Origin of the sequence: Kitasatospora sp. NPDC089913, assembly GCF_044748625.1 — a bacterium.
Lineage (GTDB): Bacteria > Actinomycetota > Actinomycetes > Streptomycetales > Streptomycetaceae > Kitasatospora.
Map to the genome: position 1 here is coordinate 1 of NZ_JBIVGI010000049.1, position 42,699 is coordinate 42,699.

General features: G+C 74.0%; 38 protein-coding genes. 9 read left to right on the top strand and 29 right to left on the bottom strand.

Going from position 1 to position 42,699, the window contains the following annotated elements; translation table 11 throughout:
- Positions 1–209: 209 nt before the first annotated feature.
- A complete protein-coding gene (locus ACIPYS_RS38550) occupies positions 210–3,065 on the bottom strand; it encodes a DEAD/DEAH box helicase (RefSeq protein WP_400755196.1) in 2,856 nt (951 codons plus the stop codon).
- A gap of 254 nt (positions 3,066–3,319) precedes the next feature.
- Between ACIPYS_RS38550 and ACIPYS_RS38555 the strand changes: the two genes are divergently transcribed.
- Positions 3,320–3,694, top strand: coding sequence for a hypothetical protein (locus ACIPYS_RS38555; protein WP_030395945.1), 375 nt, complete (start codon positions 3,320–3,322; stop codon positions 3,692–3,694).
- A gap of 84 nt (positions 3,695–3,778) precedes the next feature.
- Entirely contained in the window at positions 3,779–4,219 is a 441-nt protein-coding gene (locus ACIPYS_RS38560; RefSeq protein ID WP_400755154.1) for an ArsR/SmtB family transcription factor, read from the top strand.
- Here ACIPYS_RS38560 and ACIPYS_RS38565 read toward each other — a convergent pair whose 3' ends face one another.
- On the bottom strand, positions 4,220–5,389 hold the full coding sequence (locus tag ACIPYS_RS38565; protein ID WP_400755156.1) for an aminotransferase class V-fold PLP-dependent enzyme: 1,170 nt from the start codon (positions 5,387–5,389) through the stop codon (positions 4,220–4,222). It lies immediately after the preceding gene.
- A 141-nt stretch (positions 5,390–5,530) separates the two neighbouring features.
- On the opposite strand from ACIPYS_RS38565, the gene ACIPYS_RS38570 reads away from it, so the two are divergent.
- The 3 genes from ACIPYS_RS38570 to ACIPYS_RS38580 all read left to right on the top strand — a co-directional run bounded on the left by ACIPYS_RS38570 (position 5,531) and on the right by ACIPYS_RS38580 (position 10,798).
- Complete coding sequence (locus ACIPYS_RS38570; RefSeq protein ID WP_400755158.1) at positions 5,531–7,612, top strand: prolyl oligopeptidase family serine peptidase; 2,082 nt, start codon at positions 5,531–5,533, stop codon at positions 7,610–7,612.
- 115 nt (positions 7,613–7,727) lie between these two features.
- Entirely contained in the window at positions 7,728–8,213 is a 486-nt protein-coding gene (locus ACIPYS_RS38575; RefSeq protein ID WP_400755160.1) for an RICIN domain-containing protein, read from the top strand.
- 209 nt (positions 8,214–8,422) lie between these two features.
- On the top strand, positions 8,423–10,798 hold the full coding sequence (locus tag ACIPYS_RS38580) for an immune inhibitor A domain-containing protein (protein WP_400755162.1): 2,376 nt from the start codon (positions 8,423–8,425) through the stop codon (positions 10,796–10,798).
- Positions 10,799–10,966: 168 nt separating this feature from the next.
- On the opposite strand, the gene ACIPYS_RS38585 is transcribed toward ACIPYS_RS38580, so the two are convergent.
- The 6 genes from ACIPYS_RS38585 to ACIPYS_RS38610 form a co-directional block, all read right to left on the bottom strand.
- Complete coding sequence (locus tag ACIPYS_RS38585; protein ID WP_197698632.1) at positions 10,967–12,430, bottom strand: MFS transporter; 1,464 nt, start codon at positions 12,428–12,430, stop codon at positions 10,967–10,969.
- Between the two features lie 422 nt (positions 12,431–12,852).
- Positions 12,853–13,830, bottom strand: a complete 978-nt coding sequence (locus tag ACIPYS_RS38590; protein WP_400755165.1) for an ABC transporter ATP-binding protein — start codon at positions 13,828–13,830, stop codon at positions 12,853–12,855.
- Positions 13,827–14,828 carry an ABC transporter ATP-binding protein gene (locus tag ACIPYS_RS38595; RefSeq protein WP_093862756.1) on the bottom strand — a complete coding sequence of 334 codons (1,002 nt, stop codon included), beginning with the start codon at positions 14,826–14,828 and terminating at the stop codon, positions 13,827–13,829. The genes ACIPYS_RS38590 and ACIPYS_RS38595 overlap by 4 nt, the downstream gene beginning before the upstream one ends.
- Positions 14,828–15,814 carry an ABC transporter permease gene (locus tag ACIPYS_RS38600; protein WP_093862755.1) on the bottom strand — a complete coding sequence of 329 codons (987 nt, stop codon included), beginning with the start codon at positions 15,812–15,814 and terminating at the stop codon, positions 14,828–14,830. Before ACIPYS_RS38600 ends, ACIPYS_RS38595 begins: the two co-directional genes overlap by 1 nt.
- Positions 15,811–16,773 (bottom strand): ABC transporter permease, encoded by a 963-nt coding sequence (locus ACIPYS_RS38605; RefSeq protein ID WP_093862754.1) that lies wholly within the window; start codon positions 16,771–16,773, stop codon positions 15,811–15,813. Before ACIPYS_RS38605 ends, ACIPYS_RS38600 begins: the two co-directional genes overlap by 4 nt.
- Before the next feature lie 13 nt (positions 16,774–16,786).
- Positions 16,787–18,547 (bottom strand): ABC transporter substrate-binding protein, encoded by a 1,761-nt coding sequence (locus tag ACIPYS_RS38610; protein WP_093862753.1) that lies wholly within the window; start codon positions 18,545–18,547, stop codon positions 16,787–16,789.
- 232 nt (positions 18,548–18,779) lie between these two features.
- Here ACIPYS_RS38610 and ACIPYS_RS38615 point away from each other — a divergent pair, with 232 nt between their 5' ends.
- A complete protein-coding gene (locus tag ACIPYS_RS38615) occupies positions 18,780–20,255 on the top strand; it encodes an aminopeptidase P family protein (protein ID WP_400755169.1) in 1,476 nt (491 codons plus the stop codon).
- A 120-nt stretch (positions 20,256–20,375) separates the two neighbouring features.
- On the opposite strand, the gene ACIPYS_RS38620 is transcribed toward ACIPYS_RS38615, so the two are convergent.
- The 3 genes from ACIPYS_RS38620 to ACIPYS_RS38630 all read right to left on the bottom strand — a co-directional run bounded on the left by ACIPYS_RS38620 (position 20,376) and on the right by ACIPYS_RS38630 (position 23,370).
- The gene (locus tag ACIPYS_RS38620; protein WP_400755171.1) at positions 20,376–21,407 is read right to left on the bottom strand and encodes a nitronate monooxygenase; all 1,032 of its coding nucleotides are present in this window, start codon (positions 21,405–21,407) and stop codon (positions 20,376–20,378) included.
- A gap of 74 nt (positions 21,408–21,481) precedes the next feature.
- Positions 21,482–22,132: a response regulator transcription factor gene (locus ACIPYS_RS38625; protein ID WP_093862751.1), complete on the bottom strand. Its 651-nt coding sequence runs from the start codon at positions 22,130–22,132 to the stop codon at positions 21,482–21,484.
- Positions 22,129–23,370, bottom strand: coding sequence for a sensor histidine kinase (locus tag ACIPYS_RS38630; protein ID WP_400755173.1), 1,242 nt, complete (start codon positions 23,368–23,370; stop codon positions 22,129–22,131). The genes ACIPYS_RS38625 and ACIPYS_RS38630 overlap by 4 nt, the downstream gene beginning before the upstream one ends.
- Positions 23,371–23,532: 162 nt before the next feature.
- Between ACIPYS_RS38630 and ACIPYS_RS38635 the strand changes: the two genes are divergently transcribed.
- Together ACIPYS_RS38635 and ACIPYS_RS38640 are read left to right on the top strand one after the other, a co-directional pair.
- On the top strand, positions 23,533–24,609 hold the full coding sequence (locus ACIPYS_RS38635; RefSeq protein WP_400755175.1) for an ABC transporter permease: 1,077 nt from the start codon (positions 23,533–23,535) through the stop codon (positions 24,607–24,609).
- Entirely contained in the window at positions 24,606–25,286 is a 681-nt protein-coding gene (locus ACIPYS_RS38640) for an ABC transporter ATP-binding protein (RefSeq protein ID WP_400755177.1), read from the top strand. Before ACIPYS_RS38635 ends, ACIPYS_RS38640 begins: the two co-directional genes overlap by 4 nt.
- 1 nt (position 25,287) lies before the next feature.
- On the opposite strand, the gene ACIPYS_RS38645 is transcribed toward ACIPYS_RS38640, so the two are convergent.
- The 3 genes from ACIPYS_RS38645 to ACIPYS_RS38655 form a co-directional block, all read right to left on the bottom strand.
- A complete protein-coding gene (locus tag ACIPYS_RS38645) occupies positions 25,288–25,884 on the bottom strand; it encodes a Uma2 family endonuclease (RefSeq protein ID WP_400755179.1) in 597 nt (198 codons plus the stop codon).
- Between the two features lie 100 nt (positions 25,885–25,984).
- Positions 25,985–26,704, bottom strand: a complete 720-nt coding sequence (locus ACIPYS_RS38650) for a GntR family transcriptional regulator (protein WP_400755182.1) — start codon at positions 26,702–26,704, stop codon at positions 25,985–25,987.
- Between the two features lie 176 nt (positions 26,705–26,880).
- Positions 26,881–27,813: an NAD(P)-dependent oxidoreductase gene (locus ACIPYS_RS38655; RefSeq protein WP_400755184.1), complete on the bottom strand. Its 933-nt coding sequence runs from the start codon at positions 27,811–27,813 to the stop codon at positions 26,881–26,883.
- Positions 27,814–27,943: 130 nt separating this feature from the next.
- Here ACIPYS_RS38655 and ACIPYS_RS38660 point away from each other — a divergent pair, with 130 nt between their 5' ends.
- Complete coding sequence (locus tag ACIPYS_RS38660; RefSeq protein WP_400755186.1) at positions 27,944–28,594, top strand: TetR/AcrR family transcriptional regulator; 651 nt, start codon at positions 27,944–27,946, stop codon at positions 28,592–28,594.
- Positions 28,595–28,782: 188 nt separating this feature from the next.
- Here the strand turns inward: ACIPYS_RS38660 and ACIPYS_RS38665 are convergent, their stop codons facing one another.
- The 15 genes from ACIPYS_RS38665 to ACIPYS_RS38735 form a co-directional block, all read right to left on the bottom strand.
- Positions 28,783–29,823 (bottom strand): ornithine cyclodeaminase family protein, encoded by a 1,041-nt coding sequence (locus ACIPYS_RS38665; protein ID WP_400755188.1) that lies wholly within the window; start codon positions 29,821–29,823, stop codon positions 28,783–28,785.
- Entirely contained in the window at positions 29,820–30,887 is a 1,068-nt protein-coding gene (locus ACIPYS_RS38670) for a proline racemase family protein (protein WP_093862744.1), read from the bottom strand. The genes ACIPYS_RS38665 and ACIPYS_RS38670 overlap by 4 nt, the downstream gene beginning before the upstream one ends.
- A complete protein-coding gene (locus ACIPYS_RS38675; RefSeq protein ID WP_197698824.1) occupies positions 30,887–32,260 on the bottom strand; it encodes an aldehyde dehydrogenase family protein in 1,374 nt (457 codons plus the stop codon). Before ACIPYS_RS38675 ends, ACIPYS_RS38670 begins: the two co-directional genes overlap by 1 nt.
- Positions 32,261–32,384: 124 nt before the next feature.
- On the bottom strand, positions 32,385–33,389 hold the full coding sequence (locus ACIPYS_RS38680) for a proline racemase family protein (protein ID WP_093862742.1): 1,005 nt from the start codon (positions 33,387–33,389) through the stop codon (positions 32,385–32,387).
- A 155-nt stretch (positions 33,390–33,544) separates the two neighbouring features.
- Positions 33,545–34,408, bottom strand: a complete 864-nt coding sequence (locus ACIPYS_RS38685; protein WP_400755198.1) for a dihydrodipicolinate synthase family protein — start codon at positions 34,406–34,408, stop codon at positions 33,545–33,547.
- 181 nt (positions 34,409–34,589) lie between these two features.
- Positions 34,590–36,128: an NAD(P)/FAD-dependent oxidoreductase gene (locus tag ACIPYS_RS38690; protein WP_400755191.1), complete on the bottom strand. Its 1,539-nt coding sequence runs from the start codon at positions 36,126–36,128 to the stop codon at positions 34,590–34,592.
- Positions 36,109–36,429 (bottom strand): (2Fe-2S)-binding protein, encoded by a 321-nt coding sequence (locus tag ACIPYS_RS38695; protein WP_030395919.1) that lies wholly within the window; start codon positions 36,427–36,429, stop codon positions 36,109–36,111. The genes ACIPYS_RS38690 and ACIPYS_RS38695 overlap by 20 nt, the downstream gene beginning before the upstream one ends.
- 220 nt (positions 36,430–36,649) lie before the next feature.
- Positions 36,650–37,819 carry an NAD(P)/FAD-dependent oxidoreductase gene (locus tag ACIPYS_RS38700; RefSeq protein WP_400755193.1) on the bottom strand — a complete coding sequence of 390 codons (1,170 nt, stop codon included), beginning with the start codon at positions 37,817–37,819 and terminating at the stop codon, positions 36,650–36,652.
- 128 nt (positions 37,820–37,947) lie between these two features.
- A complete protein-coding gene (gene tatC, locus ACIPYS_RS38705) occupies positions 37,948–38,838 on the bottom strand; it encodes a twin-arginine translocase subunit TatC (protein ID WP_400755200.1) in 891 nt (296 codons plus the stop codon).
- A gap of 121 nt (positions 38,839–38,959) precedes the next feature.
- Positions 38,960–39,280 carry a Sec-independent protein translocase subunit TatA gene (gene tatA, locus ACIPYS_RS38710; protein ID WP_093862737.1) on the bottom strand — a complete coding sequence of 107 codons (321 nt, stop codon included), beginning with the start codon at positions 39,278–39,280 and terminating at the stop codon, positions 38,960–38,962.
- 199 nt (positions 39,281–39,479) lie between these two features.
- Positions 39,480–39,659 (bottom strand): hypothetical protein, encoded by a 180-nt coding sequence (locus ACIPYS_RS38715; protein ID WP_093862736.1) that lies wholly within the window; start codon positions 39,657–39,659, stop codon positions 39,480–39,482.
- Positions 39,660–39,796: 137 nt separating this feature from the next.
- Positions 39,797–40,003 (bottom strand): hypothetical protein, encoded by a 207-nt coding sequence (locus ACIPYS_RS38720; protein WP_231977872.1) that lies wholly within the window; start codon positions 40,001–40,003, stop codon positions 39,797–39,799.
- A gap of 27 nt (positions 40,004–40,030) precedes the next feature.
- On the bottom strand, positions 40,031–40,987 hold the full coding sequence (locus ACIPYS_RS38725; RefSeq protein ID WP_030395913.1) for a YafY family protein: 957 nt from the start codon (positions 40,985–40,987) through the stop codon (positions 40,031–40,033).
- Positions 40,984–41,997, bottom strand: coding sequence for a YafY family protein (locus ACIPYS_RS38730; protein ID WP_093862735.1), 1,014 nt, complete (start codon positions 41,995–41,997; stop codon positions 40,984–40,986). The genes ACIPYS_RS38725 and ACIPYS_RS38730 overlap by 4 nt, the downstream gene beginning before the upstream one ends.
- 179 nt (positions 41,998–42,176) lie before the next feature.
- Positions 42,177–42,557 carry an FKBP-type peptidyl-prolyl cis-trans isomerase gene (locus ACIPYS_RS38735; RefSeq protein WP_093862734.1) on the bottom strand — a complete coding sequence of 127 codons (381 nt, stop codon included), beginning with the start codon at positions 42,555–42,557 and terminating at the stop codon, positions 42,177–42,179.
- Positions 42,558–42,699 lie beyond the last annotated feature (142 nt).

Sequence of the window (42,699 nt, forward strand, 5' to 3'; positions counted from 1 at the left end):
GGGCGAAGCCCCCGGCCAGCGGCGAGGCGCAGCCGAAGCCGCCAGGGCGAAGCCCCCGGCCAGCGGCGAGGCGCAGCCGAAGCCGCCAGGGCGAAGCCCCCGGCCAGCGGCGAGGCGCAGCCGAAGCCGCCAGGGCGAAAACGGAGACGGAAGCACGATGCCCGGGCTTCGAGAGGAGTCTCGAAGCCCGGGCATCCGTCCAGCGTCGGCTAGCCCACCGAGGAGTACGCGATGATCCCCCGGCGCAGGCCGTCGACCGCCTTGCGGGCGGTCCTGCGCAGCTCGGCGTCCTCGCCGGCGGCGTCCTGGATCTGGCCGAGCACGTCGATCAGCTGCTTCGTCCAGCGGACGAAGTCACCGGCCGGCATGTCGGCGTCGCGCAGCACCTGGTCCAGCGAGTGGCCGAGGGCCCAGCGGTAGGCGGCCCAGGCGAAGCCGAGGTCGGGCTCGCGCTGGCCGACGCCCTCGGCGGTGTTGATCCGGTGCTGCTCCTCCAGCGCGTCCAGGTGACCCCAGATGCGGACCATCTCGCCGAGCGCCGTCTTCGCCGCGCCCTCCGGGACCCGGGGGGCGGTGGCGTCGTCGGACTGGCGGGACTCGTAGACCAGCGCCGAGGCGCAGGCCGCGAGTTCGGCGGCGGCGAGGTCGCTCCAGACGCCCTCGCGGATGCACTCGGAGGCGAGCAGGTCGAGTTCGCCGTAGAGCCGGCCGAGCCGCTTGCCGTCGTCCGTGACGGTGTCGCCGCTGAGGTAGCCGAGGTCGGTGAGCAGCCCGCAGACCCGGTCGAAGGTGCGCGCGATGGTGTGGGTGCGGGAACGCATCCGGCGCTCCAGCAGCTCGGTGTCGCGGTGCAGCCGGTGGTAGCGCTCGGACCAGCGGGCGTGGTCCTCGCGCTCGTCGCAGCCGTGGCAGGGGTGCTGGCGCAGGACGGTCCGCAGCCGGGTGATCTCCGGGTCGTCGGCGGCGGCCGCCCGGCCGCGCCGGAACCGCTCGGGCTCCAGGTGGCCGGCCTTGGTGCGCAGCGCCGAGGCGAGGTCGCGCCGGGACTGCGGGCTGCGCGGGTTGAAGGACTTGGGGATGCGCAGCCGGTCGAGGGCGGTGACCGGGTGCGGGAAGTCGATCATCGCGAGCCGCTTGACCTGCCGCTCGGCGGTGAGCACCACCGGGCGCGGCCCGTCCTGGTAGTCGGGGTGGCGCGGGCCGCCGCGCGGCGAGCGGCGGTCCGGCGGCAGGCCCGGGTCGAGGACGAGGGCGAGGCCGGCGAACTTCCCGGTGGGGACGTGGATGACGTCGCCGGGCTTGAGCTGCTCGATGGACTCGACGGCGGCGGCGCGGCGCTGGCTGCTGCCCTCGCGGGCGAGCTCGTTCTCCCGGTCCTTGAGCTGCCGGCGCAGGTCCATGTACTCGTCGAAGTCGCCGAGGTGGCAGGTCATGGACTCGCGGTAGCCCTCCAGCCCCTCCTCGTTGCGCTGGACCTGGCGGGCGATGCCGACCACCGAGCGGTCGGCCTGGAACTGCGCGAAGGACGTCTCCAGGAGTTCCCGCGAACGGTGCCGCCCGAACTGGGAGACCAGGTTGACGGCCATGTTGTAGGACGGCCGGAACGAGGACTTGAGCGGGTAGGTGCGGGTGCCGGCCAGGCCGGCCAGCGCCTCCGGGTCGAGGCCGCGCTGCCACAGCACCACGGCGTGGCCCTCGACGTCGATGCCGCGCCGCCCGGCCCGGCCGGTGAGCTGGGTGTACTCGCCGGGGGTGATGTCGGCGTGGGTCTCGCCGTTCCACTTGACGAGCTTCTCCATGACCACGGAGCGGGCGGGCATGTTGATGCCCAGGGCCAGCGTCTCGGTCGCGAAGACGGCCTTGACCAGGCCCTTCACGAACAGCTCCTCGACCACTTCCTTGAACCGGGGCAGCATGCCGGCGTGGTGGGCGGCGATGCCGCGCTCCAGCCCGTCCAGCCACTCGAAGTAGCCGAGGACGTGGAGGTCCTCGTCGGGGATGTCGGCGCAGCGCTCCTCGACGAAGGCGCGGACCCGCGCCCGGTCGCCGTCCTTGTTGAGCCGCAGGCCGGAGGAGAGGCACTGCTGGACGGCGGCCTCGCAGCCGGCCCGGCTGAAGATGAAGGTGATCGCGGGCAGCAGGCCCTCGGCGTCGAGGCGGTCGATGACGTCGACCCGGCCCGGGGTCCAGACCTTGCCGGGGCGGCCGTTGGGCATCGAGCGGCCCCGGCCGCGGCCGAAGCGGTCGCGCGGGTTGCGGTCGAGTTCGCTGCGGGCGAGGCGGACCAGCTCGGGGTTGACGGCCTTGGCCGGGTTGCGCGGGGCGTCCTTGGGACGGCCGTCGCGGTCCGGGTTCGCGAACAGGTCGTACATCCGGTTGCCGGCCATCACGTGCTGCCAGAGCGGGACGGGGCGGGTCTCCGAGACGATGACCCGGGTGCCGCCGCGGACGGTGTCCAGCCAGTCGCCGAACTCCTCGGCGTTGGACACGGTCGCGGAGAGCGAGACCAGGGTGACGGACTCGGGGAGGTGGATGATGACCTCCTCCCAGACCGCGCCGCGGAAGCGGTCGGCGAGGTAGTGGACCTCGTCCATGACCACGTAGCCGAGGCCGTCGAGGGTGCTGGAGCCCGCGTAGAGCATGTTGCGGAGCACCTCGGTGGTCATCACCACCACCGGGGCGTCGCCGTTGACGGTGTTGTCTCCGGTGAGCAGGCCGACCTTGGCGGCGCCGTAGCGCTTGACGAGGTCGCCGTACTTCTGGTTCGACAGCGCCTTGATCGGCGTCGTGTAGAAGCATTTCCGCCCGCCGCGCAGGGCCAGGTGGACGGCGAACTCGCCGACGATGGTCTTGCCGGATCCGGTGGGAGCGGCGACCAGGACGCCCTCGCCCGCCTCCAGGGCGCGGCAGGCCTCCAGCTGGAAGTCGTCCAGCGGGAAGTCGTACAGCTCCTGGAAGCCGTACAGGGCGGTGGCCTGCTCCTTGGCCCGCCGGCGGGAGGCCGCGAAAGCCTCGGCGGGGCTCAGCTCCCGGTCGTCGGAGGGCTCGGGCTCAGGAGTGTTCATCGCCGTCCGGGGGTCGTTGGTGTGATCTCGCATCTCAGCGAGAGGTTACCCGGCGGGACCGACATCGATAGCACCGTTTTTCCCGGGCAATGCATCGGATCTCTCTCACATCCATAGTTGCAAATGTCTTCAAGCAGTCACCCGGCGACCATCTTCGAACGACTCCGGTCATCCGCGCTGCCACGCCGGGAGTCCTCCCTACATTCGGTGCCACATCCCGGTGGCACCCACCGGGCCCGCGGGAGGAGCGCACGATGGCGAATCTGGAGACCTCGCTCAAGGAGGCCATGGCGATCGAGGGCGCGATCGGCGTGGCCCTGGTCGACTACGGCAGCGGCATGGCGCTCGGGAGCCTCGGCGACAGCACCGAGATCGACCTCCACGTCGCCGCCGCCGGGAACACCGACGTGGTGCGGGCCAAGATGCGGGCGATGGAGATGCTCAACCTCCACGACAACGAGATCGAGGACATCCTGGTCAGCCTCACCAGCCAGTACCACCTGTTGCGGCCGCTGACCACGCAGAGCGGGCGCGGGCTGTTCCTCTTCCTGGCGCTCAACCGCTCCCGCGCCAACCTGGCGATGGCCCGCCACCAGCTGAAGCGGATCGAGCTCTCGCTGGAGATCTGAGCCGCCGCAACACCGGGGACGCACCGCGGACGCACCAGGGACGCGGCAGGGGCTCGCGAGGGCCCGCACCAGGGAGGGAGCACCGTGGCGGTCGCGTTGTACCAGGCCAAGGCCGAGTTCTTCCGGATGCTCGGCCACCCCGTCCGGATCCGGGTCCTGGAGCTTCTGCAGGCCGGACCGACGCCCGTCCGCGACCTGCTGGCGGATCTGGAGATCGAACCGTCCAGCCTCTCCCAGCAGCTCGCGGTACTGCGCCGGTCCGGCATCGTCACCGCCACCCGGGAGGGCAGCACGGTGGTGTACGCGCTGGCCGGCGGGGACGTCGCCGACCTGCTCCGGGCGGCGCGGCGGATCCTCACCGGGCTCATCTCGGAACAGCACGCGCTGCTCGCCGAGCTGCGCGCCGCCGCGGACGGGCCGGGCAAGGACGGGCCGGGCAAGGACGGGCCTGCCGGCGCCCGGACCCCCGACGACGGGACCCCGGGCGACGGCCACCCCCACGACGGCCACCCCCACGACGGCTGACTACCGCAGCAGCTCCGCCAGCCCGTCCGCCAGCACCTTGTACTCCGGCGCCCGGTTGTACAGCTGCCCGCACAGCCGCAGCACCCCGCCGCCCGCCCAGGGCCGCGCCACCGTCCGCACCGCGTACCGCCGCCACATCTGCGCCATCAGCTCCTGCGCCTGCGGGAGCGTCTCGGAGACACCGGGCGGCAGCCGCAGCGCGCGCATCGACAGCCCGGCCGAGGACGGCAGCGCGGCCAGCCCGGCCCGCTCGGCGACCACCGCCGCCCCGTGGGCGACGAGCCGCTCGTTGTGCTCGCGCACCAGCCCCGGCCCCAGCCCGTCCAGCAGGTCGATCCCGGCCGGGGCGGCCAGCCAGGGCGTGTAGTCCAGCGTGCCGCGCCACTCGACGGCGGCCGGATAGCCCTGGTGGTCCTCCCAGGACAGGATCAGCGGCCGGATCTTCCCGGTCCACTCCGGGCGGACCACCAGCACGCCGGTGGCGCGCGGGGCGAACGCCCACTTGTGCAGGTTGCCGAACCAGAAGTCGGCCTCCGCCGGGACCGGGTCGGCCAGCATCCCCGGCTCGTGCGCGGCGTCCACCACGGTGGTCACGCCGCGCCCGCGCAGCTCCCGGAGCAGGTCGGGGGTGGCGATCCGGCGGGCGGTGGGCGAGGTGATGCCGTCCAGCACGGCGAGCGCGGTGCGGTCGGTGACCTCGGCCAGCACGGCCTCCCGGACCGCGTCCCCGTCCGGGAGGTCCAGCGGCAGCCGGACGGTGCGCAGTTCGGCACCCAGCTCCTCGGCACGCCGCCGGACGGCCTCGGTGACCGTGCCGTAGCCGTGGTCGGTGACCAGCACCTGGTCCCCGGCCGCGAGCGGGACGTTGGCGAGGGCGACGGCGATCGCGTCGGTCACGTTGGGGACGAGCGCGAGCAGTTCCGGCCGGGTGCCGAGGGCGTCGGCGAGCCGGGCCCGGGCCGCCGCGACCCGGCCGGGCAGGTCGGCGAAGAAGCCGTCCGGATCGGCTTCCTGCTCCTCGTACAGCCGCCGCTGGACCTGCTGGACCGGGACCGGGACGGCGCCGAAGGAGCCGTGGTTGAGGTGGACCACCGCCGGGTCCAGCGTGAACAGCCGTTCGGTCCCGGCCAGGGGCTCGGGGGCTTCGACGGTCGGCGCGGTCTCGGTCACTGCGTTCCTCCTGGAAGTGGGGCCGGGGCCCGGGGCCCGGGGGTTCGGCACCCGGGTCTCTGTTACCCAGATCACGTGATGTGTGACATTTCACATGTCGTCCTACTGGTGGCGAGCCCGTTCCACGGCGACCATCGGGCGGTGACCATCACCGACTCCTACCTCTCCCTCAGCGCCCGGACCGGCCGCTTCAGCTTCGGTGCCCCGCGAGCGATCTCGCTCAACGAGGACGGTACCCGCCTGCTGCTGCTCCGCTCCAGCGGTCCCGAGGACCGGTTCGACCGGCTCCACCTCCTCGACCTCACCACCGGTGCCGAGCGGGAGGTCGCCGACCCGACCGCGCTGGCCCCCGGACGCACCGGCTCGACCGCCGACCTGCCCGACGTCGAGCGCCGGCTGCGCGAGCGGTCGCGGCTCACCGCCGCCGGTATCGGCACCTTCGGCGCCACCCCCGACCTCTCCGTCGCCGTCTTCGCCCTCGACGGCCGGCTCTTCCGCACCGAGACCGCCACCGGCCGCACCACCGAACTCGCCGCCGCCGGCCCCGTCTTCGACCCCCGCCCGGACGCGACCGGCGAGCGCGTCGCCTACGTCGCCGACGACGCCCTGTACGTCACCGACCCGGCCGACGGGCCCGACCGGCGCCTCAGCCCGGACGACGGCGCCCGCTGGGGCGTGGCCGAGTTCGCCGCCGCCGAGGAGCTGGGCCGCCACCGCGGCCACTGGTGGCGCCCCGACGGCGGCGCCGTGCTCGCCGCCCGGGTGGACGAGTCCGCCCTCCCGCCCCGGTACTTCGCCGACCCGGCGCACCCTGATCAGGCTCCCGAGCAGTTCGCCTACCCGCAGGCCGGCGGCCCCAACGCGGACGTCCGGCTCTTCGTGCTCGGCCTGGACGACAGCCGGGTCGAACTCCGCTGGGACACCGCGGCCTTCCCCTACCTGTGCGCCGCCCGCTGGGCCGGACCCGAGGAACTGCTGCTCACCGTCGCCGACCGGCTGCAGCAGAACGTGCTGCTGCTGAGCGCCGACCCGGCCACCGGCATCACCACCGAACTCTCGCGCACCACCGACGAGTTCTGGGTGGACGACCTGCCCGGCACGCCGGACCGGCTGGACGGGGGCCGGCTGCTCACCGTCCTGGACACGCCCGAGGCCCGAGGCCTGGCCGTGGACGGCAAGCCGCTGGACACCACCGGTCTGCAGATCCGCCGGGTCGTCGGCCGGGTCGGCGGCCGGCTGCTCTGCGAGACCGGCGAGGGCGACCCGTTCGACCAGCACGTCCACCTGGTCGACCCGGACGGCGGCGCGCCCGAGCGGCTCTCCGAGGGCCCCGGCGTGCACAGCGCGCTGGCCGCCGGCGACACCCTGCTGCTCGTCTCGGCCGGCCCGGACGGCGTGCGCCGCGAGGCCCGCACCCCGCACGGCACCGTCCCCCTGACCGACCTCTCCGCCCCGTTGCCGTACCGGGTGGAGCCGCTACTGGCCCGGGTCACCGAGCGCGGCCTGCCGAGCGCCGTGGTCTACCCGCGCGGGCACGTCCCGGGCCGCAAGCTGCCCGTACTGCTCGACGTCTACGGCGGCCCCGGCTTCCAGGCGGTCGCCAACGAGCCGCGCCGCTGGCAGCTCAAGCAGTGGTGGGCCGACCAGGGCTTCGCGGTGGTCACCGTCGACAACGGCGGCACCCCGTTCGTCTCCCCCGCCTTCGCGCGGACCATCTTCCGCCGCTTCTCCCAGGTGGCGCTGGACGACCAGGCCGACGCACTGCGGGCGCTCGGCGAGACGCACCCCGACCTCGACCTCGACCGGGTCGGCGTGCGTGGCTGGTCGTACGGCGGCTACCTCGGGGCACTGGCCGTGCTGCGCCGCCCGGACGTCTTCCACGCCGCCTGCGCCGGCGCCCCGCCCACCGACTTCCGGCTGTACGACACCGCGTACACCGAGCGGTACCTGGGACTGCCCCAGGAGAACCCGGACGGCTACGCGGCCGACTGCCTGGTGGACGACGCGGCCTCGCTCGATCGGCCGCTGCTGCTCGTCCACGGTCTGGCGGACGACAACGTGCACCCCTCGCACACCCTGCTGCTCTCGCAGGCGCTCACCGGGGCGGGCCGGCCGCACAGCCTGCTGGCCCTGCCGGGAATCACCCACATGACCCCGGGCGGCGTCAACGAGCAACTGGCCCAGGCCGAACTCGCCTTCCTGCGGAGCGCGTTGAAACTCTGAATCGCTGTGATGCTCGCCACCCGAGCGGAAGTCGCCGCTCCACTGCCGCTCGGGTGGCGGGCACCCCTACCGTGACGCGGGCCACACCGCCCGACTCCACGCCACAGGGGGAACGTTGAACATCCCGACCGCACTGCGCACCCGGACCGCGCGGGCCACCGCCGCCACCCTGACCGCCGCGGCCCTCGGTCTCACGGCCGCCGGCACCGCCGAGGCCCGCACCACCGGCGTCGTCTACGCCTACGCCCTGCAGAACCAGAACACCGGCCGCTGCGTGGACGACAGCGGCGCGGCCGGCCTGCGCGCCTTCCCCTGCAACGGCCTGAACTACCAGCGGTTCAACTACTACAAGCAGAACGACGGCTCCTGGGTCGTGCAGAACCAGAACACCGGGCGCTGTATCGACGACAGCGGCGCGGCCGGCCTGCGCGCCTTCCCCTGCAACGGCCTGAACTACCAGCAGTGGCGCCTGATCTACCTGAACGGCGGCGCGGCGTACCAGAACGTCAACACCGGCCGCTGCATGGACGACAGCGGCGCCTACGGCCTGCGCGCGTTCACCTGCAACGGCCTGAACTTCCAGAACTTCAACTTCGTGTAGTCGCGCCCCGGCGCCGCGCCTCCCGCGTCGCCGGACCCGCACCGCACCCGCACCGGGCCGCCCGTCGCACCACGCGGGCGGCCCGACCGCGTTCCCCCGCCGGAGGCCGCTCACACCTCCCGCCGTCCGATCTCTTCCGTGTGACCCATGACATGTGAAATATTACCTGCGCTCGCCCGACCACCCACCGTCCGGAAAGGACAGGTCAGTTGCGCAGACTGTCCGCGGCGTTCGCGGCCGCGCTCACCACGAGCGCGATAGCGGTCACCCTCCTCGGCACCCCCGCCCAGGCCGCTCCCCCCACGCCCGCACCCACCATCTCCGCCGAGTCCGGCGACAGCGCCGAGGCCGGCGGTCTCGAGGCCCCGCCCGCACCGCTCGCGCCCCAGGAGCGCGAGCGCCAGTCGCTGCGCACCAAGGCACTGGAACAGCTCAACAAGGGCGCCGTGGCCAAGACCACGGACCGCCGGGCACCCGCCAAGGTGCGGGTCGGCAACGACTACGTCCAGCTCGCGCAGCAGCGCAAGGACAAGGTCTTCGTGATCCTCGCCCAGTTCGGCGACCAGGTGGACAACACCACCCTGTACAACGGCCAGCCGCGCTACGGGGGCACCCCCGGGCCCGCGCACAACACCATCCCGAAGCCCGGCAAGAGCGACAACCACACGCTCTGGAACCAGGACTTCGACCGGAAGTACTACCAGAAGATGTTCTTCGACGACTCGCCCGGCGCGGTCTCGATGCGCAACTTCTACCGCACCCAGTCCTCCGGCCGGTACGACATCGAGGGCACCGTCAGCGACTGGGTCACCGTGCCGTGGAACGAGGCCCGCTACGGCTCCAACAAGGGCCCGCAGGGCTCCGGCGCCTGGACCCAGGGCCAGGAGTTCATCCGGGACGCCGTCAAGGCCTGGTACGACGGCGAGATCGCCAAGGGCCGCACCGCCGCGGCCGTCAAGGCCGAGCTGGCCCAGTACGACGTCTACGACCGCTACGACCACGACAAGGACGGCGAGTTCGACCAGCCCGACGGCTACCTGGACAACGTCGTCGTCGTGCACGCGGGCGTCGACGAGACCTGGGGCGGCGGCGCGCAGGGCGCCGACGCGCTGTGGGCGCACCGCAGCTGGACCTTCCCGGACCCGACCGGCCAGACCGGCCCGGCCGGCAACAAGATCGGCGGCGCGCCGGTCGGCGACACCGGCCTGTACGTCTACGACTACGTCCAGGCGGGCGAGAACAGCGGAGTCGGCCTGTTCTCCCACGAGTTCGGCCACAACCTCGGCCTGCCCGACCTGTACAGCACCAGCGGCGGCGACAACAGCGTCAACTTCTGGTCGCTGATGTCCTCCGCCTCCTACCTGGGCAAGGGCAAGAACACCACCGGCGCCTACCCCGGCGACCTCGACGCCTGGAGCAAGCTGCAGTTCGGCTGGCTCAACTACGACGAGGCGCAGGCCGCCACCCGGTCCAGCCACGCGCTCGGCGTCAGCGGCTACAACACCGACCAGGCGCAGGCCGTCCTGGTCCACCTGCCGGACGGCACCACCAGCACGGACCTCGCCGACCCGCGCGAGGGCGCCAAGCAGTGGTGGAGCGACACCGGCGACAACCTGGACAACGCGCTGGCCCGCGACGTCGACCTCGGCGGGGTCACCGGCCCGGCCGCCCTCGACGCGGCGGTCTGGTACGACATCGAGCAGGACTACGACTTCCTGACCGCCGAGGCCTCCACCGACGGCGGGAAGACCTGGACCGCCCTGCCCGGCACCGTCGACGGCACCCCGATCGGGAACACCAGCGCCAACGTCCCCGGCCTGAGCGGCACCTCCGGCGCGTACCGGCAGCTGCACATCCCGCTGGACGGCTACGCCGGCCAGAAGGTCCGGCTGCGGCTGCACGTCACCTCCGACGGCAACACCCACGGCAAGGGCGTCCTGGTCGACGCGGTGAGGATCACCGCCGGCGCCACCACGCTGTTCACCGACGGCGCCGAGAACGGCACCAACGGCTGGACCGCCACCGGCTTCACCGTCATCACCGGCCGCACCGCGGTCAAGCAGCACCCGCGCGCCTACCTGGTGGAGAACCGGCGCTACGCCGGCTACGGCGAGTTCCTGAAGACCGGCCCGTACAACTTCGGCTACACCGGGGTCGAGGGCAAGAAGGACATCGTCGACACCTACCCGTACCAGGAGGGCGTGCTCGTCTGGCTCTGGGACACCGGCTACGGCGACAACAACACCAAGGACCACCCCGGCGGCGGCCTGATCCTGCCGATCGACGCCCACCCGGCGCCGATCCGCTTCGCCGACGGCACCCTGGTCAACGGCCGGGCGCAGACCTTCGACGCGACCTTCTCGCTCAAGCCCACCACCGGGTTCACCCTGCACAAGGCCGGCGTGCCGGTGAAGATCGGCCCCGAGAAGGCCGTCCCGGCGTTCAACGACCGCACCGGCGTCTACAGCGACCCGGCCACCCCGCAGCTCGGGGTGAAGGTCCCGGACACCAACACCAGGATCGAGGTCGTGCGCGAGTCCCAGGGCGGGCGGATCACCACCGTCCGGGTGGGCCCCGCGTCCTGACCCCGCTGTCCGGGGCCGGCCGCGCACACCCCGCCCGGCCGGTCCCGGCAGTCCGGCCCCCGGTGTCCTGAGCACCGGGCCTCCCCGTGGAAGACAGGTCCCACGGACAGGCAGACCGCCCCGGCCCTCCCACACGGAGGGCCGGGGCGGTCGTGTCTCCCGCACGGCTCAGCCTTCGGCGCGCGACCGCCGCAGGCTCAGCGCGGCGGTGGCGGTGCCGAACACGGTGAGGGCGCCGAGCCCGAAGACCATGTAGCGGGCACCCTCCAACGTGGAGTCCCCGCCGAAGCTCACCAGCGTCCCGGCCAGCGCCGAGCTCACCGTGAAGGCGATCAGCTGGGTGGTGTTGAGACCGGCCGCCGCCTTGGCGCCCTCCACCTCGTCGTCGGTGCTGCGCATCGCCGTGACGCTCAGGTGCGGGAAGGCCGCCCCGATGCCGGTCCCGCCGATCACCAGCACCACCGCCCACAGCAGCACCCGGCCGCCGGAGGCCTGCGAGGTCTGCAGCAGGCCGTAGGCCAGCAGACCGGCCGTGAGCACCGCGGGGCCGACCCGGATCGCCAGCGAACGGGCCCGGTCCGAGCGCAGGTTGACGCTGAACAGCTGCGCCGAGGTCCAGCCGACCGACACCGTCGCGCCGAGGAAGCCGGCCGCCAGCGGGCTCAGCCCGCCCAGCTCCTGGCCGAACAGCGGGATGAAGGTCTCGGTCATCACACCGGTGCAGTACACCGCCACGGTCAGGTAGATCCACTTCAGGTGGTTGCCGCGACGGTAGGTCAGCTTCGGCAGCACGGTCGCCGACCCGCGGCGCTCCACCAGCAGGAAGCCCGCCAGCAGCACCAGGCCCAGCACGATGCACAGCGCCGTCGCCCAGCCGCGCGGCACGGTGGAGCTGATGCTGAAGGCGCCCGCCGCGAGCGTCAGCAGCAGCAGCGAGGGCAGCGGCAGCGGTTCGACGGTGCGCGCCGACCCGGTCGGGCCGGGCAGCGAACGACGGGCCAGCACGGCCAGCACCAGGGCGGCCGCCATGAGCAGGACGTAGGAACCGCGCCAGGCGTTCAGTTCGGCGAACAGCCCGCCGAGCGAGGGGCCGACCAGCGTGCCCACGCCCCACATCGCCGACACCAGGCCGGCCGCCCTGGTCCACAGCCGTTCCGGCAGCGCGGTGCGGATCACCGCGTAGCCGAGGCCGGCCATCAGCCCGCCGCCCAGGCCCTGCACGATCCGGCCGACGATCAGCGTCTCCATCGACGGGCTGGCCGCGGTGAGCCCGGCGCCGGCGGCGAACACCAGGAACCCGGTCAGGTAGGAGCGCGAGGGCCCGAGCCGGGCGAGCAGCCGGCTGACCAGCATCGCGGCGGTGACCGCGGCGATCAGGAAGCCGGTCGCCACCCAGGCGTAGAAGCGGGCGCCGCCGATGTCCTCGACGATCGAGGGGAGCAGGGCGGCGGTGAAGTAGAGGTTCATCGCGTAGAGCGCGACACCGCCGGCCATGATCGAGGCCTGGGCGGCGTACTGCTTGGAGAAGAGGTCCCCCCAGCCGCCGGAGGGCGCCCCGGACTCTGCGACGGGAGCGCGATCTCCCTGGTCGGAGGGGGTGGAGGCGGTCTGGACGCGCGAAGTTTCGGTCACGTGGACACGCTATGAGTTCAAGTGAACTTCAAGTCAAGCGTTCACCCGGAGCCGGGGCCGGCGCTCTCCCCGGGAACGACACCCTCGCCGGGAACGGCGCTTCCCCCGGGAACGGCGCGTCTCCCGGGAACGGTGCTCTCTCCGGGAACGGCGAAGGGCCCGCCGGTTCCGACGACCCGGTCGGATCCGGCGGGCCCCGCCCGCCCGGTGGAGGTCCACCGGGCGGGACCCGGTCGGGCGCGGCCCTCGTCACAGGCTCCCCGCCGCTCCCGACCGGGGGCTCGGCACGCGAGGAGGGTCGCTCCTCGCGCGTTCGGTGCCGTACCGTCCGCCGTGGGGGTGGCCGGACGGTACGGCGGTTCAGCCGCGGCCGGGGACGCGCCCATCGGCAGGCGCCCCCGACCGCGAGACCGCGTCCCGGATCAGTCCTCCGGGAAGTGGCAGGCCGCCTCGCGCCCGCCCGGCCCGGCGATCCGCAGCAGCGGACGCTCGGTCCGGCAGATCTCCTGGGCCTTCGGGCAGCGCGGGTGGAAGGTGCACCCGGGCGGCGGGGCGGCCGGGCTCGGCGGGTCGCCGAGCAGCACGATCCGCTCCCGCGTCCGCTCCGCGGCCGGGTCCGGCAGCGGCACCGCGGACAGCAGGGCCTTGGTGTACGGGTGCGCCGGGTTGCCGTACACCTGGTGCTTGTCGCCGATCTCGACGATCCGGCCGAGGTACATCACGGCGACCCGGTCGCACACGCGCTTGACCACGGAGAGGTCGTGCGCGATGAAGATGTACGCCAGCCCCAGTTCGTCCTGGAGGCGCTCCATCAGATTGACCACCTGGGCCTGGATGGAGACGTCCAGCGCGGACACCGGCTCGTCGGCGACCACCAGCCGGGGCGAGGTGGCCAGCGAGCGGGCGATGCCGATGCGCTGGGCCTGGCCGCCGGAGAACTCGTGCGGGTAGCGGTCCAGGTGCTCGGGGATGAGGCCGACCAGCTCCATCAGCTCGGCGGCCCGCTTGCGGGCGTCGGCCGCGCCGCTGCCCTGGACCAGCAGCGGCTCGGAGATGATCCGGGCCACCGTCTGCCGGGGGTTGAGCGAGGAGTACGGATCCTGGAACACCATCTGCAGGTCCCTGCGGTGCGGGCGCAGCTGGGCCTGGGTCAGGCCGCCGATCTCGGTGCCGTCGAAGTTCACGGTGCCCGAGGTCGGGTCGATGAGCCGGACGACCATGCGCCCGGTGGTCGACTTGCCGCAGCCGGACTCGCCGACCAGGCCGAGGGTCTCGCCGGCGCCGACGTCGAAGCTGACGCCGTCCACCGCCCTGATCGGGGCGCCGGGCTTGCCGGTGCGGGAGCGGCGGCCGGGGAAGGTCTTCACCAGGTCCCGGACCGTCAGCAGGGGTTCGGTCATCCCAGGACTCCTTCCGGCACCAGCGGCAGGTGGCAGGCGGCCTGGTGGCCGGGGGCGAGCGGGCCGAACTCGGGCCGCTCGGACAGGCAGCGGGCGTGCTCCTCGGCGGCCGCGGCGGTGGTGCGGGCGCAACGCGGGGCGAAGGAGCAGCCGGGGGCGGGGGCGATCAGCGACGGCGGGCTGCCGGGGATGGCGCGCAGCGGGGCGTCGTCGGTGTCGTCCAGACGGGGCAGCGAGTCGAGCAGCCCGCGGGTGTAAGGGTGCGCGGGGGCCGCGAACAGCCGGTCCACGGGAGCCTGTTCGGCGGCGCGGCCGCCGTACATGACGAGCACTTCGTGGGCGACCCGGGCGACCACGCCGAGGTCGTGGGTGATCATCACGACGCCGAGTCCGCGCTGCTCCTGGATCCTGGCGATCAGGTCGAGGATCTGGGCCTGGACGGTGACGTCGAGCGCGGTGGTCGGCTCGTCGGCGATCAGCAGCTCGGGCTCGCAGGCGAGCGCCATGGCGATCATCACGCGCTGGCGCATGCCGCCGGAGAACTGGTGCGGGTACTCGTCGACCCGGCGGGCCGGCTCGGGGATGCCCACCTCGGCGAGCATCTCGATCGCGCGCTCGCGGCCGGCCTTGCGGGAGGCCTTGAAGTGCACCCGGTAGTGCTCGGCGATCTGCTCCCCGACCGGGTAGAAGGGGTGCAGGCTGGACAGCGGGTCCTGGAAGATCATGGCGATCCGCCGGCCGCGGATCGCGCCGAGCCGCTTCTCGCCCAGGCCGTTGAGCTCCTGGCCGTCGAGCCTGATCGAGCCGTCGACCCGGGCGCCGCGGTGCAGGCCCATGACGGCGAGCGAGGTGACGGACTTGCCGCTGCCGGACTCGCCGACCAGGCCGAGGGTCTTGCCGGCCTCGACGGTGAAGTTGATGCCGTCGACGGCCCGGACGGTGCCGCGCGGGGTGTCGAAGGCGACCTTGAGGTCCTCGACCTCCAACAACGACGTCATCAGTACCTCACTCTCGGGTCGACGTAGGCGTAGAGCACGTCGACCAGCAGGTTCGCGACGACGATGAAGAAGGCCGCGAGCAGGGTGACGCCGAGGATGACGGGCTGGTCGGAGCGGAGCAGGCCGTCGTAGAAGAGGCGTCCGATTCCGGGCAGTCCGAAGATGGACTCGGTGATGACGGCACCGGCCAGCAGACCGCCGAGGTCCATGCCGAAGATGGTGAGGATCGGCGTCATGCCGGAGCGCAGACCGTGTTTGACGGTGACGGTGAGCGCCGGCATGCCCTTGGCGCGGGCGGTGCGGATGTAGGGCTCGGCCATCGCCTCGATCATCGAGGTCCGGCTCTGCCGGGCGTACTGGGCCGCGTAGAGCAGCGCCAGGGCGGTCCAGGGCAGCAGCAGGTTGGAGGCCCAGGACAGCGGGTTGTCGGTGAGGTTGTGGTACGCGGGGTAGGGCAGCAGGTCGGCGGTCCGCACCACGCCCCAGATCAGCATGATCGAGGTGAAGTAGACCGGCAGCGAGGCGGCGCCGACCGACAGGACGGTGAGGACCTTGTCGACGACGGTGTTCTTGCGCAGCGCCGAGGTGATGCCGGCGCCGAGCCCGAGCAGCAGCCAGAGCACGGCCGAGCCGATGGCGAGCGAGACCGACACCGGCAGGCGGTCGACCAGCAGGTCCCAGACCGGCAGCGAGTACTCGTAGGAGTAGCCGAGGCAGGGGAAGCCGCAGTGGGTGGCGCTGGCTCCGCTGCCGTAGTCGCGGCCGGCCACGATGCCCAGCAGGTAGACGAAGAACTGCTCCCAGACGGGCTTGTCCAGGCCCATCGCGGCCTTGACCTCGATCAGCCGCTCGGGGCTGCAGGTCTTGCCGCAGGCGGCCGCGGCCGGGTCGTTGGGCAGCAGGTAGAAGATGGTGAAGGTGATGGCGCAGATGGCCAGCAGGATGCCGGCGACGCCGAGCAGCCGGCGCCCGAGGTAGAGGATCACGACCGTCCTCCCTTCGGGTCGAGGATGTCGCGCAGCGCGTCGCCGAGCAGGGTGAAGGCGAGGACGGCGACGAACAGGAAGACCGTCGGGATGAGGAAGTACGTCGGGTCGGTCTCGTAGAAGACGATCGACTCGGCGATCATCTGCCCCCAGGAGGGGGTCGGCGGCCGGACGCCCACGCCGAGGTAGGAGAGCGCGGCCTCGGTGGCGATCATGCCGGGGATCAGCAGCGTGGTGTACGCGATGATCGGCCCGGAGACGTTGGGCAGGATCTCCCGGGTGAGGATGCGCCAGGACCGGGCGCCGCCGACCTTGGCCGCCTCGACGTACTCGCGGTGCTTGAGCGAGAGGGTCTGGCCGCGGACGACGCGGGCCACGCCGGGCCAGCCGAACAGGCCGATGACCACGGTCATCAGCAGGATCCGGTTGACGTCCTTGGCCACCGACATCATCGCGATCATGAAGATCAGCGAGGGGAACGACATCGTGAGGTCCATCAGCCGGGACAGCAGGCTGTCGACGCGGCCGCCGAAGTAGCCGGCCGCGATGCCGGCCAGGGTGCCGGCGATCACGACGACGGCGGTGGCGACGAACGCGATCAGCAGCGACACCTGGCCGCCGTGCAGGACCCGGGCGAACAGGTCGCGGCCGGTGGCCGGCTCGACGCCGAACCAGTGCCGGGCGCCGACGCCGCCGAAGTCGCCCTTGGGCAGGCCGCCCAGGTAGGCGTCGACGGAGCGCTTGTCGAACTCCTCGGCGTTCCAGCCGCCGAGCGCGCTCAGCGGTCCGGCCAGCACGGCCATCAGGACGAGGAGGACGACCATGACCAGGCCGAAGCGGGCGGAGCCCTTGGCCCACAGCTGGTCCCAGACCAGCCGCCAGGGCCCGCGCCCGGAGGCTTTCGCGGGGCCCGCCGCCGCGACGGGCGCGGCGGCGGGCTCAGTCGTAGTGGTGCTCATGACGGACGGTTCCTCAGCCCTGGCTCTTGGCGGGGTCCTTGAGGCCGATCGTGGCCATGTCGATCATGCCGGCGTAACCCGGGGCGCCGAAGGCACCGGCCACGTTGGTGCCGACCAGCAGCGCGCGGCGCTGCCACATGAGCGGGACGGCCGGGGCCTTCTGCAGCAGCGCCTCGTCCAGCTTCTTCCAGGCCTCGTTGGCCTCGTTCACGTCCGGGAGGGCCGCGATGCGGTCCATCTCGTCCATGGTGGCCTGGTCGCGGAACTGGCTGTAGTTGCCCTGGTTGCCCTTGTCCTTGATGGTGCGGCCGTCGAACAGGAAGGGCAGGAAGGTGGCGCCGGACGGGTAGTCCGGGCACCAGCCGTTGATGGTCAGCTCGGGCGCGGCCTTGGCGTCGCCGAGGGTGTCGGTGAACGCCGAGGGGTCGACGGTGTTGACGGTGACCGTGATGCCGGCCTTGGACAGCGACTGCTGGATGGCCTCGCCGCGGGTCTTGTCGCCGAGCGAGACGGTGAGCGAGACCTTGAGGTCGGTCTTGCCGGCCGCCTTGAGCAGGTCCTTGGCCTTCGCCGGGTCGCCGGCGGCCGGGATCTTCAGCGGGTCGGCCTTGACGCCGCCGGTCAGCGACGGCGGCAGGAAGGAGGTGGCGACGTCGGCGATCGCGGGGCCGCCGAAGGCGGTGACCTGGGCCTCGCGGTCGACCGCCCACATGACGGCCTCGCGGACCTTCGGGTCGTCGAACGGCGCCTTGGAGGTGTTCAGGTAGAGGCTGTCGGTGCAGCCGGTGCGCTCGGCCACCATCCGGGCCTTGACGTCGGCCTTGGGCAGCACCTTCGCGACGGACTCGGGGCGCATCCAGGGCATCTCGATCGCGGAGGCGTCGGCGCCGTCGCTGGCGATGATGCGGTCGTCGACCTGGCCGCCCTTGAGGCCCTGGGTGACGACGATCTTGTCCGGGTAGGCCTTGCGGATCGGGTCCGAGGACGGGTCCCAGTTGGTGTTGCGGACCAGCACCAGCTGCTTGCCGCGGTCGTAGCTCTCGATCTTGTACGGGCCGGAGGAGAACGGCCGCATGTCGTACTGGGTGCCCTTCTCCTGGGCCGGCGGCACCGGCGCGAAGGTGGGCAGGGTCGCGGTGTAGGCGAACTCGGCGACCGGGCGCTTGAGCCGGAAGACGATGGTCCGGTCGTCCGGCGTCTCGATGCTCGCCAGGTGCTCGCCGGTCAGCGGGCCCTTGTAGTTCTCGCCGCCGGCCAGGTACTGGGCCGCGTAGTCGGGGCCGCCGGTGAGGTCCGGGGAGAACGAGCGCTCGACGTTGTACTTGATGTCGGACGACTTGATCGGCGAGCCGTCCTCGTACTTCAGCCCCTCGCGCAGGGTGAAGGACCAGGTCTTGCCGCCGTCGGACGGACGGCCGGTGTCGGTGGCCAGGTCGGGGACGATCTGGTTGCCGGCGTCACCGGGCTCGGCCTTGAAGGTGACCAGGGTGCGGTAGATCAGCCGGGTGCCGAAGTCCATCTGCGGCAGGGTCCAGTTGCGGGCCGGGTCGAGGTGGGCGAAGTCCTGGTTGGTCAGCACCGTCAGGGTGCCGCCCTTGACCGGGGTGCCGCCCACGATCGTGCCGCTGTCGGCACCGGGCCCCTTGGTGGAACTGGCGGCAGCGGTGTCGCCGGAGCCGTCGTCGCCCTTGTCCTTGCTTCCGCAGGCGCCGAGCCCGAGGGTGAGTGCCGCCGCGATGGCCGCCGCGAGGGCGGTCTGGGTACGCCTGTTCATATCTGACTCCGCAGTGGGGGGCCCGCCGAGAAGGCCCGTCGTCCAACCCCGGGGGTGGATCCGGGGCCCGGCCGGGAGGGCGACCTCAGGGGGTCTAGCCGCTCCGCGGTGTGACCCGTAACATAGTAATGTGAAATTGCACTGCACAAGAGGTGACGCCACCCGTTACCGAGCTGTGTCCGTGCAACCCCCTCCTCCCCCCGACTCCGCACCACGCGTTTAGGAGTACCCGGTGACCCTCCGTCAGACCGGCCTCAACACCGGCAGCCACGACCTCCCGGTGTCGGCGGCGCTCAACGCCTTCATGGGCACCTCCTGGGCCCCCACCCCGCTCCCGGCCGAGAGCCGCGTCCCCGGCTACGCCGTCACCCCCGGCCGGCGCACCCGGCTCTCCGCGGCCTTCCCCGGCGAGCGCCTGATCGTCCCGGCCGGCCGGCTCAAGGTCCGCAGCAACGACGTCGACCACCGCTTCCGCCCGCACAGCGCCTACGCCTGGCTCACCGGCCTCACCGGCGAGGACCAGGTCGGCCACGTGCTCGTCCTGGAACCGACCGGCCCCGACGGCCACGAGCCCGTCCTCTACCTGCGCCCCCGCTCCCCCCGCGGCGGCGACCCGGTGCGCGGCGCCGAATTCTTCCGCGACCGCCGCTACGGCGAGTTCTGGGTCGGCCGCCGACCCGACCTCGACGAGGCCGCCCGGCTCACCGGCGTGCGCGTCGAGCACCTCGACGAGCTGGACAAGCTGCTCGCCGGACCGCGGCCCGCCACCCGGGTGCTGGCCGGCGTCGACCCCGAGGTCGACACCGCCACCGGCCGCCCCGGCCCCGCCGAACTCGCCGACGCCGACGGCCTGTTCGCCGCCGTGCTGTCCGAGCTGCGGCTGGTCAAGGACATCTGGGAGGTGGAGCAGCTCCAGCTCTCCGTCGACCACACCGTGCTCGGCTTCGAGGACGTCGTCCGCGCCCTGCCCGCCGCCCTGCGCCACCACCGCGGCGAGCGCTGGATCGAGGGCGTGTTCAACCTCCGCGCCCGCGCCGAGGGCAACGGCGTCGGCTACGAGACCATCGCCGCCGCCGGCGCCCACGCCTGCGTCCTGCACTGGATCCGCAACGACGGCGCGCTCGACCCGAACGCCCTGCTGCTGCTGGACGCCGGCGTCGAGACCGACACCCTCTACACCGCCGACATCACCCGCACCCTCCCGCTGAGCGGCACCTTCACGCCCGTCCAGCGCCAGGCCTACGAGCTGGTGCTCGCCGCCCAGCAGGCCGGCATCGACACGCTGCGCCCCGGTGCCCGCTTCCGCGACTTCCACGCCGCGGCCGCCCGGGTCATCGCCGAGGGCCTCGCCGACTGGGGCGTCCTGCCCGTCTCCGCCGAGGAGGCGCTCGCCGAGGACAGCGGCCTCTACCGCCGCTACACCCTCTGCGGCACCGGCCACATGCTCGGCCTCGACGTGCACGACTGCGCCCGGGCCCGCGCCGAGACCTACCTGGACGGCGTCCTCGAGGAGGGCCACGTGCTCACCGTGGAGCCCGGCCTCTACCTCCAGCCCGACGACGAGACCCTCCCCGCCGAGCTGCGCGGCCTCGGCATCCGGATCGAGGACGACCTCGTCATCACCGCCGACGGCGCCCGGCTGATGTCCGGCGCGCTGCCGCGCAGCGTCCCGGCCGTCGAGTCCTGGATGGCCGGACTGCTCGGCTGAGCCGACGGTGCCGGCCCCGCGGCGGTGGGGCCGGCACCGTTCGGGGGCCTTGCTCCCGGCCCCCGCCCCGGCAGGGGTCCGGGAGCAAGGCCCCCGGGAACGGCCGCAGGGCCGCCAGGCTCACCGCCCGGCGGCCCGGGCCTCCTCCCACAGGCGGGCCACGATCCCCGCCGCCGGGCCGCCGCGCGCCGCCCGGTGGCCCGTCCCGGCCCACAGGTGCATCGCCCCGGTGTCACCGCGCCCGGCCGCCGCCGCGCGCAGCGGCTGGGTCAGGTGGTGCACCTCCGGATAGGCGGCGGGCGCGTACGGCCCGTACCGGTCGATGAACGCGTTCCGCAGCCCCCGCGCCGGGCGCCCGGTGAACGCCCGGGTCACCGCCGTCGCCTCGAACTCCGTCAGCGCCGCCCGGTGCGCCGCCGACGTGCCCGCCTCGTCCGTCCGCAGCAGCGCCGTCCCCAGCTGGACCGCCACCGCCCCGGCCCGCAGCGCGGCCGCCACCGACGCCCCGTCGGACAGCCCGCCCGCCGCGACCAGCGGCAGCCCCGTCACCGACCGCACCCCGGCCAGCAGTTCCAGCAGCGGGACGTCCCCCGGCCGGTCCGCGACCGCGTGGGTGGCCCGGTGGCCGCCCGCCTCCGGGCCCTGCACGCACAACGCGTCCATCCCGGCCGCCTCGGCCCGCCGGGCCTCCTCCGGCGTGGTCACCGTGCCCACCTGGAACACCCCCGCCGCCCGCAGCGCCCGCGCCTCCTCGGCGGCGGGCAGCCCGAAGGTGTACGAGACCACCGCGACCGGGTCGGCGAGCAGCACGGCGATCTTGGCGTCCCAGTCGTCCCGGTCCGGCCCGATCGCCTCCGGCAGCACGACCCCGTGCCGCTCCGCCTCGGGCCGCAGCCGCTCCCGGTAGGCGGCCACCGCGGCCGGGTCACCGGGCGGGGCCGGCACGAAGAGGTTCACTCCGAACGGACGGTCCGTCACCTTCCGGGTCAGCCCGATCTGTTCGGCCGTGGCGGCGGCGCTCCGGTAGCCGGCGGCCAGGAAGCCCAGCCCGCCGGCCGCGTTCACCGCGGCCACCAGTTCCGGCGTGGTCGCCCCGCCGGCCATCGGTGCGCCGAGCACGGGCACGGCGAGTTCGTCGAGTCGGACGGCCATCCGGGGATCCTCCGATCACACGGCACACGGGGTCGCCGACCACCCTACGCCCGCCGCCTGCCGCCTCTCCTCGCTCACCCTCCGCGCCGGATCAGCCCCCGCGCCCGCGCCTCCCGCACCGCCGCCGTCCGCGACTCCACACCCAACTTGGTGTAGATGTGCACCAGATGCGACTTCACCGTGGCCAGGCTGAGGTGCAGCCGCCCGCCGATCGCCTGGTTGGTCAGCCCGTCCGCGACCAGCCCCAGCACCTCGGTCTCCCGCGCGCTCAGCGCCGCCGCCGGCGTCCGCATCCGCTCCAGCAGCCGGTCCGCCACCGTGGGCGCCAGCGCCGGCCGGCCCGCCGCCGCCGACCGCACCGCACGGGCCAGCTCCTCCGGCGGCGCGTCCTTCAGCAGGTACCCGGTGGCCCCGGCCTCCAGCGCCGGCAGCGTGTCCGCGTCCGTGTCGTAGGTGGTCACCACCAGGACCCTCGGCGCCCCCGCGCCCCGGGCCGTGATCGCCGCCGTGGCCTGCGCCCCGTTCATCGCCGCCCCCGGCCCGAACTGCAGGTCCATCAGCACCACGTCCACCGCCACCTCGGCCGCCAGCTCCACCGCGCGCTCGGCCGTGGCGGCCTCCGCGACGATCGCGAAGTCCGGCTCGCTCTCCAGCACGGCGCGCAGGCCGGCCCGGACCACCGGGTGGTCGTCGGCCAGCAGCAGCCGGATCACGGACCCCGTCACGACGACTCCTCCCCGGCCCCGCCCGCGTCCCCGGGCACCGGCAGCAGCACCGCGAGCACGGTGCCCTCCCCCGGCGCGGACTCCACCGCGAAGGTCCCGCCCAGCGCCCGCGCCCGGGCCCGCATCGACGGCAGCCCGTAACCGCCGTCCCCGCCGCCGTCCCCGCCGCCGCCGGCGGCCCGCGTCCGCACGGCCTCCGGGTCGAACCCCGCACCGTCGTCCACCACGTCCAGCGCCACCTCGCCCGGCATGAAGCTGAGGGTCACCTCGGCGTGGCCCGCTCCGGCGTGCCGCACCGTGTTGCCGAGCGCGGACTGCGCGATCCGCAGCAGCGCCACCTCGTGCGGCACCGGCAGCGGGACCCGCTCCCCGGACACCTGCAGCCGCACCGGCAGGCCGCCGCGCACCGACGTGGTCGCGCACAGCCGCTCCAGCGCCACCGGCAGGGTGTCGCCCTCCAGCGCCGGCGGAGTGAGCGCGCGCACGAAACGGCGGGCCTCGTCGAGGTTGTCCTGCGCGGCCTGCCGGGCCTGCTCCACGTACTCGCCGGCGGCCTCCGTCCGCTCCGGCAGCGCACGCTGCGCGGCCCGCAGCAGCAGCTGGATGCTGGTGAGGCCCTGCGCCAGGGTGTCGTGGATCTCCCGGGCCAGCCGCTCCCGCTCGGCGAGCACCCCGGCCGCGTGGTGGGCGGTCGCGAGGTCGGCGCGGGCGGCCGTCAGCTCGTCGATGAGCCGCCGGCGCTCCTCGCTCTCCCGGTAGAGGGCCTGGTAGCCGAACACGGTCGCGACGGCGAAGGCGGCCCCCAGCAGCGGACCGATCGCCGGCGCGACGCCGACGGTGTGCTGATGGGCCGAGTAGGCGACGATCGCCGCGACGGCGGTGAGCCCGACCGCGGCCACCCCGGACCGCCGGCCGAGCAGGTGCAGTTCCAGGAAGTACAGCGGGAACGCCAGCCAGACCCCGTCCGGGGTGGCGACCAGCACACCCGCCCAGGTGACCCCGAGCAGCGCCAGCCAGAGCGCGGCGGCCCGCCGGGAGCGGCCGACGGCGCCGATCAGCGGACCGGCCGCGTAGACGGCGGCCGTCGCGACGGCCGCGGCGGTGACCGCCGCCGGATCGCCGTCGTGCCCGGCCACGGCCCGGACCACGGCGAGCGCGAGCAGGCCCGCCACCAGCAGGTGCAGACAGACCCGGAGCACGCGGGCGACGGGGGTGGTTCGGGGTCGATCGGTCGCCATCCGTCCAGCCTAGGGTCCGTGCCGCCGACCGGCATCAATCGAAAGGTTGAACTCCGTTTCCGCCCTTCGAAGCCGAGGATCCAATCCCCGGTGCGATGCCCGGCGGGCCCGCGTCCGGCCACTCTCGTCAGTGTCGCAGCGGATCGGACGAAAGGGCTCGCGGTGTTCGTCGCCTGGAGGGATCTGGGGTTCGCCAAGGGGCGGTTCGCCCTGATGGGAACCGTCGTCGTGCTGATCACCGTGCTGGTCGGCCTGCTCTCGGGGCTGACCGCCGGGCTCGGCCGGCAGAACACCTCGGCCGTCACCGGCCTGCCCGCCGACCACCTGGCCTTCGGCCGGCCCGCCGACGGCCGGAAGCTGTCGTTCAATGACTCCCAGGTCACCCCCGAGCAGTGGCAGGGCTGGGCCCGCACCCCCGGCGTGACCGACGCGCAGCCGCTCGGCATCGCGACCACCAAGGCCGCGGCCGGCCCGCGCACCGCCGCCCTCTCCGTCTTCGGCCTCCCCGACGGCTCCGCACTGGCCCCGCGGGGCGACTCCCTCGCCCCGGGCCGGGCCGTGCTGTCACGGACCGCCGCCGAGGACCTCGGCGGGCTGCGCCCCGGCGACGCCTTCACCGTCGCGGGCCTGCCGCTGACCGTCGCGGCCGTCGCCGGGGACGCCTCCTACAGCCACACGCCGGTGGTCTGGACGACCCTCGCCGACTGGCAGCGGGCCGCCCCCGGCGGCGCCGGGCACGCCACCGTGGTCGCGCTGACCACCACGAAGGGCGCCGACCTGGCCGCCGCCGACACCGCCCTCGGCACCGAGACCCGCGACCGCGACGGCGCACTCGCCGCGATCGGCTCCTACACCTCGGAGAACGGCTCGCTGCAGCTGATGCGCGGCTTCCTGTTCGCCATCTCGGCGCTGGTGATCGGCGCCTTCTTCACGGTCTGGACGATCCAGCGCAGCGGCGACATCGCCGTCCTCAAGGCCCTCGGCGCCTCCACCCGCTACCTGTTGCGCGACGCCCTCGGCCAGGCCGTCCTGCTGCTGCTCCTGGGCACCGCGGTCGGCACGGCGGTCGCGGTCGGCGTCGGCGCGCTGCTCGGCTCCGCCGTCCCGTTCGTGCTGGACGCCCCGACGGTGCTGCTGCCCGCCGCCGTCATGATCGCGCTCGGCGCGGTCGGCGCGGCCCTGTCCGTCCGCCGCATCACCTCCGTCGACCCGCTGACCGCCCTGGGGAGTGCCCGATGACCCTGCACCTCGACCGCGTCACCCTCACCTACCCGGACGGCGACGGCCGGCTGACCGCCCTCGACGAGGTGTCGCTGACCGTGCCGAAGGGCACCCTCACCGCCGTGGTCGGCCCGTCCGGCTCGGGCAAGTCCAGCCTGCTGGCGGTGGCCGCGACCCTGATCGCCCCGGACTCCGGACGCGTGGTGGTGGACGGCACCGACACCGCCGGACTGGACCGGGCCGGGCTGACCGCACTGCGGCGGCACCGGATCGGCATCGTCTTCCAGCAGCCCAACCTGCTGCCCTCGCTGACCGCCGCCGAACAGCTCCAGGTGATGGCCCACCTCGACGGCCGCTCCGCACGGGCCGCGCTCCCCCGCGCCCTGGAGCTGCTGGCCGCCGTCGGCCTGCGCGACCTGGCCGGCCGCCGCCCGCACCAGCTCTCCGGCGGTCAGCGCCAGCGGGTCAACATCGCCCGCGCGCTGATGAACGACCCCACCGTGCTGCTGGTGGACGAGCCCACCAGCGCACTCGACCACGAACGCGGCGCCGCCGTGCTCGACCTGCTGACCGCCCTCACCCACCGCCGCGCCACCGCCACCGTCCTGGTCACCCACGACCGCAGCCACCTGACGGCGGTCGACCAGGTCGCCGAGGTCCAGGACGGCAGACTGACGGTGCCGGCGGCGGTGTGACCTACTTCTTGGCGGCCAGCACGTCGTCCACCGAGAGCGCCACCGAAGCGCCGATCGACTCCGGCAACGTGAAGGACTGCCCAGGGTGGTGGACGGCGTGCACCCGGTACTCACCGTCCTGTGGGTCGGTGAGAACCATCACCCGCTGATTCGTACGATCCACGATGACGTACACGGGCACGCCCGCCGAGGCATACGCGGCCGGCTTCCGCTTCAGGTCATCACTGAGGTTGGAGGACGTCACTTCCACCACCAGGCGGAAGATGGCCGGATCGTAGCTGTTGTACTCGATCAGCTTGTCGTCACTGTTCGCGTCGACAATCGCCAGATCCGGAATGGCGAAGTCGGACGGTCCGTCGGGCAGCCAAATACCAATGCCCTGGAACACCTCGGTGTCGCCGTCATCCAGCCCTGCTGCGAGAAAGACACGGTCAAGCCTCTTGACCGACCGGCCGTGCTTCATATTCGGCGACGGCGTCACGACGATCTGGCTCCCGATGATCTCGACCCGGTAGCCGGCGAACTGGTCGGAGATCAGCTCGGCGACTTCGAGCAGCGTGGGCTGCTCGAACGGTTCTTCCACTGCGGCGGCGGACACGGAATCCTCCTTGCTGCCGATGTCGAGAACATCATCGTAGGGCGCCGGATCGCACTACCGCCCGACCCCGGGACATTCACCCGGACGGGTGGTTTGCCCCCTACCGGGCCCGCAACCGCAGGCCGGTGCGGGACTCCTCCTCGGCCGCCGCCTCCTCCTGGCCCTCCGCCCACAGCGAGCGGACGTGGCTGAGGTGACGGGTCATGCAGGACTCGGCGGCCGGGGCGTCGCCGGCGATCATCAGGTCCAGCAGCTCCAGGTGCTCCTCCGCCGAGGAGACCAGCTCGCCGCGCTCGGCCAGCCGGTTGAGGCCGTAGAGGCGGGAGCGCTTGCGCAGGTCGCCGACGACCTCGACCAGTCGGGAGTTGCCGGCCAGGCCGAGCAGGTCCAGGTGGAACTGACGGTCCGCCTCCAGGTAGCCGATGAGGTCCTGCTTGCCGGCCGCGACGACGATCGCCTCGGCCTGCGGGCGCAGCGCCTCCAGCTGCTCGGGGGTGGCGGTGCGGGCGACCCGGCCGACGGTCGGGACCTCGATCAGGGCGCGGATCTCGGTGAAGTCGTCGAGGTCCCGCTCGGTGAGCTCGGTGACCCGGAAGCCCTTGTTGCGGACGGCCTCGACCAGGCCCTCGCGGGCGAGGTCCAGCATGGCCTCGCGGACCGGGGTGGCGGAGACGCCGAAGTCGGCGGCCAGGGCGGGCGCGGAGTAGACCACCCCGGGGCGCAGCTCGCCGGAGATCAGGGCGGCCCGCAGGGCGTGGGCGACCTGGTCGCGCAGCCGCTCCTGGACGGAGATCAGGGTGCGGGGTTTGAGGTCGGCCATGGTGTTCCTCCGGTGAGTGCAGAACACCAGCGTACAATGTCACGTTACGTTGAGTGTGCAACATTCCGTGATTTCGAACGACCGGTCAGCGCACGGCATCCATGGTCGGACACCATCGTGACAGGGCCGCCGCCCGCTGACAACGGCCGGCGGCCCGACTCCTCGATTCCGTCCCCTCACTCCCCCTTGAACAACGGCACCAGGCTGGTCACGCTGGACCCTCCGTGCCCGGCCCCGACCGCCTTCCGGAAGGTGTCGGCGAGCAGCCTCGGCAGCGCCCCGTCCACGCCGGAGGCCTCGACGGTGTGCAGGACGTGCTCGATGCTCGCGACGCCCATGGTCAGCCGGTCGACGTCGCCCGCGTGGTTCCCCGCGGCGATCCGGGGCGCGTAGAAGGCGAGGAAGCCCGGCAGCGAGGCGGCCGTCGAGGTGGCGTAGGGCAGGAACTCGTCCGCCGGGATGCCGTTGGCCTCCGCGACGGCGGTGGCGTGCAGATAGGCGGCCAGCGAGGTCCAGAACAGGTCCATCTGGATCTGGTAGTAGAGCTGCGCCAGCCCCGGGTCGTCACCCCGGTAGTCGGCGCCGGTGAGCACCTCCAGGGCGGCGCGGTGCCGCCGGAACAGCTCGGCCGGGCCGCTGTAGTAGGTGGACGACTCCGGCCGCCCGATGCCCGACGGCGGGACCTGCACGCCACCGGTGAGGTGCCCGGCGCCCCGTTCGGCGAGCCAGCGGGCGGCCTCCCGGGCCCGGTCGGGGGTGTCCGAGCTGAGGTTGACCACGACCTTCCCGGACAGCTCCGCCGCGGCGGCGGCCAGCACGGCGAACACCGCGTCGTAGTCGGTCAGGCTCAGCACGACCAGGTCGTTGGCGGCGACCGCCGCGGCCGCGTCCGGCGCGAGCACGGCGCCCCGGGCGACCAGCTCCCCGGCCCGGCCGGGGCTCCGGTTCCACAGCGTCACGGCGTACCCGGCGTCCAGGTAGGCGCCGGCCATCGCCAGGCCCATCGGGCCGAGGCCGATCAGGGTGACGGAGGGCCTGCTGCCCTCCTGCCGCTCGTGGCCCTGCTGCTCGTGGCCCTGCTGCTTGTTCTCCTGGTGCGCGACAGACATGGGGATCCCCTCCGAGGACGACCGGAACGATGACCGGAACGAGGAGTAGAACGAACGCTCTATCCAGGAGCTGACGCTAACACAGCTCTGGAACGAACGCTCTATCCATTTGATCGGCTAGACTCCCCCCGTGAAGACGACGACCACCGGCACCCGCGAGCGGATCGTCCGGGCAACCTCCCGGCTGCTCCAGCGCCAGGGGTACGAGGGCACCGGCATCAAGCAGATCTCCCGCGAGGCGGAGGCCACCCTCGGCTCCGTCTACCACTTCTTCCCGGGCGGCAAGCAGGAACTGGCCGCCGAGGCGATCCGCCACGGCGACCAGGAGTTCGCGGAGCTGCTGCGCCAGGGGCTGGACAGCGCCACCGACCCCGCCGAGGCGGTCACCGCCTGCACCCGGCTGCTCGCCGAGGCCCTGCGTGCGTCCGACTGGCAGGACGGCTGCCCGATCACCACCACCGCGCTGGAGACGGTCGGCCGGGCGCCGGTGATCGAGGAGGCCGTCACCGCGGCGTTCGCGCACTGGCGCGCCGTCGTCGAGGAGAAGCTGCACGGCAGCGGCATCGGCCTCACCGACGCCCGCGAGCTGGCCGCCACCGTCATCAACACCCTGGAGGGCGCCGAACTCGCCGCCCAGGTCGCCCGCAGCGAGGAGCCGCTGCACCTCACCGGCCGTCACCTCGCCCGGCTGATCGACACCTACCGGCCGCAGCCGCCGGTACCCGCGGCCGCCACTGCCGCCGCAGCCAGCACCAACGCCGCCGGAGCCACAACCGCCTGACCGGAACGCGAAAAAGCGGCCGGCGTGGCGGGGGATCCCTTCCCACCACGCCGACCGCGACTCCGGCCGGCACAACAACGACCGATCCCCGTCCGGGGCAACGGACTCGGGGACGGACACCGGCACAGCGCCGAGCGCCGGTACCCGATCGGCCGGGCCCCACAGCAGACCGGTGCCGACCGGAAGCCCTATCCGCCCGTCCCGCGCCGGTGCACCTCGGCCGCGACCGCGAGGTCCTGCCAGGCCATGCCGACGCTCTTGAAGAACCTCGGCCGGTCGGCCGGCACCGGGGCCTCGCCCCGTACCAGCTCGGCCAGGTTCCACAGCGGGTCGGCACCGGTCACACCCGCCATCAGCAGGTCACCGGCCTCCCGCAGCGCGGCGGCCCGGGCCTCCACGTACAGCGCGGACCGGCCGACCAGTACCTCGTCCACCTCGCGGGCGTCCACCTCGTGCGAGCCGACCGCGGCCACCGCCGCGTGGTCCGGCACCAGCGCGCCGTCGAACAGCGGCGTGCGGGCGGTGGTGCAGCAGACCACCAGGTCCGCCTCCGCCACCGTGGCCGAGGTCCCGGCGGCGGCCTCCAGGCCGAGCCCCCGGGCGTACCGGACCAGCGCACCGGCCGGCTCCGCGCTGCGGGCGACCACGGTCACCCGGGTCAGCCGGCGGACGGCGAGCAGGGCGTCCAGGTGCCCGTAGGCCTGCGGACCCGAGCCGAACAGCACCAGGTGCTCCGCCTCCGGCACCGCCAGCCGGTCCAGCGCGACGGCCGTGACCGCGGGGGTGCGCAGCGAGGTCAGCGCGATGCCGTCGAGCAGGGCGACCGGCTGCAGGGTCGGACCGTCCAGCAGCAGGTAGCCACCGGTGATCCGGGGCAGCCCGGCGGCGGGATTGGCGGGCGCGACACCGGCGATCTTCACCCCGACGTAGGCCGCGGAGGCGGCCGGCATCATCAGCAGTTCTCCGGCCGGTACCGGGACCGCCGAGCGGGCGGGGGCGCTCTCCGGGTCGAGTCCTTCGAGCAGCACCCCCTCGATCGCCCGCGCCGCCTCCTCCGGCGTCAGTGCGACCGCGCCGGTCGGCAGCACCACCGGCCCGGCGATCGGCGCGGCGATCGGCCCACCGGCCGGGACGGCCGGGACGGCGGCGACGGAGCCCGGCGCGGCGGGCCGGAGCGGCTCGGCCGCCACGCCGGGCGGTACGGGGGCGGTCCGCAGGTCGCCGCTCACAGCAGGAACCCCGCGCCGAGCGTGTCCTGCGGGTCGAGCACGAAGCGGTGCTCGCCGGTCCGGTGCGCGGTGCCGGTCACCTCGGTGACCACGCCGTCGCCCCACGGGTCGCCGCCGGGCAGGACCCGCCCGCCGAAGACCGTGCCGACGATCGACTCGTGCCGCAGCTCCGCGCCCGGGGCGAGCCGCCCCTCGGCGGCCAGCACCGCCAGCCGGGCCGAGCTGCCGGAGCCGCACGGCGAGCGGTCGATCTGGCCGTCCGCGAAGACGGTGACGTTGCGCTGGTTCAGCGCGCCGTCCACCGACGGGAGCTCGTCGAACAGGATGACGCCGTAGACGCCGGACAGCCGCGGGTCCACCGGGTGCCGCACGGCCGGGGAGTCGGCCAGCGCGGCCCGGATCTCCCGGCCGGCGGCGGTGAGCTCGGGCAGCCGGTCGAGGGTCACCGAGAGGCCGAGGGCCGCGGCCGGGACGGAGACGTAGCAGGCGCCGGAGTGGGCCACGGCCACCTCGACGGTGCCGCGCGAGGTCTCGACCGGGAGCTTCAGCTCGCTCACCCAGGAGGGCACGTTGCGGAAGGTCACTCCGGTGGTCCGCCCGGCGGACCGGTTGACGAGCGCGGTGACCCGGCCGGACGGCACGTCGATCCGGACCCGGGCGACGCCGTAGTCGGGCGCGGCGACCAGGCCGGAGTCGACCGCCCAGGCGCCGAGCGCGATGGTGCCGTGGCCGCAGGCGGTCGAGTAGCCGTCCTTGTGCCAGAACAGCACGCCGAGGTCGGCCCCGTCGTCGTCGGGCGGCACCAGGAAGCCGCCGTACATCCCGGCGTGGCCGCGCGGCTCACGGGTGAGCAGCTGCCGGACGTCGTCCAGCGGGCCGGGCCGGGGCGCGGTGGCGGTGCCGCCGGCACCGATCGCGATCGCCCGCCGCTCGGCGACGCTGTCGCCGGGGACGACGGGTGTGCCGCCGACGACGATCCGGAACGGCTCGCCGGCCGTGTGGTAGTCGACCGTGTCGACGTGCACCGCCGCGGGCGCCTCCCGGCCGGGGAGGTCCGAGGTCATCAGGCGCCTCCGCCCGGCAGCAGGGTGACGGTGCGGCTCTGGGTGTAGAAGTCCAGCGCGGCCTGCCCCTGCTCGCGGGCACCGTGGCTGGCGCCCTTGGCGCCGCCGAACGGCAGGTGGAAGTCGACACCGCTGGACGGCGCGTTGACCCGGATCATGCCGGCGTTCAGCCGGTCGGCGGTGGCGAGCGCCGCGTCCAGGTCGCGGGTGTGCACCGAGGCGGACAGCGTGTACGGGGTGTTGTTGGCGAGCGCGATCGCCTCGTCCAGGTCGGCCGCCGCGTGCAGCACGGCGATCGGGCCGAAGAACTCCTCCCGGCTCAGCGGGTGCTCGTCCGGGACCCCGGCGACCAGGGTCGGCTCCAGGTACCAGCCGTCCCGGGCGGGCGCGCCGCCGCCGGTCAGCACCTCGGCACCGGCCTCCCGGGCGGAGTCGACGGCCGCGGTGATCTCGTCCCGGGTGGCCTCGTTGATGACCGGCCCGCAGGAGGTGCCGTCGACCTGGCCGAGCGCCTTGACCAGGGCGGCGCGCAGCGGCTCGTAGGCCCCACCGACCGCGACCACCCGGCTGGTGGCGGTGCACTTCTGCCCCGCGTAGCCGGCGATCGCGTTGGCGAGGTGGGCGGCGGCCTGGTCGATGTCGGCGTCGGGCAGGACGATCGCGGTGTTCAGCCCGCCGAGCTCGGCCTGGACCGGGATGCCGCGGTCCGTGGCGGTGCGGACGACCTGGCGGCCGACGCCGGTGGAGCCGGTGAAGGAGACCACGTCGGCCGCGCCGACCAGGGTGCCGCCCTCGGCGCCGCCGCCGGGCAGCACGGTGAAGACATCGGCCGGCAGCCCGGCCTCGGCGACCAGCTCGGCCAGCCGGCGGGCGCAGCCGATCGCCTCCGAGGAGGGCTTGAGCACCACGGTGTTGCCGACGGCCAGCGCCGGGGCGGCCTTCCAGGTGGGGATCGCCAGCGGGAAGTTCCACGGCGTGACCAGGCCGGCGACCCCGTACGGGCGGCGGCGGGTGAGCAGCAGGCCGGGCCCGCCGGCGGTCTCGTGCACCTCGCCGGAGGCCGCGAACGGCGCCTGCGCGTAGTAGCGCCAGATCGCGACGGTGCGGGCGACCTCGCCGCGCGCCTCGGCGACCGGCTTGCCGACCTCGCGGACGACCAGCTCGGCCAGCTCCTCGGCGTGCGCCTCGACGACGGCGGCGATCCGGGTGAGCGCGGCCGAGCGGCCGCCGGCGCCGGCGGCGAGCCAGCCGGGCTGGGCGGCGCGGGCGCGGGCGACGGTGGCCAGGACGGCCTCGGCACCGGGGGCGGGCGCCTCGGCGACGAGGTCCGCGGGGTCGGCGGGGTTGTACGAACGGATCGTCACTGCAGGCAGCCCTTCGGGGGTTCGACGGGTTTTCGGAGCGGGTCGGAGGCCCGGCCCCGCGGTGGGTGGCCGGCCCCGGGACGGGGGGCCGGCCGGCGCGGGGCCGGGGCGGAGCGGGAGGCCGTGGCCCCGGTCAGAGCAGGAAGCCGGCCGGGAACGGGTCGCTGGGGTCGAGGAAGTACTGGGCGGTGCCGGTGATCCAGGCCCGCCCGGTGACGGTCGGCACGACGGCCGGGCGCCCGCCCACCTCGGTCTCCTCCACCAGCCGCCCGGTGAAGGTGGTCCCGATGAAGGAGTCGTTGCGGAAGTCGCGGTCCAGCGGCAGCTCGCCGCGCGCGTGCAGCTGGGCCATCCGGGCCGAGGTGCCGGTGCCGCAGGGCGAGCGGTCGAACCAGCCGGGGTGGATGGCCATCGCGTGCCGGGAGTGCTCGGCGGTCGAGCCGGGGGCCAGCAGCTGCACGTGGTGGCAGCTGTGGATGGACGGGTTCTCCGGGTGCACCGGCCGGTCCGGGCCCGCGTTGATGGCGTCCATGAGGGCGAGGCCGGCGTCCAGGATCTCCTGCTTGCGCTCCCGCTCGAACGGCAGGCCGAACTCCGCGAGCGGCAGGATCGCGTAGAAGTTGCCGCCGTACGCCAGGTCGTAGGTCACCGTGCCGTGGCCCGGGACCTCGATCTTGCGGTCCAGCGCCTCCGAGTAGGACGGCACGTTGCGGATGGTGACCGCCGTGGCGGCACCGTTCTCGACCGCGACATCGGCGATCACCAGGCCCGCCGGGGTGTCCAGCCGGACGGTGGTGACCGGTTCGACGACCGGCACCATGCCGGTCTCGACCAGCACGGTGGCCACGCCGATGGTGCCGTGGCCGCACATCGGCAGCAGGCCGGAGACCTCGATGTAGAGCACGCCGAAGTCGGCGTCCGGCCGGGTCGGCGGCTGCAGGACGGCGCCGCTCATCGCGGCGTGGCCGCGGGGCTCGTACATCAGCAGGGTCCGGAAGTGGTCCAGGTGCTCCTGGAAGTACGTCCGGCGCTCGGCCATGGTGGCACCGGGAATGACACCGAAGCCACCGGTGACGACCCGGGTGGGCATGCCCTCGGTGTGCGAGTCGACGGCGTGGAAGACGTGACGGCTGCGCATCTGCTGACGCTCCGTGGGTGGGGAGATGGCTGGCATTCGTCGAGGCCGGGACGGTCCGGACGGGGGTGGACCGGCGGGGCCGGAAGGTGGCCCGGAGGCCGGCTGCCCCCGCAGCCGGCCGTCCCGGACACTCGGAACCGGAAATCCGGTCCGGGTCAGGCGAGGCCCTCGGCCAGCGCCTTCTCGGTGGCCGCGCGGACGGCCGCCTCGATCTCCGGCGTCAGCGGCAGGCGCGGCGCGCGGGTCGGACCGCCGGGGCGGCCGGCGATGTCCATGGAGAGCTTGATCGCCTGGACGAACTCGGTCTTGGAGTCCCAGCGCAGCAGCGAGTGCAGCGACTTGTACAGCGGCAGCGCGGTGCCCAGGTCGTGGGCGATCGCGGCCTTGTACAGCGCGGCGCTCGCCTCCGGCAGCGCGTTCGGGTAGCCGGCGATCCAGCCGACGGCGCCGGCCAGGGCCAGCTCCAGCAGCACGTCGTCGGCGCCGATCAGCAGGTCCAGGCCCGGGGCCAGCTCCGCGATCTCGTAGGCCCGGCGGACGTCGCCGCTGAACTCCTTGACCGCGACGATCGAGCCCTCGGCGTGCAGCTCGGCGAGCAGCGCCGGAACCAGGTCGACCTTGGTGTCGATCGGGTTGTTGTAGGCGACGATCGGCACGCCGGCCTTGGCGACCTCGGCGTAGTGCCCGCGGACGGCGTCGTGGTCGGCCCGGTAGGCGTTCGGCGGCAGCAGCAGCACGGAGCCGGCGCCGGCCTCGGCGGCCTGCTCGGCCCAGCGGCGGGACTCGGCGCTGCCGTAGGCGGCGACGCCGGGCATCACGCGGGAGCCGTCGCCGGCGGCCTCGACCGCGACCTCGACGACCTTGGCGCGCTCCTCGGCGGTCAGGGTCTGGTACTCGCCGAGCGAGCCGTTGGGGACGACACCGTCGCAACCCGACTCGATCAGCCAGCGGACGTGGTCGGCGTACGCGTCGTAGTCGACGGAGAGGTCCGGGCGCAGCGGGAGCGTGGTGGCGACCATGATGCCGCGCCAGGGCCGGGTGGTGTCGTGCGAGATCTGGGACACGGATGACTCCTTGGTGAGGTGTGACATTTTATTAGAAGGCGCGCGGTGGAGACAAGAGCCACCACCGGGCGTTTTCGGTCGGATTCGGACCGACCGGCCGACGGGGAGCGGCCGGTCGGTCCGAATCCGGCCGGTGCTACCGGTCCTGCCGGTCGTCCTGGTGGCCCCGGTGGTCCCGATGGCCCTGGTGGTCCTCGTGCCCCTCGTCGGCCCGGTGGTCCGGACCGTCCGGATCGCCCCGCTCGGCCGCGAGTTGCCCGAGCGGAACGGGGCAGGAGAACGGCCGGCTGTCCGGCCGGACCTCGGCCCGGTCGGCGCCGCCCGCCAGGCAGGCCACCGCCGGACCGCACATCCGGCCCTGGCACCAGCCCATCCCGGCCCTGGTCAGCAGCTTGACGGTGCGCGCGTCGCCCGCGCCCAGCTCGTCCACCGCCTCCTTGATCCGCCCGGCCGGGACCTCCTCGCAGCGGCAGACATCGGTGTCCTCCCGCAGCCAGTCGATCCAGCCCGGACCGGGCCGGTGCGCGGCGGCCATCAGCTCGGCGAAGGCCCGCAGCCGGGAGCGGCGGCGCAGCAGCGCGGCCCGGACCGGCCGGTCCGCGACCGCGTGCGCCGCCAGCTCGCCCTCGGCGATCGCGAGGTCGGCGCCGCCGACACCGCACGCCTCGCCGGCCGCCCAGAGCCCGGGCACGGTGGTCCGCAGACGGGCGTCGACCTCGAGCGCGGCCGTTCCGTCGGGAGTGGTCCTGGTGGCCGCGCCCAGCTCGGTGGCCAGCTCGATCTGCGGCACCAGACCGTGGCCGACGGCGAGCGCGTCGCAGGCGATCCGCCGCTCGGTACCGGGCACCGGACGCCACTGGGCGTCCAGCCGGGCCACCGTCACGGCGGTGACCCGGTCGGTGCCGTGCGCCTCGACCACCGCGCTGCGCGGCCGCAGCCGGACGCCGTGGCGCAGCAGCGCCGAACCGTGCCCGGCGCCCTCGACCAGCTTGGCCGGGACAGCGGCCAGCACGCCGGGGCGCCGGGCGTACCCGAGGTACGCGGTGGCCTCCACCACGGCCGGCACCTCGGCGCCGGCCGTGACCAGGGAGGAGGCCGCCGCGAGCAGCAGCGGGCCGCTGCCCGCCACCACGATCCGTCGGCCGGGCAGCACCAGACCGGCCTTGAGCATGGCCTGCGCGCCGCCCGCGGTGACCACCCCGGGCAGGGTCCAGCCGGGGAAGGGCAGCTGCCGCTCGTACGCGCCGGTGGCGAGCAGGACGGCGGCGGCGCGGACGGTGGTCCGGTCGTCGGCGTCCGGGCCGGTGGTGGCGTGCAGCCGCCAGTCGCCGTCCCCGGCCCGCTCCAGCGCCCAGACCTGGTGGCCGGTGAGCAGTTCGACCCGGCCGGCCGCGCGATGGGCGGCGAGCCGGTCGGAGAGGCCGGTGTAGACGGACCAGCCGTGGTGCAGCCGGTCGGGGCGGGCGGCGCCGAGGCCGGGCGCGGGGTGGCGGTAGAACTGCCCGCCGGTGCTCCGGCCGGCGTCGACCAGGACGCAGCGCAGGCCGAGGTCGGCGGCGGTCACGGCGGCGGCGAGGCCGCCGGGGCCGGCGCCGATCACCGCGAGATCGTGGCACGGGCCGCCGGGGCGGTGGGGCCCCGGGGACTGCGCGGGCTCAGACTTCGAGGTCGGCACGGCCGTGGCCCTCCTGGGTGGTGACGGTGGTGCCGGGCTCGGCCGGCAGCAGGCAGGTGCGCTGGTTGGGCCGCCCGTCGACGGTGGCCAGGCAGTCGAAGCAGGCGCCGATGCCGCAGAACGCCCCGCGCGGCTTCCCGCCGACCCGGGTGGTGCGCCAGGCCAGCACGCCGTCGGCCCAGAGGGCGGCGGCGATCGTCTGCCCGGGCAGCGCGGGCACGGGCCGACCGTCGAAGTCGATGGTGTGGGCGGGCCCGGGCTCGGCCCGGACCAGCTCCGCGGGGGTGCGGGTACGGCGCATGGGTGGGGGTTCTCCGTTCAGCTCACGAGCCGGTCGTGGGATTGGCGAGGGGGGTACCGGGAGGCGGGCGGCCCCGGGGGGAAGCGGGTCCGGGCACCCGCGGCGCCGCGTACCCGGCCGGCACACCGGGTACCTGCGGCGCCGCCCCGCGGGTGTCCGCGCACTTTGCAAAGTGCACTTTGCAAAGTCCTCGCGCACTTTGCAAAGTGCGCGGGACCCCTCAGGCGGCGGCGTCCGCCGCCGGGAAGCGGTCGGGCCGGAAGGGCGCGAGGTCGCGTTCCGGGTCCTTACCGGTGAGCTGCTGGGCGATCAGCGCCCCGGTGCCCGGGGCCAGCCCGATGCCGGCGCCCTCGTGGCCGCAGGCGTGGTACAGGCCGGGCACCCGGGGGTCGGCGCCGATCGCGGGCAGGTGGTCCGGAAGGTACGGACGGAAGCCCCGGTAGGCGCGCATCACGTTCACCCCGGCCAGCACCGGGAACAGCGCGGCCGCCTGGGCCGCCAGCCGGTGCAGCACCTCGACCGAGAGGGTGCGGTCGAAACCGACCCGCTCGCGGCTGGCGCCGATCAGCACCGGCCCGCCCGGCGTCCCCTCGACCACGGCCGAGGTCTGCAGGGCGGCCGAGCCGCTGGCGACGTCGGCCACGTAGTCGGCGGCGTACACCTTGTGCCGGACGATCCGCGGCAGCGGCTCGGTCACCAGGACGAACCCGCGCCGCGGCAGCACCGGCAGCCCGACGCCGGCCAGCGCGGCCAGCTCCCCGCCCCAGGTGCCGGCGGCGTTGACCACCGCGGCCGCGTCCAGCCGCCGCCGCTCGGTCTCGACCCCGCGGACGGCACCGTCGGCGCCGATCCGCACCGCCCGGACGGCCTCGCCGGTGTACAGCCGGGCACCCGCGCGCCGAGCCGCACGCAGCAGCTGCGCAGCGGCCAGCGCGGGCTGGACCTGGGCGTCCTGGGGGTAGTGGAATCCTCCGGCCAGCCCGGGGGCGAGGTGCGGCTCCAGCTCGCGGAGCCGCTCGCCGGGGACCTCCTCGGCGAGGACGCCGGAGCCGGCCTGCCCGGCCGCGAAGGCGCGCAGCGCCTCCTGCCGTTCGGGCGTACCGGCGACCACCAGGCCGCCCTTGTCCTCGTACTCGACGGCGGCACCGAACTCGGCGGCGAGTTCGCGCCAGAGCCCGCCCGAGTACAGGGCGAGGTCGAGCTCGGGACCGGGCTCCTTGTCGGAGACGAGCAGGTTGCCCTCGCCGGCGCCGGTGGTGCCGCCGGCGACCGGGCCGCGGTCGACGACGTCGACGGCGAGTCCGGCCCGCGCGGCGTAGTACGCGCAGGCGGCGCCGACGACGCCGGCTCCGACCACCACGACATCCGGGAGTCTCTGTGAGTGGGACACGCCAGTAATATGTCACATGCCATCGAACCTGCCAAGACTGTCCGGGCAAGATCGGGCGAGTCGCACCAAAAAGCCCCGGCCCACCGCGGAACGGTGGGCCGGGGCTCGGCGGGATCACCCGCGGCGGATCAGGTGATGTCGTCCATCTGCTCCTGCCGCGCGGCCGGCACATGACCGGAGGCGCTCGGCGTGGCGGAGGCCTCGATCGCCTCGGCCCCGGCGACCGGTGCCACCGAGAGGTCCACGTGCGAGGCCTCCTCGTCGTCCAGCGCGAGGTCCGGGTTGCGCCGGGCCCGACGGCGGTCGTTCAGCATCGCCACACCGACCGCGACGAAGTACAGGCCCCAGATCGGCGCCGCCAGCGCCAGCATGCTCAGCGGGTCGGCACTCGGCGTCGCGAAGGCCGCGAACACGGTGATGCCCATCACCATGCCGCGCCACCAGCCGAGCAGCCGCTTCCCGGTGACGACGCCGACCAGGTTCAGCATGACCAGCAGCAGCGGGAACTCGAAGGCCAGACCGAACACCAGCACCAGGCGGGTGGCGATGTCGAAGTAGTCCGCGGGCGGCAGGATCGGCGTGGTCTCGTCGGGGGTGAACGAGAGCAGCACGTCGACGGTCACCGGCAGCAGCAGGATCGCCAGCGTCACACCGGCCAGGAACAACGGCGCGCCGCACACCATGAAGATGACCGTGTACTTGCGCTCGTGCTTGTGCAGGCCCGGCGCCACGAAGGCCCACAGCTGGTACAGCCAGACCGGGACCGTGGCCACCACACCGGCCGTCAGGGCGACCTTGAGCATCCAGTTGAAACCCGCGGTCAGACCGATGGTGGAGACCTCCGCACAGCGGCCCGTGGGCGCCGCGAGGAACTCCGGTGTACACCGCTGGATCGGCTTGAGCAGCAGGGTCTCGATCTGCTTGTGGAAGATCAGCGCGACGATCGTGAACAGCACGATCGCCAGGACCGACTTGACCACGCGGTTGCGCAGTTCCCGCAGGTGGTCGGCGAGGGCCATCCGCCCCTCGGGATCCTTGGCCGTCTTCGGCGCCTTTGTGAGCTTGCTCAACCCCGGTCCTCAACTCGTGCGTCGGGGCCCGCCGGTCGACGGGCCTCCAGTGGTGGCGTGCGGCGCGCGCTCAGCGCGTCCCGCCCTCCGGGGCGGAGTGACTCGCGGACTGGCCGGCGGACTGCCCGGCGGACGGCTCGCTCACCGGGCGGGCGCCCGCGGACGCGCCCGGGGCGGACTGGATGGTCTTCGCGGCGACACCCTCGGCCGCCGCCGGGGCGGGCGCGGCCGGGGTGTCGGCGGAGCCGTCGGTGCGCATCGCCTTGGCCTCGCTCTTGAGGATCCGGGCCGACTGGCCGAGCGAGCGTGCCAGGTCCGGCAGCCGCTTGGCGCCGAAGAGCACAATGGCAATGACCGCGACCACCAGGATCGCGGTGAACGAGACCCGCATGCTCGACCACCTTCAGTCTCGGCGGCACCGACCGGGCCGCTCGCTGCGGGGATGGTAACCGCTGCGGATGACACCGTGACGACGGCCGCCCGAACAGGACAGCGGCCCCCCGTCCGTCTTCAGGAGCCATCTGAGAGCGTAACGCGCCCCTACCGCCGAGCAGCAGCCCCCCGCGTCCGCCGGACCGGACTCCCCGGGCTCAGGGGCGGGCCGCCGCCGAGGCCGCGAGGTCCTCGGCCGCCTCGGCCAGCGCCCGGGAGGCCGTGTCCACTCCCTCGGCCAGCGCCCGCACGTCCAGCCAGAGCCGGACCGCGAGGACACCGAGCACCAGCAGGCCGGCGGTGACGAGGAGGACTGCGGCGACGGGCATCCAGGACATGGCCCCACCCTATCGGCCCGCCCGCGCCCGGGAACGCGCCGCCCGGACCGCGCCGCCGGGTGCCCCGCCCCACCGCCTCGCCGCCGGGCCGGGGCCGGGGCCGGCGATGTGCGCTGCTGCACGGCCCCCGCCCCGGCTCACTGCTCGGCCGGCACCAGCCGCATGGTCCGCACCCCGGCCTCGGTCAGCGCCGCGACGATCTTCTCCCCGGCCGGCTTGCGCACCGCCGCCCCGCACAGCGGGCAGGAGAAGCTGTAGTGCGTCCGGTCCGCCGTGCGGCCGAAGGTCAGCCGGAACCCCTCGGCCGGCACCTCGACCTTCTCCCGGCACTCGGAGCAGTACACCTTGAATCTGGTACCGGGCTCCACGGCTCAGACCAGCCCGTCACCGTAGTGGGCGAGCGCCTCCAGTGCCGCGGCCCGGGCCTGCTCGACGAGCGCGGGCGGGGAGACGATCCGCCCGTCCCGGCCCAGCCGCAGGGCCAGCGGCCGCAGCTGCGAGGGGTCGGCGCTGCGCAGGGTGATCCGCAGTCCGCCGTCGGGCAGTTCCTCGGCGTGGTCGTGGGTGTAGTACTCGGCGACCCAGCGCCCGCCGGAGGAGACCTCGACGACGACCTCGGGGTCGTCGGCGGAGGGGTTGACCAGTCCGCCGGAGAGGTCGCGCGGCTCGCGCTTGGGCGGGTCGGCGGGGACGTCGAGGACCTTGATCTCGGCGACCCGGTCGAGCCGGAACATCCGGTGGTCCTCGGAGGTCCGGCACCAGGCCTCGAGGTAGGTGTGGCCCTCGGTGAGCAGCCGGATCGGGTCGACCTCGCGCTCGGTCATGCCGCCGCGCCCGTGCGAGTAGTAGCGCAGCCAGAGCCGGCGGCCCTCGCTGAGGGCGCGGTCGATGTCGGCGAAGACGTGGCTCTCGGCCTCGAAGGTGACGCCGACCCGGGCGCTGCCCTCGGCGCTCTCCCCCGCGGCGTTCTCGATTTTGGCGACGGCCCGGGTGAGGGCCTCGCGGTCGCCGGCCCGCAGGCCGGGCAGACCGGCGACGGCGCGGGCGGCGACCAGCAGGGCGGTCGCCTCGTCGGCGGCGAGGCGCAGCGGCTGCGCGACGTCGTCGACGTTGTGCCACCAGATCCGCTCGCCGTCGGTGTCGATGTCGAGCAGGTCGCCGCCGCGGAAGCTGGTGCCGCACATCGGGAGCACGTTGAGGTCGGCGATGAGTTCGCGCTCGCTGATGCCGAAGGCGCGGGCGACCTCGGCCACCTCGGCGCCGGGGCGCTCGCGCAGGTAGGTGACCAGCGAGAGCATCCGCCGGGTCTGGTCGATCGCGTTGCTCATGCCCGCACGTCCTCGGTCTCGGTGCTGTCCACTCCGGCGGTGCCGGCCGCCCCCGCGCCGGCCACCGCGCGCAGCCGGTCGACGACGTCCGCCCGCAGTTCCTCGGGGCCGACGACGAGCACGTCGGGCCCGAACTCGGCGAGGTCGGCGCCGAGCCCGTTGCCGAAGGGGATGTCGAGCTCGTCCCAGGTGTCGTCGATCCGGCGGGTGCCGAGCGCCTTGGTGCGCAGCGGGAAACCGGCGCCGCGGCGGACCCGGACGACGGCGGTGGCGGTGGCGCCCTCGCCGGCGAACTTGGCGACGGTGGCGCGGACGTCGACGTGCTCGGGCACGGTGCCGAGGAAGGCGCCGGACCGGGCGCGGACCTTGCCGGTGATCCGGCCGAGCCGGAACACCCGGGCGTCCTCGCGGTCGCGGTCCCAGCCGGCCAGGTACCAGTGGCCGCGCCAGCATTCCAGGGCCCAGGGCTCGACGCTGCGCTGCTGGGCGGCGGCGGCACCGGCCTTGCGGTAGTCGAAGGTGACCGGGCGGCGGTCGCGGGCGGCGGTGAGCAGCGGTTCGAACGCGGCTTCGCGGGCGGGGATGCGCGGTTCGAGGGCGGGTCGGCCCTCGGTCTCGGTGAACGGGACGCCGGCGGCGCGCAGCTTCTGGAGGGCGCCGCTGGCGGCGCCGGACATCTTGGCCTGCTGCCAGACGCGGGCGGCCAGGGTGAGCGCGGCGGCTTCCTCGGCGTCGAGGGCGATCTCCGGCAGGCGGTTGCGGTCGGCGCGGGCGAGGTAGCCGAGTTCGCCGTCGAGGGCGTTCTCGTCGACGTCGATGACCAGTCCGAGTTCGCGCAGGTCGTCCTTGTCCCGCTCGAACATCCGGTTGAAGGCTTCCTCGCTGCTGTGCTGCCAGGCTTCGCGGTAGGCCTCGATGGATTCCCGCAGCTCCTTCTTGGAGAGCGGACGTCTGGTGTTCATCAGGCACAGGGCGAGATTCATCAGCCGCTCTGCCTTGGCGATCGCCATCGCTGACCCTTCCGGTGTGCCGCGCCGCGCGCGGGGTGTGCCCGCCGGGCGTCGTGGACCCGGCGGGACCGACCGTACCGGTAGCGGTACGCGGTGCAAAAGCCGAGTCCGGGAACGCGTGGGGCCGCACCCCGCGGACGGGGTGCGGCCCTGGTGGTCCGCGCTTCTGCGGGGTGTGCTCAGACGCCGATCAGGTCGACCACGAAGATCAGGGTCGAGCCGGCCGGGATGAGCGGGCTCGGCGACTGGTTGCCGTAGGCCAGGTGCGGCGGGATGACCAGCTCGCGGCGGCCGCCGACCTTCATGCCGGCGACGCCCTGGTCCCAGCCCTTGATGACGCGGCCGCCACCGAGCGGGAACTTGAAGGTCGAGCCGCGGTTCCAGCTGGCGTCGAACTCCTCGCCGGTCGCGAAGGTCACGCCGACGTAGTGGACCTCGACGGTCTGGCCCGGCTTGGCCTCCTCGCCGGTGCCGACGGTGATGTCGCGGATCTGGAGCTCGGTCGGCGCGTCGCCGACCGGGAAGTCGATCTCAGGCTTGCTCACTGTGCCTCTTCTCACGGTTGGTTCGGTCCATGACCAAGCGGCGGGGGGGCCCCCCCCCCCCCGGGGCGGGGCCCCCCCCCCCGGGCCGCCCCCGGCCCGGGGGCGGCCCCCCGGCCCGGCCCGCCGCGGGGCCCCCGACCAAAGCGACCACAGCGAA

Coding starts and splice junctions, on each gene's coding strand:
- ACIPYS_RS38680 (WP_093862742.1), bottom strand. CDS start 33,389: ATGCGCAGCCGTCACGTCTTCCACGCCGTCGACTCGCACACCGAGGGC.
- ACIPYS_RS38730 (WP_093862735.1), bottom strand. CDS start 41,997: ATGGCGATCGCCAAGGCAGAGCGGCTGATGAATCTCGCCCTGTGCCTG.
- ACIPYS_RS38555 (WP_030395945.1), top strand. CDS start 3,320: ATGGCGAATCTGGAGACCTCGCTCAAGGAGGCCATGGCGATCGAGGGC.
- ACIPYS_RS38685 (WP_400755198.1), bottom strand. CDS start 34,408: ATGGTCGCCACCACGCTCCCGCTGCGCCCGGACCTCTCCGTCGACTAC.
- ACIPYS_RS38670 (WP_093862744.1), bottom strand. CDS start 30,887: ATGACCTCGGACCTCCCCGGCCGGGAGGCGCCCGCGGCGGTGCACGTC.
- ACIPYS_RS38655 (WP_400755184.1), bottom strand. CDS start 27,813: ATGTCTGTCGCGCACCAGGAGAACAAGCAGCAGGGCCACGAGCAGCAG.
- ACIPYS_RS38715 (WP_093862736.1), bottom strand. CDS start 39,659: ATGTCCTGGATGCCCGTCGCCGCAGTCCTCCTCGTCACCGCCGGCCTG.
- ACIPYS_RS38695 (WP_030395919.1), bottom strand. CDS start 36,429: ATGCGCCGTACCCGCACCCCCGCGGAGCTGGTCCGGGCCGAGCCCGGG.
- ACIPYS_RS38610 (WP_093862753.1), bottom strand. CDS start 18,547: ATGAACAGGCGTACCCAGACCGCCCTCGCGGCGGCCATCGCGGCGGCA.
- tatA (WP_093862737.1), bottom strand. CDS start 39,280: ATGCGGGTCTCGTTCACCGCGATCCTGGTGGTCGCGGTCATTGCCATT.
- ACIPYS_RS38725 (WP_030395913.1), bottom strand. CDS start 40,987: ATGAGCAACGCGATCGACCAGACCCGGCGGATGCTCTCGCTGGTCACC.
- ACIPYS_RS38590 (WP_400755165.1), bottom strand. CDS start 13,830: ATGACCGAACCCCTGCTGACGGTCCGGGACCTGGTGAAGACCTTCCCC.
- ACIPYS_RS38650 (WP_400755182.1), bottom strand. CDS start 26,704: ATGGCCGACCTCAAACCCCGCACCCTGATCTCCGTCCAGGAGCGGCTG.
- tatC (WP_400755200.1), bottom strand. CDS start 38,838: ATGGCCCTCGCCGACCACCTGCGGGAACTGCGCAACCGCGTGGTCAAG.
- ACIPYS_RS38620 (WP_400755171.1), bottom strand. CDS start 21,407: ATGGCCGTCCGACTCGACGAACTCGCCGTGCCCGTGCTCGGCGCACCG.
- ACIPYS_RS38595 (WP_093862756.1), bottom strand. CDS start 14,828: ATGACGTCGTTGTTGGAGGTCGAGGACCTCAAGGTCGCCTTCGACACC.
- ACIPYS_RS38630 (WP_400755173.1), bottom strand. CDS start 23,370: ATGGCGACCGATCGACCCCGAACCACCCCCGTCGCCCGCGTGCTCCGG.
- ACIPYS_RS38640 (WP_400755177.1), top strand. CDS start 24,606: ATGACCCTGCACCTCGACCGCGTCACCCTCACCTACCCGGACGGCGAC.
- ACIPYS_RS38605 (WP_093862754.1), bottom strand. CDS start 16,773: ATGAGCACCACTACGACTGAGCCCGCCGCCGCGCCCGTCGCGGCGGCG.
- ACIPYS_RS38550 (WP_400755196.1), bottom strand. CDS start 3,065: ATGAACACTCCTGAGCCCGAGCCCTCCGACGACCGGGAGCTGAGCCCC.